Source organism: Pseudoalteromonas sp. CH_XMU1449-3 (assembly GCF_037027245.1).
Lineage (GTDB): Bacteria > Pseudomonadota > Gammaproteobacteria > Enterobacterales > Alteromonadaceae > Pseudoalteromonas > Pseudoalteromonas shioyasakiensis.
In genome coordinates, this window is record NZ_JAYMDY010000002.1 from 403,700 (window position 1) to 461,370 (window position 57,671).

Consider the following 57,671-nt stretch of genomic DNA (forward strand, 5'->3'; position numbering starts at 1 on the left):
ACAGCCGGCACAGGCTTGCTTTTGTTCTGCTTCTAAATTCGCTGTCGTGCCTTTTACCGACACGACAGTGAGGGTTTGTTCAATCATGATTTAAAGAGGTCGCGCTACCGACTCAGCTATAGCTTTGGCTGTCATAGCAGGGATATTACCAACAACCGATACATCAAAGCTACCACCATTATGTACATACACAGTCGTTGCGCCTGACGTTAAAGCACCGCTTGCGCGCTTACCCGGTAAGGGTCTTTGAATAAAAACAGACACTTCAACAAACCCATCTGAGTATAAATAATAGTCAGCAAGTTCATTATTTAAATCAAGTTTATGACGATCAGACTTTAATAACTTAAAGCCATCAGGAAGCCAACCAATTTTCCAATCATTCGCTGCGCTGTCTTCATTATTGGCTAAATCGTTAGTCGCAAGTACTGCTGGAAAATCACGATTTTGCATTTCAACTAACATAGGAGCAGGCTGCTCTGTTACGCTGATATGAGTTAACTGTAACTGCTCAAGCATCTCACCTTTGTGATTCACATAGGCAGATTTAAGTAACAACGAAGACTCAGTATCTAACCAAATCCAGTAGTTATATTTGTATTCATCTTTTGATTCAATACGCACTAACTGTGCTGAGCGCCCTGCAATACGGCCTTTTCCGCCAAGCACAAAATCATAGTGAGCGCTTAGTCGGTTAATATCTTTAAAAAGTACTTCAGGAATTGGCCCGGCAATAGAGTCGGTTTTAACTGAATAAGGCTCTGAATGAGGCTCAAAATAGGTCACTTGATCGTCAACGCGCACCATTTCTAGGCCAGCGCCGTTGAGTAAACTTAGGTGCTCAAGTTCAATATCACCTTGTTTTGCATGTAACCAGCGATAAGGTTCCATAGCTTGGCCTTTTACAACCACAAATGATGCGTCAAAGTTGCGAGTATGAACGGCCGTAGCCATATCATTTAATAAAGTCTTGGCGGGATTTTCGTCGCTGGCAATGGCTGGAGCCGTTAATACCAGCGACAAAATAAAAGTAAAAACTTTCATTTAATTAGTTTTTTTCCTCGTCTGCATTTTCTGCAGTTTGCGATTTTTCTAGCGAATATGCAACACGTGCTTGACGTTGGTGCTCAAGAACTAATGCACCAATACGCTGCTGTTGTAACTCACGTAAACCTTGCTCTGCATTTTCTAATGCAGGTTGCTCTGATGAGTAACTTACAGGAGAAGCCATACCTGTTAATGGTACTGTTTGTAATGTTGGAATGTCACTTTGCGGTGACTCGGTGTTTTGTGGCAATGTTTGTACGCCCACAATCGCAAACATGGCAACACTAGCAGCAATAGCCACTTGGGCAAATGGACGACGCCAATTAAATGCTACCACGTTATCTGTGCCTGTTGCCGCCACGATTTCTTCGCTTTTTGGTGCCGTTGTTTTATTCGCGAAATCTGCGTAAACAGGTTCTTGCTCAAGTGATTCTGCCACTGCATCTGCAATGTCAAAATTAAAAGCGTTGTTATTTGCCTCAGCACGCATTACATCACCAATCATTGCGTAACGACCAAATGTAGATACATCGTCGTTTGTGATCGCTTGATCAGTTAACTGCTGCTCGCCGTCAAGTAACGCGGACAACTGCTCATTATCCAACTTGTTAACGTCTGCTTTTGTCATACTAAGACTCACCTATTAATGGATTCAATTTATTATCAATCGCCTCACGGGCACGGAAAATACGTGAACGCACCGTTCCCACAGGGCAATCCATAACCACGGCTATTTCTTCATAGCTCATACCTTCAATTTCGCGAAGGGTAATCGCGGTTTTTAGATCTTCAGGCAAACTATCAATCGTATTAAAAATTACAGCACGTACTTCGTCACTTAATAACAGGTTTTCTGGCGATGCGTTTGAACGCATTGCATCTGCACTGTCATAAAATTCTGCTTCTTCAGCATCAACATCGTTAGCTGGGGGTTTACGACCCTGCGCAACTAAGTAATTTTTAGCACAATTTACGGCGATACGGTACAACCAAGTATAAAAGGCGCTATCACCTCTAAAGTTAGGTAAAGCACGGTAGGCTTTGATAAAAGCTTCTTGTGCGACATCAGCAACATCACCTTGGTTCGAAACATAACGTGAAATCAAACCTGCAATTTTATTCTGATATTTTCTAACTAATAGGTTGAAGGCGTTTTTATCTCCTTGCTGGACCCTTTTAACTAGCGCTAAATCCAAATCCTGCTCGCTCATTCGAGCCGGTACTCCTCTGTTTGATTCTTGCTTGCTATTCATATACTCGCCATTGTTTACACAAACTCTGACTGCACCATGAATATAAAAGTTCAGTTTAAAATGATTTTTTTATAAAATAGCACGCAAATAAATTGAGTCATACCAATCTTATTACACGACAACCTCAATAACTGCTTAAAAATCAACGGTTATCTAAATTAAATTCACAATTTAAAACAGCTAACAATAAACTGTTTATGTGACGATATAACTAATAAGATTGGTATAACGTATTAAAATGACTAATAGTGTTAAAGCAAATATGGTACATATACGTATACCACATAAAAATTTATTTGCTCAAACTTTTGGCACTACTAGCCGAGCATTGTAACCGCAAAGACCACAGACATGAACCAAAATAAACATCACATTACTGATGTCGCTATCATTGGCAGCGGCGCCGCTGGCCTTTCTCTTGCTTTATCGCTTGCTAATCACTGTAAGGTGACGGTACTTAGTAAAGGCGCATTAACTGAAGGTTCTACCTTATATGCTCAAGGTGGTATTGCAGCAGTATTTGATAAAAAAAATGACAGCATTGAATCTCATGTTGAAGATACACTCGATGCAGGTGGCGGATTATGTGACCGTGATGCGGTTCACTACACAGCGAGCAATGCTAAAAAATGTTTAAAGTGGCTTATTGAGCAAGGCGTACCTTTTGATATGGAGTTCGATTCAAAAGGTAAAGAGCGTTTTCATTTAACTCGCGAAGGTGGTCATAGTCACCGCCGTATTTTACATGCTGCCGATGCAACTGGCCGAGCAGTACAAACAACCTTAATTAGCCAAGTACAAGCACACCCTAACATCACTCTGTTAGAAAACTACAATGCCATTGATTTAATTACAGATAAAAGCTTAACTAAAAAAGGCAAGCATGTTCACGGATTGTATGTGTGGAATTGTGTTGATAAAAAAGTTGAAACCATTGCTGCTAAATTCGTATCACTGGCAACAGGTGGCGCAAGTAAAGTGTATTTATATACTTCTAACCCTGATGTATCGAGTGGTGATGGTATCGCAATGGCATGGCGTGCAGGGTGCCGTGTTGCCAATATGGAGTTTAACCAATTCCATCCAACAAGTTTGTATCACCCAGAGCTGCAAAACTTCTTGATCACCGAAGCAATGCGCGGTGAAGGTGCGTATTTAAAACGCCCTGATGGCACTCGCTTTATGAAAGACTTTGATGAGCGCGAAGAACTTGCCCCTCGCGATATTGTTGCTCGCGCTATCGATTTTGAAATGAAACGCCTTGGTGCTAACTGTGTGTACCTTGATATTAGTCACAAAGACAAAGATTTTATCATTGAGCACTTCCCAACTATCTACGCAAAATGCTTAAGTGTTGGTCTCGACATTACCAAAGAAGCCATTCCTGTGGTGCCTGCTGCACACTATACCTGTGGCGGTGTTATGACTGACTTTAACGGCCGTACAGATTTAGATAACTTATACGCTGTTGGCGAAGTGGCTTACACAGGTTTACATGGCGCTAATCGTATGGCGAGTAATTCGCTACTCGAATGCATCGTGTTTGCCCATGCTGCTGCGAAAGATATTCTGAGTAAAATCGATGCAAGCCCTGCCCTTGAAGCCTTACCACTTTGGGATGAAAGTCGCGTAACTAACTCAGACGAAGAAATCGTTATTACCCACAACTGGCATGAACTAAGGTTATTTATGTGGGATTACGTGGGTATTGTACGCTCAACAAAACGTTTAGAACGTGCGCTTCACCGCGTTGAATTACTGCAGCAAGAGATTCACGACTATTACGCGAACTTTAGAGTTACAAATAACTTATTAGAACTTCGAAACCTAGTACAGGTTGCAGAGCTTATTATTCGCAGCGCCCTTGAGCGTAAAGAAAGTCGTGGTCTTCATTACACGATTGATTACCCAGAGCAAAACGAAAATCCAACGCCGACAATTTTAACGCCTAAGTCGGTTGCTGCACTGCAATAATTGCACGCTTTAAGCGCGAGAAACTTTCTTCATCAACACTGGCTGAGCTTATAATCAGCCAGTGTGATTGATAAAACCCAGCCAACCTCAGCACTACAAAATTAGCAAACACATAACTTTTAGCTGTTATCTGGCCTTGAATTTTAAGTTTGTCGTTAACAAACCTGAGCTCTGCTTGCTCTAAAATTATAAAACCCTTTTCAGGCTGTGCTTGTTGGACTTTTTTAAAACTAAGAATGGCTAAGAAGAAGCACGCTAAACAAGCCAAAAGTTGAGCGAAAACATGCTGGTAAACAAAGCATAAAGTGATGGCTGTTAAGCAAAAAAAGACCACAAAGGGTTTGTGGTCTGTGGTGTTATTTGTAACGGTAAATCTATACACGAACTCGGTCTAAAATTAACGCGACCATACCGTTAAGCTCTGGGTCTTTACACTCTTCATGACCCATGAACCAGGCGAATAAATCAGGATCATCGCACTCAAGTAAGCGTTGAAAAACGGCTTGCTGTTCTTTTGATAGTGAGTCAAACGCTTCTTCAACGAATGGCATAAATAAAACATCTAGTTCTAACATACCGCGACGGCATGCCCAACGAATACGTTCTTTACTGTGAATTTCAGTCATTTTAAACCTCGTACTTATTTGTCTGCAGTTTACCAAATTGCTATCGAATAAACAGCTATTTAAATTGCTACCCTAACTAAGTTATCATTAGCGCTCATTCATATCGTAAAGAAGGTTTTTATGTCGACTGTTTACGCATGTCCTTTATCTTATTCACTTATCAGCCTAACTGGCAAAGATAAGTTGTCTTACCTTCACGGACAAATTACGCAAGATATCAACAAATTAACTGATGATAACTTCCTTTGGGCTGGCCACTGTAATGCAAAAGGCAAGCTTTGGGGTGTGTTTAGGTTGTTTTCACACCTTGATAGCTATTACCTTGCGGGCTCAAAACCTGAGGTAGAGCAATCGCTAGTCGAGTTAAAAAAATATGCGGTATTTTCGCAAGTAGAAATTCAGCAATCTGAAAAACCGCTAATTGGCTTACTAGGTGATGACCTAACAGCGACTCTAGAAGCCTTAGCAATTAATTTTGACTACGAGCACAGCGCAGTCGATTTTGCTGGCGGTAAAGCGTTAAAGCTTGCAGATAACCGCGTATTGCTGATGGTCAACGAAGAATTTAGCTTACCTGATAACGTCACAGCTCTTAATGATGACGCGTTATGGCAACAGGCAGCTATTGCCGCAGGCGAGCCGTCATTAAACAGCGACGCTATTGGAGAATACGTACCGCAAATGGTTAACTTGCAAGCGCTTGGTGGTATCAGTTTCAGAAAAGGCTGCTACACAGGGCAAGAAACCGTCGCTCGTATGAAATACCTAGGCAAAAATAAACGTGCTATGTATATAGTTTCGGGCAAAGCTGAAGGCTTACTTGACGAGCTTGAACTCGAGACACAAATGGGCGAAAACTGGCGCCGTGCTGGCAAGCTTATTAGCCAAAGTTTTAATCAACAAACGCAAACCTTAATGGGTCTGGTTGTGCTTCCTAACGACAATGAAGCAGGCCAAATTTTGCGAGCAAAACACCTCCCTCAGGTAGAGTTATCTATTCAAGCTCTGCCTTACTCTCTCGAAGATGAATAAATAGGAATGACTATGATCGTAGCAGCAAACAAAGTGGTAAAAATGCATTATTCAGTATTGGATAATAACAAAAACACCATCGACAACTCTTTCGATGGCGAGCCACTGGTGTTTATCGTTGGCACGGGTTTCTTAATTCCAGGCCTCGAAAATGCGCTATTAGGTAAAGAAGCGGGCGACACATTCAGCGTAACTGTTGAGCCAGAGCAAGGCTATGGTGAACGTCATGATGACCTAATGCAAGCAGTGCCAAAATCAATGTTTGAAGGTATGGAAATTGAAGTTGGTATGCAGTTCCGCGCTACGACAGACGCTGGCGACCAATCAGTGATGATCATTGAAATTCAAGACGAAGACGTTATTGTAGATGGTAACCACCCTCTTTCAGGTATTACCCTTCATTTTGATGTTGAAGTACTTGAAGTACGCGATGCAACTGAAGAAGAATTAGCACATGGTCATGTGCACGGTGAAGGTGGTTGTGGTCACAGCCACTAAACCAATACTATAAAAAAAGCGCCATTGGCGCTTTTTTTATATCTGCTGTGTGCCTATTCGACTACTTCTTCTGTATCCACAGAAGCGTCTGTCACAGGTTCTGCAATATGCTCTCTAAGCGCAGCAAGTAAGCCTTCTTGGTCATTTGTCCCTAAGCGATAGTGCGTACCGTCTTTCATTGCCAATTCAACAGCACTAAATCCAGATACACTGTAAACCCAGCCATCATGCGTGATACGCAGACCAATACCATGACGAAATGAATTACTTACCGCTCGAACAGATTCAATCTCATCAAAAGTCACTGTTTTACCAAATACACCCGGACCAAATGCCCAGCTTACGTTTTTATCGCTCACCTTAATCGTTAAGCCATGAAACAAAAAAGCCACCAGCACTAAGATAGCGCTAAACACCATAAGAGGAATATCTGCACCAATTAAGTTCCAAGCTAAGGCAATGAAGGCGCCAATCCAGCCTAAGATAACAAAAATAAAAATAGCGTACTGTTTATGTTGATACATTCTGAAGTATTCTCTTAAAAGCTATAAACAAAGGTTGCACTCAGCTCAGAATCGTACTTGAGCTTATCTTCCTCTGGTTTTGAGTTATAGCGATACATGTAAGTAAATTTGAGTGATACATCACCCATAATTTTGCTGATCAGGGATGTTTCTGACTTTAAACGCGAGTTTAACCCTGACAATGATTGTTCATAACTGACATCTTGATTAAAGCGAGTACGAGCAGAGACCGTACGCTCCCACTGCAGCGCTAAACGAAGCAGGTAACCGGTTTTTGTTTCATCTTCTTCTGTTGCAGTCTCTTGATCAGCCACCGAGCGGTATAAACCCGGCCCCACATCGATATCGACTTTATTCTTGCTGCCTTGGTAAATGCGGTTACCGTAACCAGTCGCTATGGTGCTCTTAAACTCAAGACCACTAAACTTATCTCGCTCATAGTCACCATAAATGAAAAATGACTCATTTTTCACATTTAGCTTATAGTTACCTTGACCCGATACAAAAATACGGTCAGCAGAGACTTCTTCATCACCAGTTTCTTCATTACGGTCACGTTTGTATAAAGTATCGAGCTTAAATTGGTTACGCCACTTTTCGAAATCTTGGTACAGGTTACCTTTAAGTTTGAAGCTGGTTGAGTTGGTATTGCCGCGGCTTACCATAAAACCAAACTCCATATCTCCGTACAGCAACTCGCCTTTATGAATTTTATGGATTTCTTCTTCTGATAATTGCCCGTATTCATGGAAATCTTCAAACGGATCAACAGCAAAAGCCTGCCAACTGCAAACTAGCAGGGCGGGCAAAATAATTCGTTTTATTGAATTAAAACAACTAAAAGTAGAGTCAAACATCGGCTGGAGAGTTATTCGCTATCTTTCCAAAGAATGTGGCAAAACGGTGCATCTTTGTCTCGGCTAATTAAAATTTTCGCAAACAAGATATCTTGATTGTCGAATTCAAGTCCTACTAAGACTTGTACAAATAGCTCAGGTTCAATTTCGAGTGCAACAAAATCTTGCCACTGCTCGTCAGGCTCACCTTCTTCAATAAAGCCAAGCTCTTCTCTGTGCTCGTTAAAATCAGCAATATCTTGCTCGCTTAAATTATCAGGCGCTAATTCTAAAAAGATATCATAAGCCTGATGAGTTACTTCTTCTTCACTGTATAAGCGTGGACCAGCCATTCCTTAAACCTCTGCACATGTGTGTCGCTTTGAATCTAACTATGATAACAAACCTCTTTTGAGTTTTACCAAAAAAAAAGCCAGGTTGCCCTGACTTTTTTGTAATTAATAACAGATTTTACTCAGCACTTGCTGTGCCTTTTATTTTTTCGCGCATTGATTGCACTAACGTATAGAATAGAGGAACAAGCAAGGTACCAAAAATGGTTGCAGCTAACATCCCGAATAATACGGTAATACCGAGTGATATTCGACTCCCTGCTCCTGCGCCACTTGCAAACACCAGCGGTAATACGCCAAGTACAAACGACAGTGCCGTCATCAACACCGCTCTAAAACGTAATCTTGCCGCATTAAGAGCCGCTTCAAAAATACTTTTGCCTGCCGCGCGTTCTTCCATAGCAAATTCAACAATCAAAATAGCGGTTTTGGTGGATAGGCCAATCAGTAGCACTAAACCAACCTGCGCATAGATGTTGTTTTCCATGCCAATTACATACAGCGCAAGCATGGCACCAAATAATGCCAGCGGCACCGCTGCAATGACTGAGAACGGAATTGTCCAACTTTCGTATTGCGCAACCAAGAATAGATACACAAATACCACCGCTAAGCCAAACAAGATTGGCGCCATGTTACCCGCTTCAATCTCTTGTTTAGACTGCCCTGCCCACTCATATACATAGCCTGTAGGTAATTGCTCGGCCAGCTCTTGCATCGCTTTAATGGCATCACCACTGGCATACCCCGCCGCAGGTTGTCCGCTAATGCTTGCACTTCGGTATAAGTTAAAGTGCGTTAAGCTTGTTGGGCCCAGAATTGGCTCAAGTTTAGCCAATGTAGTGAGCGGCACCATTGCTCCCTCATCATTACGTACATAGTAGTATTGTAAGTCTGCAGGGTTTTGACGAAAACGGCTTTCCGCCTGCATGATAACGCGGTAAGTACGACTGAATTGGTTGAAGTCATTAATGTATAACGAGCCGAGTTGCGCCTGCAAGGTTAAGAAAATATCGCTAAGCGCGACCCCTTGAGCTTTTGCCTTATTACGGTCAATTTCAAGGAAATACTGTGGCACATTCGCTCTAAATGTACTGTAAACATTTGATAGCTCTGGGCGCTGGTTCGCTTCATAAATCAAACCATTTAATACTTGAGCAAGCTCAGCAGGCTCGCGCCCTTCACTGTCTTGTAACCTAAACTCAAAGCCAGCGCTTGTACCGAGCCCAGGTATTGAAGGCGGGTTAAAGGCCATGATTTGCGCATCTGGCATCGCCCAAAACTGCCCCATCAAGCGCGTTAGTACCGCACGTAAACCAAGCTCAGGGCTAGTTCGCTCTTCCCAGTCTTTAAGTACTACGATACCAAGCGCATTATTAGACCCCGCACCACCGAGTAATGAGAAACCAGAAACCGCAATAAAATCAGTTGCCGCTGGTTCATTTTTAACAATATCTCCCAGCTTATGCATCACATCTTGGGTACGGCCGCTTGCTGCGGCATCAGGTAATTGCACATCAACAAAAAGAAAGCCTTGGTCTTCTGCTGGTACAAAGCCTGTAGGCACTGTTTTTACCAACCAACCTGCAGCAGCAAAAATAACCACCGCAAACAGTGCCATTCTCGCTGTACGTTTGAGGATAAAGTTAATAACTTTACTGTAACCATTGGTTGAGCGGGTAATGATGTTTTCAAACGGGGCTAGCCATTTAATCGGCTTCATGGCTTTTTCACTTAACAATAAAGCACACAAAGCAGGGCTTAATGTCAGTGCATTTAAAGATGAAATGAGTACTGCAAATGAAATCGTCACCGAGAACTGTTTATAAAGCTCCCCAGTTATTCCCGGCATAAAGCCTACTGGCACAAACACCGCAAGCAAAACTAAGGTCGTTGCCACTATCGGCCCAGATACCTGCTCCATCGCTTTGGTAACCGCTTCTTTAATTGGCAGCTTTTCTTCTTTTAGTATTCGCTCAACGTTTTCAATAACGATAATGGCATCATCTACCACGATACCTATTGCAAGCACTAAGCCAAACAAGGTGATTAAGTTGATGGAGTAATCCATCATCATCATAAACGCGAAAGTCCCCACCAAAGATACCGGAATAGCCACCGTTGGAATGAGCGTAGCGCGCCAATTTTGTAAGAATAAAAATACCACTAAAATAACCAAGCCAACCGCTTGGACAAGGGTGACGACCACTTCATCAATCGAGCGATTGATGAACTCTGTGGTGTCATAAGGAATTGAGTACTCAACACCATCAGGTAACTGTTTAGCCAGCTCTGCCATACGTGCTTTTACATCGTTGGCAACTTGCGTCGCATTCGCTTCTGTTAGCTGATAAATAACTATAAATGCAGTGTCTTGCTGGTTTAACTTTGCTGTTGTGCTGTAGCTTGCTGCACCTAATTCAATACGGGCAATATCGTGCAGGCGCACAAAGTTACCATCTTTACTCGAGCGAATAATAGTTTGACCAAACTCTTCAGGGGTTTTTAAGCGCCCTTTTGCCTGAATCGAATATTCAAATTGCTGGCTCGGTGCTGAGGGGGCAGCCCCCAGCTTACCCGCTGCTACGATGGTATTTTGCTCTTGTAGCGCAGCTTGAACTTCTGAAACAGTTAAACCCAGTGATGCCATTCGATCTGGGCGTAACCACAAGCGCATTGAATAGGTTTGTTCACCCATTACCTCAGCTGATGCAACCCCATTAATACGGCCAAGAGGCTCGGTTAAGTAGTTGGTTGCATAGTTGCTTAAGAAAATAGCGTCGATATTTTCTTGATTCGAGTATAAGTTGATACCAAGTAACATCGAGCTCGATTTTTTCTTAACCGACACACCTTGCCGTTTAACCTCTTCAGGTAAGCCTGCTTCAGCAAGTGCCACACGGTTTTGCACATTAACTTGGGCAATATCTGTATCTGTGCCGACCTTAAAATAAACAGTTATGTTGGCCGTGCCATTATTAGACGATGTTGATTCGATGTACATCATATCTTCAACGCCATTAACTTGCTCTTCTATGGGCCGGATCACCGACTCTTCTACAATTTGCGCACTTGCACCTGGGTAACTAGCACTAATTTGTACTTGCGGAGGGGTAATTTGCGGATACATATTCACTGGCAGCAAGGCCATTGAAATTAAACCCGCAATGGTAATAACAATCGAAATTACCAAGGCAAATTTTGGGCGAGATATAAAAGTTTTACTGATCATATCTCACTCCTAAGAGTTAGCTTTGCTAGAAATAGTGCCGGTTGTTTCATCGACATTTTTTTCAACAGCTTTCACTTCAGCGCCTTGGCGTACCTTTTGTAAACCTTCAATAATGACTTTTTCACCAGCCTCTAAGCCTGACTCAACCACCCACATCGCATTAATACGTCGACCCAGTTTAACAATCCGCATAGCCACTTTGTTTTCGTCATCAACAACAAGCACAAACTTACCTTGCTGGTTTTCTTGTACCGCTACTTGAGGAATGAGTGCCAAGTCTTGTTTATTGGTGCTTTCAACGATCAAGGTGACAAATAAGCCCGGCATGACAATGCCATCTGGGTTATCAAAAGCGGCTCTAAGCTCAACCGTGCCTGTATTGCGGTTAATTTTGGTATCAGCAAAATCAAGTACGCCTTTATCAGGAAAGGTCGAGTTATTCGGTAAGCGTAAAGTTAAATCGATAGGCACATCTCGAGGGTCTTTATCTGACGGTGCTTGATGATTTTGGCGATAAGAGATGTAGTCAGCTTCTTCAACCTGAAAACTTACATAAATTGGGTCTACATCGGTCAGCTCCGCAAGCTCATTGGATGATGGCCCAACAATATTCCCCACATCATAGTTCACTTTACCAATACGCCCTGCAAACGGCGCACGAATTTCGGTATAACTTAGGTTAAGTTTTGCTTTTTCAAGTTCAGCTTCTGCGGCTTTAACAGCTGCGGTGGTTTGCTCAAAATTAGTGGTTAGTTTATCGAGGTCTGATTGTGAAATAAAACCTTGCGCAGCCACATCTTTGCCGCGTTTTAAATCACGTTCAGCGGCGCCTGCTGCGGCAATTTTACTTTTTAAATCAGCCTCAGCTTCTGACACAGTCGAGCGGTACTCAGATGGGTCAATACGCAGTAAGAGCTGATCTTTTTCAACCGATGAGCCTTCATTAAAGTGACGTTCAATAAGTTCCCCCTCAACACGGGCTCTAATCGCAACCTCTTGGAATGCTTCAGTACGCGCGACAAATTCTCGGTAATTACCAACTTCTTGTGTAACGACATTAAATACTGATACAGCCGGTGGCGGCGTAGCTTGTTGTTGTGCTTTATCATCTGAACAGCCAACCAATGTGGTTGTTAATGCGACAGAAATTGCAGCAAAAGCCAAAGAACGAGATGATTGTTTTGTTATGCGAGCTGTTTTGCGCATCAGCATATATTTACTCCTTGTAGCGCGACTTAAAGCTAAGTCTAGTCGTGTCATGGGATTTTGCGAAAGTATCTAACTAATCACAAAATCAAACTAGCGATGAACTAGCATCTTTGTTTTAAAAATATACACCAATTTGTAACTAAATATATGACAAGGTTACCCATTTTTGGAAAATATAATGATTCCTTGCGACACATCAGCAATTCTTTACTTAGTTGTAATTAACTCGTAAGCTCTAGCAAACAGGTCAGAGGAGTTACCATGATAAAACTAGAAATAAAACAACAAGTCGCATGGGTTAGCCTTGCTCGTCCAGAGAAACAAAATGCGCTCAGTTTTGCCATGTTTGTCGAGCTTTCAAACGTAATCAAAAAAATTAAACGTGATCGCAGCTTACGTGCGGTGGTTATCTCAGGCGAAGGCGAACACTTTTGCTCTGGACTGGATGTTGCTGCGGTGATGAAAAAGCCAAGCAATATCATCAAGCTTTTATTCAAGTGGTTACCAGGAAACCAAAATTTAGCGCAAAAAGTAGTGCTAGGTTGGCAAGACTTAAGTATTCCTGTGATTGCAAAAGTAACCGGACACTGCTTTGGTGGCGGTATGCAAATCGCACTCGGTGCTGATTACCGCATCGTCGATAAAAACGCTAAATTAGCGATCATGGAAGCTCGTTGGGGCTTATGCCCTGATATGGGGGCTAACGTGGTGCTTGCAGGTTTAATGAAGCGTGACCAAGAACTTTGGTTAGCAAGTCATGCTGGGCCAGTCTCTGCTGAAGATGCTAAAGAGTATGGCTTAGTTACACAGCTCACTGATGACGTTGATAAACAAACCGATGCCGTACTAGAAACGCTACTAGCGCGCTCGCCAGATACTCTGGCAGCAATTAAACGAATTACTCAGCAAAGCTACCGTTCACAGCAGCGTAAAATTCTCGCTAAAGAAACCTGGAGTCAAATTCGCTTACTGATGAACCCTAATACTAAAAAGGCGATTGCAAAGGCGAAAGGTGCAGAGGATATTCAATTTAATAATGCCAAATCATGGTAAGCTAAAGTCGCATAGTACAACTGACAAGGGTATGATGTAGTTGTACTTTATTCGCAATTATCCTGACTTATGAAATACCTTATCAGTAGTGTCATTATTCTTACCTGCTTAGCCGTTGCCAAGTTTTTAACGGCTTTGCTTGAAAGCTCTTTCCCTGCCCCATTACTCGGTATGGTGTTACTGCTCGTGCTACTATTAACGGGCCTCGTAAAAGAACAACATTTAAAACCAACAGCCAGCCCTTTACTTAATTACATGCCGTTGTTCTTCATCCCTGCAGGGGTTGGCATTATTGAGCACCTAGGTTTAATTTCGCAGAACTGGCCTTTATTACTGACTATTTTTATTGTCGTGCCGCTGAGTAGTGTTTTACTCATAGGCGCTGTTATCGCCTATTTTAAGGGCCGTGAAAATGACAGTTAGTTTATGTTGGCTCTGCGTTCCGTGCATTATTGCGCTTTTCTTAGTACTGCGTTTTTTAAACGCGAAAACCCAGCATGCCACTGCCAAAGCGCTTAGTAATCCTGTGTGCTGGGCAATTATATTAACTGCAGCCTTGTTAGTGACACTAAAGCTTCCTTATGAGCCTTTTGCCGAGCACAGTAAAGTTTTAAGCTGGTTGCTTGAGCCTGCCATTGTGGCATTGGCTCTACCGCTTTATCAGCAATTTATCCACGTAAAAAAGAACCTGCTGCTAATCCTCATAAGTTGCAGCTTAGGGGTGATCAATGCCACCTTGGTCGCCTCGCTAATATGCTATGTTTTTGCAGCCCCTGCACAGTTAAGCGCATCTTTAGCAAGTTTATCTGTAACAACCCCTATCACCTTGTTAGTGACAGAGTCGCTAGGCGGAATACCTTCTTTAGCGGCAGCCATGGTGATTTTTATTGGCGTACTTGGGGCTATATTTGGTAATTTGATTTTCTCGTTGATAAATATCCGCAACGCCCAAGCAAAAGGTGTTGCTATTGGTACCGCTTGCCATGCCATTGGCACAGCATCATTGATTAGTGATCAGCCAAAAGCTGGTGCCTTTGCTTCTGTGGCGATGGCATTAAGTGCGCTTCTCAGCGCTATAATAGTGCCGATACTTTATCCTGTTATTCAGCATGTTCTGGTATAGTCAGAATTCGCAGTAACCTTGTTAGGAAAACACATGATTGACTCAGAAATACAGCAAGTCGAAAAATACTACAATCTGATTATGGAATATTTGGTCACCTACAGTATGCAAATTTTAGGTGCCATCTTAATTCTATTTATTGGTTTATGGATTGCGCAAAAAGTATCGAATATGGTTGCTGGCCTCATGCAACGTCACAATATCGATATTACCCTCACCAACTTTGTTAGTAATGTCATCAAAGTATTGCTGATCATCATGTTCTTGGTTATTGCCCTTGGCAAAATTGGTATAAGCGTGACCCCATTTGTTGCTGCCATTGGTGCTGCATCTTTAGGTGCTGGTTTAGCAATGCAAGGCATGCTTTCAAACTATGGTGCGGGCCTTGCTATCATTGCAACAAGGCCATTTGTTGTTGGCGATACTATTGAAGTAAAAGGCGTTAGTGGGCAAGTTAAAACCATTGAGCTTGGTCACACAATTTTGATTAACGAAGAAAAAGTCGAAATCACCATTCCTAACAAACATATTGTTGGTGAGATTTTACATAACTCGTTTAGCTATTCATTAGTTAAAGGTGAAATTGACATCGCCTATGATGCCAATGCAGATCTCGCTATTGAGCTTATCGAAAAAGTGTTAGACGAGCATGAGCTAGTTAGTGACTCTCCTCATGCACAAGTCGGTATTGAGCGCTTTGCTGAGAGCGGTGTTACCTTGAGCTATCGCTTTTGGGTGCCAACCACCAAAATTATTGAGACCAAATTAGCGGTGAACCGCAATGTATTTAAAGCAATTCAAGGAGCGGATATCGAAATTCCTTTCCCACAACGAATTGTTACCCTCAACCAAACTAATGATAAAGGCGCTTAAAGCGCCTTTTTTACAGCTCGTCGACAGAGATTGTGTTTGTTCAAAAGATTGTAGTACAATTTAAATGATAACAATTACTATCATCAATTAACGTCGGGCTATTTTTACCATGAGTAAACGTCTTTGGTTCCAACTACATGGTTGGTTTTCGCTCCCAGTATGGGTGCTATTTTGCTTTATTTGCGTCACAGGTACTGTGTCGGTTATAAGCCATGAGCTTACTTGGCTGACCAACAGTGAAGCACGTGCAAACAACCCAAATGATTTACCAGCACTTGGTGTTGATCAAGTTATTAATAGCGTTGAAAAAGCCTACCCGACTGCCGATGTAATGAGTGTACTCACTTATGAGCCTTACTTGGTTAATGCGGTTATTTTCACTGATACCGACAAACCTTATGCTGTGGCTTACGTCAATCAATACACCGGCGAAGTTCAAGCGGTTAATGACACTATCTCATTCATTGAATTTATGCGTACCCTACACGGCTGGCTATTCTTCCCTTGGCAAGAAGGTTACAGCGTAGGTTACTACCTCGTCAGCGCTATGGCTTTTGTTATTTTAGGTGCACTAGTAACTGGTTTAGTGATTTATAAAAACTTTTGGCGCGCATTTAGTCAGCCAAAACTACGTTTTAACCAAGGTAAAAAAACCTTTCTAAAAGATTTACATACCCTAAGTGGCGTTTGGTCAATTTGGTTTATGGCAGTAATGGCACTAACAGGCCTGTGGTATTTGGTGCAAGCCATCATGTGGCATAACGAAATAGACATAGAAGAGCATGCACCGCTAGTGGCGGTTTCAACTTTGCCTGCGAATAAACAAACACCACCAACCGATTTAAAAGCAGCACTGGCTATTACCAAAGAGAAATTCCCAGATTTCAAACCTAGCTATGTGATGCTGCCAGAGCATAACCGCGGCATGTTTAATATCATGGGCAGTGGCGATACTATTTTCTACGATAACTACGCTTACTCAACTTCAATCAATCCTTGGACAGGTGAAATTGCAGCAAGTAAAAGCCCAGAAACTATGTCGGGACTACTCACCCTTTCACATATCGCCGATCCGCTGCATTACGGTAACATTGGCGGTCTGTGGACAAAGGTTATTTGGTTTATCTTTGGTTTAATTTTAAGTGGTATGTCGATCACTGGCTTTATGATGTATGCCGCTAAATTAGTTAATAACAAACCTGTAAATGCGCGCCAAACAGCGCCCGTAAATAACGTTCAGGAGGCAAACTAATGGCTCGTTTACAAGCAACTTGGTGGCAGCGTAAAAAGTATATTTTACATGCTGTGGTACTGGCTTTGCCTGTGTGGTTTATTTATCAGTCATTAAACCCTCAGTTTCCTGCACTTTGGCAAGAGCAACAAGCGGGCGAATTTAAAATAGCTCCAATGCCGCTTAATGAAGATGCCCCGTACTCACACCACAATGAGTATGTGAAAGATTTCTTTATCGCCTTTAATCAAGGTGACATAAGCAATGTTCGTCAGGCGTATTTAAACATTGGCCAAGCGCCTTTAGCACTAACGGAGTTTGCTAAAGATGAAGAAGGCATAATGCATGGCACCAATCATGGTCAGCACGCCCACGCGATAGCTCCTAAAACCATCTCAGCAGATGATAAACTGTGGATCACAATACAAACTTGGCAAGGCCAACTGCATACCCTCAAATGGGATATTCCCAGCCAGTTTATTACTCAATAACATCCGAAAAGCCACTCACTGAGTGGCTTTTTTGTATCTCAGCTAAACACTAAACTCCCTTCCAAAATAGTTAAAGGTAAAATTTTTGTTAATTATTTTTACCGATCACCTTTACAAAAGTAATAATATAATAAAGTATTATAAATAGTTTTCATTTGCACCAATGCTCTTAATTGAGTTATTAGCTGTAGATCAAAACTCATCCAAGGAGCAGAACACACAAGGAAAGCTCAATAACAATGATTTGGAGACACAATGATACTTTCAAAAAAAGCCCTAGCTGCGCTCAGCTTGGCAGCAACCCTCATACTTCCCAATGCTTATGCGATTGATAATGGCGTATACACCATTAAATCAAAGTACAGTGCTAAGTTTGTTGAAGTAGCCAGCGCGCAAACCAACGATGGTGCAAATGTTAGTCAGTGGGCTGACACTAATCACGACACCCAGCGCTGGTTAATCACCAACATAGGTGGCAGCAACTATTCGGTTATTAACTTAAATAGTGGTAAAGCCCTAGAGGTGTTTGACTTCTCGACTGCCGATGGCGGCAATGTGGTGCAATATGAGTACGCTAATCTTGCCAGCCAACACTGGCAAATAAATGATGAAGGTAGCGGCTATTACAGCTTCATTAACGATCACAGTGGTAAGGCACTCGACCTTTATGCTTTTGATGGCAACGATGGCGCGAATATTAGCCAGTGGAGCTACAACGGCAGCGATGCACAGCAGTGGCAGCTAACCAAGCTTGCTAATGTTGAATCAACCCCTTGGGATCCATCCAAAACCAATGGCGCTGCAGATCACTGGCCACTTACTGGTAATTTAGTCACCCACGATCCAACCCTTGGCTATGAAAATGGCACTTGGTGGGTTTTTCAAACAGGCCCTGGTATCTACGGTAAATATTCAAGTAACGGTGTAGATTGGAATGATGCCCTACCAATTTTCTCAAATGGTTTAAGCTGGTGGAGTAACTATGTGCCAGATCATGATGGAATTGATGTCTGGGCGCCTGAATTAAAAAGCTACAATGGTCGTAGCTGGCTTTATTATTCGATTTCGACCTTTGGTTCACGTGTTAGCGCTATTGGCCTTACCTCAGCAAGTAGTGTAGCAGCCGGTGACTGGCGTGATGATGGTTTAGTAATAAACACGACCAATAGCAATAATTATAACGCCATTGACCCCGATCTCGTGGTAGCAAAAGATGGTGCACCTTGGCTTGCCTTTGGCTCATGGAATTCGGGTATTAAACTAATGCGAATTAACCCTATGACCATGAAACCATTTGGCCAAATCTACTCTTTAGCAAGTCGCTCAGGTGGTATCGAAGCACCTACCATAGTGTATCGCCAAGGTTACTACTATTTGTTTGTGTCGGTTGGCAAATGCTGTGACGGCACGAATAGCACTTACCGCATTGCGTACGGGCGCTCTACTGACATCCGTGGTCCATACCTAGATAAAAATGGCACCGACATGCTAGCTAGCGGCGGTAGCATTCTTGATGCGGGTAATAGCCAATGGGTAGGTCCAGGTGGACAAGACATTTTAAATACCGATGTGATTGTTCGTCATGCCTATGATGCAGGTGATAATGGCACCCCTAAATTGCTCATCAGCACCCTGAATTGGGATGCGAATGGTTGGCCTAAATACTAGTTCTCCCCACTAAGCGCGTGCAAGCGCGCTTTGTACAATCTATCTAATATACTGCGAATAAAGTCAGAGTTGAGTATCTGAGTTACTGCCCCGCTACACCATAAATAGGCACGTTGAATCGGATAACCTTTAAAAATCCAACGCTTACGAACATGATTAAAGTCGTGCAAATAATCCGCCTTTGCTTGCGGTAACGAGTCTTTGGCTAACTTATGCCATGCTTTATAAACCCCACTCATATCGGCACCACGCATAAAACGCTGTAACCAGCGCGGAAAGCGTGCAAAACGAATCGCTGACTGAAAATCAATAATGTAAGGCTTGCCATCTGTCGAACAAATCACATTTCCCAAATTACGTAAATCGAGGTGCACCACCCCGCGGCGATGCATTTTTGCTACCAAACGCTCAAATTCTTTAAAGAACTCACTCGGTAAATGCTGCTGTTGCAAGGCAAGCTGGCGAAGTGGCGTGCCTTCAATAAAATCATAAGCAATGGCAATCGATGACAAGCGGCAAAAGTTATCAACCACTCCGTCTACGTCTTGCAGGCGTGCCAGCCCCTTGTACTCTTGATTGATAAAAAGCGGCGCGATGGTTTTTCTCATCCACCATGGGCTGTGCTGAAAATCTTTAATAATTAGATCAAATTTCGCGTCTTTATAACGATAAACAATGGCATTGGCAAAGCGGCCTGTGTGAACAACCGACAAACCTTCTGGGCTAAATTGATGAGCTGGAAATTGAGCGTGAAGCTGCGCAAGCAAAGATGATTCAAACATAACAACCCGGACTTGTTAAAATTAAATGCCTAGGCAACCATATTATCAAAATGCGTCTACAGCGACAATGTACCGCTTAGAGAAATTTATGCTTTTAAATTATGAATTGCTCTAAACAATAAGCTTGCGAGTTGCTCTTGCTCATCATCAGAGAAGCCTGTGAGTGCTTTGCGATAGATATCATTTACAGTGGGTAAAATTTCTGGGTAAAGCTGTTGGCCTTTTTCTGTGAGGCATAAAAGAGTTGAACGGCGATCTTCAACTGACTGCTTTTTTGCAACTAAGCCCTTGTCTTCTAAACGAGAAAGTAATCGACTCATGGCACCACGGTCATACACCATGTGCTCACAAAGCTCAGCCAAGGTATTTACTTTACCGCGCGCAAGTAGCACAACCACAATGTACTGAGCCGACGTTAGCTCTTTATCCTCTAAAGCATCATCAAGATGAGTCACCAGATTTGAGCGTAAATAAGAGACTAAGCGACCTAAGTCTTGCACGGGATCTAAATCTTCAATGCAGCACTGGCCAATTGATGCAGGTTCTTTCATATTTCCTCTAAAGCGATGAATAGCAATTCATAGACAGTTAATCAGCAAAATAATTCAATCCTATTAGATTGCTTCAACGGCTATGAATAGTGTAGCGTGAAGAAGCGTACTAACTGTCGGGGGCGTTATGCTAACTAAACAACATATTATCAAGTATTTATCTCTTACAATACTGCTACTTCTTTGTTGGCTAGAGCATTATAATCATTTCATTATGCGCTTTATCGACAGCGCCCTTGTACAATCAACCCTAGTGTATGCTTCTTCTCGTACAGTTAATGCTGCTATATCGCTATTGCAATCAGCCGAAGTGGGCATTGGTATTGCGAGTATTCAACCGGCACAACTACTCGACCCAGTAAATGACCTAGCTGAATACATGTCGGATGCTATGCGCCTTGCAATAGGCTCGTTATTTTTACAGCGCATTTTATACACCATTTCTTCTGGGGTTATTTTTAGTGGTGTTTTTACTGTTTCGGTCGTCGCTTACTTTATATGTGAATGGCGTAACTATTTTCCTAACTTACGTCATAAGATTATGGCGAGCTTAATTTTAATTCGCTTTTTAGTGCCTGCTGTGGTGCTTACAACAGGCCTTGTTAGTCAAATATTCTTAGATGAGCAAATAAACCAGCAAAGTGAACTGGTGAGCGAAAAAGTCGAGACGGTGAATAGCAGTGCAAATAATACCTCTGCCCTATCTGCCAAGCTAAAGGCCGAGGTCGATAGTGAAAAACAAACCATCTTCGACAAGCTCTCGCTATTAAATGAGCAGCAGATAAAAAACCACCAGCAAGCGACAGAACTCAAAGTTAAGCTGGCTGAGGTTGATAGCCAAATAGAAGCGATTCAAGCAACTCGCAGCTTGTCTGAGCGACTGACCTTTACTGAGCTTGAACAAGCCAAGCCATTACTTGATAAAAAGCAGCAATTAACAGCGCAGTTTAATGCAGTACTAAACCAGCAAAGACAGCTGAATCTTGACAAAGACGCCTTAAACGAACAACTAGAAAACCTTAACGCATCACTCAATCAAGACCAATCGTCTCAAGTGAGTAAAATTATAGACACCGTCACCTCTGGCATTAGCAATATGGTAGCTGCCGTCGAAGACTTATTTATCGACTTTTTGAATATCTTGTCACTGCTGATTTTAAAACTGTTATTAATGCCGTTGATTTTTTTATACCTGTTCAACAAAGCTTTTAAGGCCATTTGGCAGCGCCGCTTTATGGATGTGGTAATACAAACAAAGCAACTGGCTGTTAATCGCTGATATTTCAGCTAAAGTTATAAACCTAACTCGTTTTTAAAGGATATAAGTATGACTGAGCAACGCCATAACCACATTCCCCAAGAAGCTTTCGATTGGTACGATGAATACGCCCATGGCTTGATGGACCGCCGTACCTTTATGAAAAAGCTAGGTGGCTTAGTCGCTCTTGGTTATTCAATGGCAATGCTAAGTAGCGCTTTACTGCCAAACTATGCATTAGCTGAGCAAGTGTCCTTTAATGACCCTGATATCAAAGCCAGCTATAAAACCTTTGACTCGTTTAAAGGCCATGGCGAAGGTAAAGGTTATTTAGTCGAACCCGCTAACTTAACGGGTAAGCACCCATTAGTGTTAGTGATCCACGAAAACAGAGGCTTAAACCCTTATATTAAAGATGTTGCTCGCCGCCTTGCCAAAGCTGGATTTATTGCCTTTGCGCCAGATGCATTACACCCTCTTGGTGGCTATCCTGGTAATGACGATGAAGGTCGCGCAATGCAGCGCTCTATGGATAAAGAAAAAATCCAACAAGACTTTATTGCCGCAGCTGAATACATAAAAAGACACCCAAATAGTAATGGCAAACTCGGTGCGGTAGGCTTTTGCTTTGGTGGTTATATAGTCAACTACCTAGCAGCAGTTGATAGCAAATTAATTAATGCGGGCGTGCCCTATTACGGCACTCCTGCCGTTAAAGAACTCAGACAAAATATAAAAGCCCCGCTACTTGTACACTTAGCTGAATTTGATAACCGCGTTAATGCAACTTGGCCAGAATACGAGAGCGACTTAAAAGCGCATCAAGTGCCTTACACTATGCATATGTATGAAAAGGCAAACCATGGCTTTCATAACGACTCTACCTCTCGTTATGATGAAAAACAGGCAGAGCTTTCATGGCAGCGCACATTGGCGTTTTTCAATGAGCAATTGATTTAAACAAAGCAATTTCATACACTCTCGAAAAAATTTTAGGCTAGAAAAAAGATGGAATCGCAAGTCAGTTATCGCTTTGACTCACAGCAAACCGCCAATCGGTTTTTAAACAAGCTTAAGCATTGGTCAGTGGCTAAAGTCACTGCGACCCTTTGCCAAGGTGGTTTTGGCGTAAAAATACGCTACGAAGTCGATACCAGTGGTTTTGATTACACCCTTTCGGAGCTTGATGATTTAGCGATGCAACACGAAGGCGAAGAGATTTAATACTCATTTTCTAGACATAAAAAACGGCTAACCTTGGTTAGCCGTTTTTATTAAAGCTGTGCTAATAAAGCCCTACTTATAAATCAAAGCTGCGAGAAATTGACGCAACGATTCGCTCATCTGCATATTCAGAATCAATGCTGGTATTTTCACCTGCAATTTCAATATCAAAGCCCGCATAGCTCGTTTGATACGCTAAACGATAATGCTTGTATGACTTATCACTGCCATCCCAGCTAAACTTATCGCCATCTAATGAGTTAGAAACATCAAAACTAGCACGAAAAGCATGATTTGGTGCAACTTCAAATGTGTGAGCGACCATGTAAATTAAATGGCCTGCACCGGTGCCAAAATAATCCCAGCTATACCACAAGTTAAATTCTACTTGGCCTATACTGCTGTCGTAACCAAATTTCGAATACACCTCTGGATAATTACCATCGCTCGAGTGATCTTCACCATGATACGAGTAGTAGGCAATACCATAATCAACACTAAGAGCATCGGTTAACTCAGCATAGTTACCAAAGTACACATCCCACTCGATGTCGGTGCCTTCGCCAAAATCTACATTTGAAGCCCACGTACCTACATACATACCTGAATCTGCAAAGGCATAATCTAAGCTACCCTGAATCGCGGGGTCATTCATGGTTTGGCTTACACCATTGAAGGTGTAATCCGATGCCAATGTAACCGTAGTCGATAAGTCAGCCATGGCTGATGTCGACAGTAATGCCAATGGCAACGCTGCTGCTAATACTGTTTGTCTTGTTGTCATGTTGGTTTCCCTTAGCTAACTGTTTCTATTTTTGTGTAATCTAATTTATTGTCTTTTGGTGAACCTTCGATATTTTTCACTGTTTTTAATTTGCTGTAGCCAATAAACGCAGCACAGCCGAAAAATAACGCGATAACGAGCGCACCAACCCATTGGATCTGTAAAAAGTCGAACTTAAACAGCAGGGTTAGCAATGAAAGCGCCACCACATTTAAGGCAATATAATTAAACTTACCTAAACGTTTCACCGTTAAGTTTAGGTTATCTGTGTATAAACGGATCAAAGAATCAAGTGAGTTGATCACAAACACCACACCAACAAACACCATAGCGATGTTTTTCAGGCCTGCTGTTGCAATACCCGCTTCATGATATTGATACAAAACACTAAACCAGATAGCGATTGGAATAGACGGGAAAATCAACATAGCCGCCAGCACTTGGTAAGTTTTTAAGCCACCCACAAAGCGCGAAGTAAATTGACCAATCATGATGCTCCAAGCAAACCACCAAAACAGGTAGAAGGCATGGTAATCATTTAGTGGTAATACAAACTCATTGATGTTGCCAAAGTAACCACCGATCAACGTAAGGTTATCAACAAATGCTGATGTTTGTGCATCAGAACCTACAAAGGCACCGAACCACATAAATGCGATTAAAGCGATAAACAACCAAGTAGTAGAAATACTTAAAAAGCGTACATACTTAATGTCTGTGCTCGAATACACAGCAAAACAAATCGCTGCAAACACCATTAAGTAGAATGTCGGAATAATTGACTCACCATCACCAAGCGACGGCAAATACCAAGGTAAATTCGACAGCAGTAAAAATGCAGTAAATGCGCATGTACCAATAATAACGATGTTATTAATTAGTCTTACCCAAGCAATTTCAAAGAACTTTACTTTGGGTTCTATTACGCAGAAATAAAAGCACGTAAGGAAATAAAATCCCCAGATCAAGAAGCCCCAAAAACCAAACTCGATGGCTAATGGATTGGCAAACGCATACTCTGGGCTTGCTTTTATGTCTGCATAACCTGCAAACTCTGTCAGTGGAAACATAATCAAGCCAACATCTAGGCCCGATGTAAATAAAATTGCAATAAACGTAAACGTTCTAACCGGTGTGACGCCAACACACCTAACCGTACCCCATTTAAATAAAATAACTGCAATTGCTAACAGGGTAAAAATGATGCCAGCACTAAGCCAAAAGGTCATAGTTACCCCCCCAAAATAAGTAATAATACTTCATTGTTTCTCCAGTTTTATTCCTCGCATTAACGCACCACAAACAACTCGTGATGCGCGCCACTGCAAGCCCCACAGCCGAAACTGCGGGTGGCCTTATTAGATCTCCGAACTACGCTGCGTTGATTGCCATTGTTTTTCCATGGCAACATCTGCAGTTGATGCCGATAACACAGGCTTACCTAAAATGTGGTCCGCCGCTTTTTCTGCCACCATAATGGTAGGCGCATTTAAATTACCGTTTGGAACGGTTGGGAAAATAGATGAATCTACAACCCGTAAACCTTCGATACCGTGTACTTGAGTTTGCGAGTTAACCACGGCCATCTCGTCTTCACCCATCTTGCACGAACATGACGGATGGTAAGCACTCTCAACCGCTTGACGAACAAACGCATCGATTTCTTCATCGCTTTGAATATCTTTACCGGGTTGAATTTCACCATCGCGATACTCATCAAACGCACTTTGCTCAATAATCTCGCGAGTTAGACGTACGCAAGCTCTAAAGCCTTCAATGTCATCTTGATGCTGTAAGTAGTTAAATTGGATCTTAGGCGCAACCTGTGGATCCGCCGACTTAATCGTTACTGCACCACGGCTTTTTGGTTTGTTATGCCCAACATGAACTTGGAAACCATGACCATCAAAGGCACTCTTACCGTCATAACGAATGGCTGCTGGTAAAAAGTGATACTGAATATCTGGCCATTCAACACCCGGTTTTGAACGAATAAATGCACATGATTCAAAATGGTTCGTCGCCCCTAAACCTGAGCGGTTTAATAGCCAACGAGCACCAATTAGCCCTTTTGAAACAAGGCCTAATTTGCCGTTTAAAGTAATTGGTTGCTTACACTTATATTGGAAGTAAAACTCCAAGTGGTCTTGTAAGTTTTGGCCAACACCTGGTAAGTGGTGTTTAACCTCAACACCCGCTTCGCTCAGGATGTCTTTATCACCAATACCTGATAATTGCAGAATATGCGGTGAGCCAATTGGGCCCGCACTTAAAATAACGTCTTTTGCTGCAAATGCTTGCTGCTTAGAGCCAGATACTGAATACTCAACACCCACGGCTTTTTTGCCTTCTAGCAGAACTTTTTCAGCTAAGGCACCAGTGACTAGCGTTAAGTTTTTACGTGACTTAACTGGGTCTAAATACTCACGGCTAGCAGAGCTTCTTACGCCATCTTTAACCGTCATATGCATTGGCCCAAAACCTTCTTGCTGGGCTGCATTGTAGTCATCAGTTTGCGCATAACCTGCTTGTTGGCCCGCTTTGATAAAGGCTTTATAAAGCGGATTAGCCATTTCATTACCGTTATTAACCCCTAATGGGCCGTTATCGCCACGGTAACTGTTACCACCTAAGTAAAATGATTCCGCACGTTTAAAGTACGGTAAACATGCTTGGTAATCCCAACCATTAGCGCCGTGTTGCTGCCATTCATCAAAATCTTTGGCATGACCACGTACATAGACCATGCCGTTAATCGATGATGAGCCACCTAACACCTTACCTCGTGGGCAGTGCATTTGACGGTTATCTAAATATGGCTCTGGCTCGGTATGAAATTGCCATGCATATTTGTCAGTATTCATTGGGATTGATAGCGCGGTAGGCATCTTTATAAAAATGCTTTTATCGCTACCACCCGTTTCAAGTAATAACACCTTATTAGAAGGGTCTGCTGATAGTCGGTTTGCCAACACGCAGCCTGCTGAGCCAGCACCGACTATGATGTAATCATAGTTCTGTGTACTCATTAAAATGGACTCTCTATATTGCTCATACCCACATAAATCGATTTAGTTTGGGTATAGTGATCTAAAGTTTCGATACCGTTTTCACGGCCGATACCTGATTGCTTGTAACCACCTACGGGCATTTCTGCAGGTGAATTACCATAGCTGTTTATCCAACAAATACCGGCTTGTAACTGGTGGATCACGCGGTGTGCACGCTGAATATCTTTAGTGAACACGCCTGCGGCTAAGCCAAGGTGGGTATCGTTTGCACGCTGAATAACGTCATCTTCATCATCAAACACCAACACGCTCATTACCGGGCCAAAGATCTCTTCTTTAACTATGGTCATGTCGTCTTTACAGTCGACAAAAACGGTCGGTTCCACAAAGTAGCCGTTTGGAGCAGATGCTGGTGATAGTGCCTTACCGCCGGTTAATAAGGTTGCGCCTTCTTGAATACCTTTATCGATATAGCCAAGTACAAGCTCTTGATGCTTTTTAGAGATAAGCGCCCCTAAATTCACCTCAGGATCCATTGGGTCGCCAGCAATAATATTTTGCTCAGTGCGTGTTTTCAGCTCATCAATAAACTGCTGATAAACATTTTTATGCACATAAATGCGCGTACAGTTAGTGCAGATTTCGCCTTGCGTATAAAAATTACCTAGCATTGCCGCACTAACAGCTTGTGATACATCGGCATCATCAAATACTAATAACGGTGACTTACCACCAAGCTCCATGGTCACATCTTTAAGTGAACCAGCAGCGCTTGCCATTACTTTTTTGCCTGTGCCTACTTCACCAGTGAAAGACACTTTTTCAATATTTGGGTTTGCTGTTAACCATTGCCCTACTTCAGCAGCGCCTTGCACGACGTTGAATACGCCAGCAGGTACACCCGCTTCGATGAAAATCTCTGCAAGTTTAATTGCACCAAGTGGTGTTTCTTCTGAAGGTTTAAAAATAACCGCATTACCCGCAGCCAGTGCTGGGCCTGATTTCCAACAAGCAATTTGTAGTGGGTAGTTCCATGCACCAATACCGGCACAGATACCTAAAGGCTCTTTACGAGTGTAGTAAAAATCATTGCCAACCATTTGTTGCTGACCCACTTGTGCAGGAGCAAGACCAGCAAAATATTCGATAACATCGGCGCCAGTTTCAACATCGACACACTCGGCTTCTTGCCAAGGCTTACCCGTATCAAGTACTTCTACTTTTGCCAGTTCATCGTTACGTTCGCGTAAGATTGCCACGGCTTTTAATAAAATACGGCTACGCTCAATTGGCGTCATTGCAGACCATGCTGCAAACCCTTGTTTTGCGCTTTCGATTGCCGCGTTTTGAATAAACTCATCAGCGATTTCAACGTGATAAATCACTTCATCCGTTGCAGGGTTCTTAACTGCAAAGGTATCGCCAGATTGATTCTTTAAAAAATGGCCATTAATAAAATTTTCGTAAACAGGTGTGGTCATTTTAGGCTCCATACTGTTTTATCAGTGAACGAATGTAGTCTTTGGCTAATCGCTCACAATTTTCGAATTGATCTTGGTCTGACTTACTTAATACGGCTCTTAGCCATAAACCATCGATCATGGCTGCACTTAGCTCAGCAGCTAAATTGGCATCGCTATCGCTCATTAACTGTTTGAATGAGCTTAATAAGTTACTAAATAAACGTTTACTATTTACGTTTTGTAAGCGATGCAACTGGGCGTCGTGCATTGAATGCGCCCAAAAGCTCAACCAAGTTTTGGTGTTGTTGCTTTGCTGCTGAATACGCGAAAAGTTTGCTTCAACGATAAACATTAATCGTTGCTCTGGACTAGTTTGTGGCGTTACTTGATTCAAAAGTGCTTGCTTTAAGCTGGTCAATAAATAACGCACAGTGGCTTCAATTAAGCCCTGCTTACCACCAAAATAATGACTGATAATGCCAGACGATAAGCCCGCCTTTTTACTAATGCTATTTATGGTGGTGCCTTGCAAACCAAGCTCTGCAACCGACTCTATTGTGGCGTCAATTAACTGCTGACGACGAACAGGTTCCATTCCAACTTTCGGCATAATTTTTTATTGATTGAACGTTCAATTAAAATAAAGGTTAAGGTAATGAGCATGGCAATTCAAGGTTGACAAATTGTAAACAACCGCAAAGCTACACTCGTAAGTTAAGCTAACCCACTGTTCTTACGTTTATTATCCGAAATATAAAAAAGTTTTAAATTTATTCAAAATAAAGCCTAAAAAGTATGAATTTAAGCTAAAATGCGGAAAAAAGAGAAAATTTATTGCAGGCGTATTTTTAATAAAAAAGCGCTTATAAAAGCGCTTATAAAAGCGCTTATAAAAGCGCTTATACTAGGCTAAAAGTTAAGCTAAGCTCATTCGTGGTATTTACGAATAACCGCTATCTTGCCATCTTCTATTTCGAGTACATCCATAATGGTTTGCGTGTATTCAATTTCTTGCTGGTTTTGTGGGTGTATACCTTTAGCGTGATGGGTATAACGCAAAGCAATGGCAGAATCATTAAAAATAAAGGTATCGAGTAAGTTTGCTTGATATTCAGTGTGCGCCCCAAGGTAAAAAGTCATGCCTTTACGCATCATGGCTTTACCATCTGGTTCTCTTGAATCATCGGTTTGATAAGGTAAGTGTTGATTTGCTACATCGTCAGTTAATAAAGCTAAAAAGGCTTCTAACTCTTTGTTGGTGGCATTGGGTGCTTGTGTTGCAACCATGGTATTAAAGTACTGCTGTGCTAATGCTGTGAGCTCTGGGTTAACTTGCTTTGCTTGGCTGCTAAATGTGCTTAACAGGCAAATAGCTAGAAAATAAAGGTGCTTCATCGTTATTCCTTGTGGTTTTAGTTATTGACTAATAATCAAACTACGCACCTAAAATAACGACAAAGCATCGAACTATCAACAATTTAGTTTTAAGCTGTTTGTGCCTTTGGGATCTCGCGTTTATCTAAATAGCCGCTGTATCGTGTTGCAATTAACGCCGCTAAACTGATGATAGCGCCAATCCAAGCAGTGTCTTGCAATGAGTAGTTTTCAACGACAACGCCACCTAACACTGAGCCCAGCGCAATCCCGATATTAAACGCTGCAATGTTTAACCCTGATGCCACATCGACGGCATTGGGTGCGAACTTTTCGGCAAGTTTAACCACATAGACTTGCAGCCCAGGCACATTACCAAACGCAAATGCCCCCCATACAAGTATGGTCAGTACCGCAGCGACTTTAGATTGCATGGTAAAGGTCAGCACCAACAGCACAATACTCAAAGCACTAAAGATAATTGTCAGCGCACTAATGGGGCCTTTTTTATCGGCTAACTTACCGCCGTAGATGTTACCAACAGCAACCGATACCCCATATACCAGCATGATTAAGCTAATAGTGGCTGATGCAAATCCAGTTTGCTGCTCTAAAATGGGCGCTAAATAGGTAAAAGCAGTAAATGTGCCGCCATAACCAAGTATGGTCATCAAGTACACCAGTAAAAGCCTAGGTTGCACCATTACTTTTAGCTGCTCACTCAAAGTCGCCGGTTTACTTTGCTTTAAGTTGCTCGGAATTAAAAACGCGCTACCAACCAGTGCAATTAAGCCCAGTAAAGACACCACTAAAAAGGTCGCTCGCCAACCAAAGTGCTGACCAATCCAAGTCCCTAATGGCACTCCGGTTACCAATGCAACCGTTAAACCTGTAAACATAATCGCAATAGCACTGGCTTCTTTATCTTTACTGACAAGCCCTGTTGCGATGGTTGAACCAATTGAGAAAAACACCCCATGGGCAAGGCCAGTTAGAATCCTTGCTGTGATCAAACTGCCATAACTAGGTGCTTGCCAAGCAAGTAAATTACCGATTACAAATAGGCTCATTAAACTAAGTAATACATGTTTTCGATTCCATCGCCCTGTTAGCGCAGTTAATACTGGCGCCCCCACCGCAACACCCAAAGCATACAAGCTTACAAGTAGCCCGGCACTCGGTAACGAAACCGCTAAATCTTCAGCGATGGTTGGTACTAAGCCGACAATCACAAACTCAGTGGTGCCTATGGCAAACGCACTGAGAGTTAACGCAAGTAATGCTATTGGCATCACATATCCTCTGTTTAATTTTGAAAGTGCGGCTATTGTGGCTAAAATTAAATTTGCAAAAAATAGCAGTAGTGACAAAATACTTTTGTCAAAAATGAAAAGGTAAAACCATGAGCGTGATCTCCAACACCCAAGATTTAGAAGCATTTATTAGCGTGGTTGATACCGGCGGGTTCTCAAGTGCAGCCAATGCTCTCGATGAGCAAGTAGCAAAAATATCACGGGCGGTAACTCGGCTCGAAAAATCCTTAGACGTCACTTTATTTAACCGCACCACAAGGCGCATTGAGCTAACCGAAGAAGGTCAGTTATTTTTGGGCTATGCTAGAGAAGCACTCAGCCAGCTTGCACAAGGCGAAGAGGCCTTAAAGCTTCTGCACTGCGCCCCATCAGGAAAATTAAGAGTGGATGCCGCAAGTCCTTTTGTGTTTCACCAATTAGCACCACACTTAAAAGCCTTTAACCAAACTTATCCTGATATAAAACTCGAGATCACCAGCCACGACAACATTATCGATTTACTTGAGCATAAAACCGATATTGCTATTCGTATTGGCGAACTCGCTGACTCAAACTTGCATGCGCGCACTTTGGGAGTTAGCAAACTACAGCTCGTTGCCAGCCCTGATTATTTAAAAGCGGCGCCACCATTAAATGAGCTAACCGACTTAGCCTCGCACCAGCTTATTGGTTTTACCGATGCGCCACATTTAAACCACTGGCCGCTAACCACGCCGTTAGACCTGAAATTTTCAATCAGTGCATCAAGTGGTGAAACTGTGCGTCAGCTTTGTATTCAAGGTCATGGCATTACCTTGTTGTCGGAATTTATGATCAACGAAGATTTAAAAGCAGGCCGTTTAGTAAAAGTGCTTGAAGGCGAGGTACTGAGCCCTAATCGCCGCGAAAAAGTGCATGCGGTGTATTACCAAAACAGCGGTGTGTCATCACGAGTATTAGCGTTTTTAGACTTTATAGCACCCAGGTTAACGCTTTAATTTTTTGCACTTTTAACAAAAGTGTTTTGTGATTAGTGGCATTAATTTCATAAATGATTTTCGTTATGCTGAAAGCATATTCGCTTTCAAGGAGCCGTAATGAACAAATTATTCGATACCGTACAACTTGCCGGTCATACATTAAAAAACCGCATTGTTATGCCACCGATGACCCGCTCTCGCTCATCACAACCCGGTGATATCGCCAATGAGTTAATGGCCGACTACTATGCCCAGCGTGCCAGCGCCGGCTTAATTATCAGCGAAGGCACACAAATATCAGCCCTAGGTAAGGGTTATGCTTGGACACCGGGTATTTACACTGCCGAGCAAATTGCAGGTTGGAAGAAAGTAACCGACAAAGTTCATCAAGCTGGTGGCATTATGTTTGCTCAGCTTTGGCATGTTGGCCGAGTATCTCACCCAAGTAACACAGGTGGCGAGCAACCAATCGCGCCATCTGCGATTGCAGCTAAAGACGTTAAAGTTTTTATTGATGAAGATGACAAACCCGACTTTGTTGCCACAGCACAGCCACGTGCAATGAGTCATGACGACATCAAACAGGTTATAAACGAATACCGCCAAGCTGCCCGTAATGCAGTTGATGCAGGGTTTGATGGTGTTGAACTTCACGCTGCTAATGGTTACTTAATTAATCAATTTATTGATTCAGAGTCGAACCAACGTACTGATGAATACGGCGGCAGTTTAGAAAACCGCTTACGCTTTTTACAACAAGTGACACAAGCGGTATGTGATGAAATTGGCGCTGAGCGTGTTGGCGTGCGCCTTGCTCCACTCACAACCCTCAATGGGACTGTTGATGATAACCCGTTTGAAACCTATATTGGCGCAGCGAAAGTACTCAATGAACTCAACGTTGCTTACCTGCATATTGCCGAAGCTGATTGGGATGATGCGCCATTAATGGAGCAAAGTTTTAAACAAGCACTGCGTGAAAACTATGCCGGGTTAATGATTTATGCAGGCAAATACACTGGCGAGAAAGCAGAGCAAGCATTAGCCGCAGGCTGGGCTGATTTAATAGGTTTTGGTCGCCCGTTTGTTGCAAACCCAGATCTGCCAGCGCGCATTGAACAAGGCATTGAACTGGCTCAGCATGATCCAGATACCTTATTTGGAGGCGGTGCTAAAGGCTACACTGACTACCCTTTAGCAACGCAGTAACGCGCTAAAAAAGGTGGCTCGTCAACCAAAAGCTCAATACAATAAAGCTGATGTTGGCGAGCGCTCTTAACCACCAAGGAGCAGAGCTAAACTGGAGTTGGCTGTACTTGCTTACTAATACCAACACGCCCATCACAGTAAACCAAGGAGTAAAAAAGAATAGTGGCTTTAACTTCACTAAACTCACCGCTAAATCGTGCAGCGCCCCACTGACAGCAAAAGTCACAACAAGGGCACACCAAGCCGGCAAAATGTCATTGCAAGGCTTCATTACATACCGAGATAAATAATAGCTCCACACCGGATTCCAATATCGCCAAAACAGATAAAACGAACTCGCACCCAGCGAGCGTGTCAGCATATTGCGCAACGAATCTTTATGCCCAAGGGGCACACCTGTGCGTTTTTTAACGTATTGAGCAAGGGTAATAGCTGCAGACACCGACTTTCTCTTTTTTACTAATGACTAATTCAGACTACTAAACAACCAACAAAAGAGAAACCAAAACAAGGCCAGAAATTGTAACGGTTTATTTTATTCGTATTGGTTTTGCGCAGATAGATAACTAGTAATCACCCATTACTTCTGCTATCAACAATAGAGGGACACCAATGAAAACTTCATTATCATTGATTTGCTACTGAGTGGAACATTGAAAGTGTACCCTAATGGAGTATACTATGATTTATAAAACAAAGGATTTTGTTTCGCGCACGAAAAAAGAAAGTCTGTCTGATGCTGATTTAATAAACGCTTGCAAAGAGATGTCAGCAGGCCTTTATGATGCAGACCTAGGTGGTAATGTCTATAAAAAGCGCGTAGCCATGGGCAGTAAAGGAAAAAGAGCTGGTTATAGAACTATTGTCGGGGCGGTAATTGGTGATAAATATTTCTTTCTCTATGTGTTTGCTAAAAACGCTAGAGCTAATATAAACGCTAAAGAAAAATTAGCATTAAGAGAGTTAGCAAAAGAGTTTATTCGATTTTCCCAAAGTGAACTTGAACAACTAGTCGATGATGGCGAACTTTTAATTGTAGGTGATGATCATGAGTGACATATTAAAGTCAGTTCACAAAACAGCGAGTGGATTAAAAAAGTCAGGAGTTATAGACAAAACGACGATGCGTAAATTTGACGCATTGTGCCTTACAAGTGTTCATGAATTTACCCCCGAACAAGTTCGTAATTTAAGACTGAAATACAATCTCTCACAACCGGTTTTTGCTCAATACTTAAATGTCAGTGACAAGTTAGTTAAAAAATGGGAGCAAGGTGATAGCTCACCAAGAGGAGCAGCATTGAAAATGCTCACTCTGGCAGAGCAAAAAGGGTTAGAAGTAATCGCTTAAGCCTAATCCAAAGCGCTGTAAAACTCACTTCATTAAAATCACATCTTACTTTTTACTTTATTAGTCGCTTGGCTGGTGGCGGGGTCGTCTGGCCAAAAATGTTTTGGATAACGCCCTTTCATTTCTTTTTGCACATCGCGGTAACTTGTTTGCCAAAAATTAGCTAAATCTTGAGTTAGCTGTAGTGGTCGCCGCGCTGGTGATAATAGCTCCATTAATAATGGTAGTTTACCTTGGGCTAGCAAAGGCGTGCTGGTCATGCCATACACTTCTTGCATGCGCACACTGAGCTTCGCAGGGCCATCGAGCTGATAGGTCACTTTTACATTTGAACCACTTGGCACCGTTAATCGCAAGGGGAGCAATTCATTCAATAAACTTTGCTGCTGCCAATCAAAACAGCTTTTAATCGCTTCGCTGTAATTGAACTTTTTTAATTGCTCAAGGTTTTTAATATCATCCAAATAAGGTGCAAGCCATTGGCTATCGGCAATTAATTCATCGTGATTTAAAAGCGGGAATGACTCTGGTAACAGCTTACTTGCCAAGCTCATTCGAATAAGTAACTGCTCACTGTCGGGTTGTTCATTAAATAACGAAAAGCCCTGCTTACTAAATAAGTTTAACCAGGCTTTGGTTCGCTCGTTTTTATCTAGTGGCTGTTTACTTGGCTGACTCGCTATTGTGATAGCACCGAGCTTGAGCTCATCTTGATGAATAAAACGCCCTGCTTTTTCATCGTATTCGCAGCGAGTTTGCTCAGTAAATAAATGCGAAAGCTCATCTTCAAGCTCACTTGGCATAAAGGCAACAGCAGCAAAAACACGGTTTCCCTTATGGCCGCCCATATGCGCAATGGCAATATAGTCATCGTTATGCCAAAACTCCTCACTTAAATCAGCGCCCGCACCATTGGCAAGTAAATAACCATTACCGCGTTTTTTGGCTAAACGGTCAGGAAAGGCAAGTGCCACCAGCAGCGACAAATACTCTGTTTTAAGCTCATTAACCGGCTTGAGTTGTAAGCGCGATAGCCAATAATTTAATTGCTGCTTAAATACTGGGTGCGGTTTGCTGTGCTGACTATGCAATGCCAAATTAAGATCAGCTGGCATACTAATGCGGCTTTCAAGCAGTGCAGTTAAATACCCCGCTAATACATAAATACCAGACATGTGCTGCTCTAGTTGCTTTGCCTTAATGAGCATATGCGAGAGGCGAATATCGGCTCCATAGCTCAGCATTTGGCTGCCAAGGGGTGTCAGCTTTTCATTTTCATCAATGGCTTCGAGCATTTTTAAAAGTGCCGTTGCCTGTTTAATCTGCTGACTACTAGGTGGGTCGAGTAAGCTAAGCTCAGCAAGTGATGCCCCCCACTGCTTTGCCTCTAATAACAACTGACTAATATCACTGGTCAGAATTTCTGGCGCATCATGGCTATTACGGCGCTCAAAAGTTTGTTTAGAGCCTAATCGATACACAACCCCCGGCTCAATTCGCCCAGCACGACCAGCGCGCTGTATGGCAGAAGAACGAGAAATACTTTGCGTAACAAGCTCTGTAACACCGGTTTTTAAATTGAAATTGGCAGCACGGCGTTTGCCGCTATCAACCACAATGCGTATTCCTTCAATGGTCAAACTGGTTTCAGCGACATTGGTGGTTAATACCACTTTGCGTTTGCCATTTTTAGCAGGCGCGATAGCAGCTTGTTGCTCGTTTTTATTTTGCTCACCATACAAGCTAAATACTTCAACGCTATCACCTAAATCATTTAAAGACTGCTGAACGCGCATGATTTCACGCTGCCCCGGCAAGAATACTAAAGCACTGCCCGCTTGCTCACTAAGCGCCTGTTTTATTACTGCAGGTATGTCATCGAGCCAACGGCTTTCGTCTTTAAGTGGAATATACACTTCATCAATAGGGTAGCTTCGTCCTTGTGATGAAATAATAGGACAGCTGAAAAACTCACTGTAACGATCGCCGTCTAAGGTTGCCGACATCAGTAAGATTTTTAAATCATCGCGAAGTGCCGCCTGTGTTTCGAGGGCAAATGCCAAAGCCGTATCTGCGGCAATTGAGCGCTCATGAAATTCATCAAAAATAAGTAAGTCTACATCACTAAGCTCTGGGTCATTTTGCAACATACGTGTCAGCATGCCTTCAGTGACAATTTCGAGTTTAGTTGCAGAACTTACTTTTGATTCACCACGAATGCGTAAGCCGACACTGTCACCGACTTTTTCATTCTGCTGACTTGCCAAATACTGGGCAATATTGCGTGCGGCCAGTCGTCTTGGCTCTAACATAACAATGCGTTTAAAGTGCCCTTCGCGCATTAAAGTAAGAGGCAGCCATGTTGATTTACCCCCTCCCGGTGGCGCTTGCAATAAGGCCATTGGGTTACTCTGTAATGTGGTTAACAGGGATTGATAAATATCTTGAACTGGCAGCACGTTAGGTATCTCTTACTTTCTTTTCACGCATTGTATCAAAAAACTAAAAATTGCGATGGCTATAGGCTTATTTTCTATCTCGGGCTTTAGAAGTGAAAACATTGCATTCTGCCAGTTTAGACTTATTCTTGATTAAACGACCAAACAAAAATCAGAATAAGGAATTAACTTGTTCAGGATTTACACCCGCATTTTAATCACCTTGCTACTTTTAGTTTTCCCGTTTCAAAAAGCATTTAGTCAGCAAAAAATTACGGTTGCACTTGGCAATACACTACCCCCTTGGGTGATGGTTGAAGACAACACAGGCATTATTCCTGACTTACTTCGTGCAACACTCGGTGTTCACGGTTATCAAATACACTTTGTCTACGTTCCCTATGCAAGGCGGATCCCTTTGTATACTGAGAACTTAGTTGATGTTGTGTCTGATATTAATGAAAAAGTTATCGAAACCCATCAAATGAGCGGTTATTTTTCAGATATTGCTTACAGCTACGAGAACTTTGCTTTTAGTCTGGCCAAGCAAAATCTGCAGCTTAGCTCTATTGCACAATTAAAACACTTTAGTGTTCTTTCATGGCAAGGTGCAAAAGAATTACTCTCACCAGAATATCAAGCAATGGCCAGAGAAAACCCACAATACGCAGAAACCTATGATCAGCTTGCACAAGTACAGCTTTTGTATCGAGAGCGCTACGAAGTGATCCAGATGGACGGTAAAATTTTTGATTATTATCGAGCGTTAATTAATATCAATGACGAAATTGATGTCTCTAAACCTGTGCAACGATTTGCGTTATTTGGCAAAAACCCCAGTGGCTTTTTATTTCGAGACGAAGCCTTAAGAGACCTGTTTAACGAGAACTTGCGTAAACTAAAATCAACTGAAGAATACACGCGGATAATCAATCGCTATACCTCTAAGAGCCACTAAGTATCTAAAAACTAGCGCAACAGAAAATATTACAGGCTGATTCTAAAAACTACGTAGTAATTGCAAACTTTTAAATTCCACTAACTATATGTGAAAGAATAAAACAACTATAAATCAATCAGTTAATAAATTTCATCAAATTGGTACAGCGATTGCTCTTACTAAGATGAATGTTTAACAAAGTAAGGAGATTATGATGAACAGCGATCGTTTAGAAGGCAACTGGAAAGAGCTGAAAGGTAAAGCACAACGTAAATGGGGTGACCTTACCGATGATGATTTAGATAAAATTGAAGGTAGCCGTAAAGAGCTGGTTGGTAAACTTCAGCAAAAATACGGTAAATCTAAGGAAGAAGCTGAGCGTGAAGTCAGCGACTTTGAAAAAAGCCATTAAATTGAGCAATCAATAAAGCCGCTAATTGCGGCTTTATTTATCAAGCAGGCTCATGCTTTGCTAAATCGACTTCAGCAACCGTTTGATTTTTACCTTGCGATTTAGCGCGGTAAAGCCGTTTATCGGCAATGTTCAAACAGTGATCCACGCTCTCATCAGCAACGCGCACGTACAAGCCAATACTTAAGGTAACATGAAAACGATGCTGGCCGCTCGTAAATGGCTTATCAGCGAGCTTCTTATGGATTTTTTCAGCGACTTTTCTAGCTCTAAGCTCATGCCCTGTTGGGATCACAATTAGAAACTCTTCGCCTCCCCAACGGGAAATAACATCTTCTTCTGTGCACACTTCTTTAAAGACATCAGCGAAAAATATTAGCACCTCATCGCCCACTTGATGACCGTAGGTATCGTTGATTTGTTTAAAGTTATCAACATCCATCAGCAAGAACACAGCCCCTTCGCCAAAGCGCTTATCTTGCAAGCATTCAGTTGCGTAGCGACGGTTAGCGAGTTCAGTCATCGCATCAGTACGTGCAAGCTTTTGATTAAGCTTAAGTTGTTCCATTAACTGCAAACTGTATTTATTGCGGTAATATTCGTAGAAGCCAGCCAAAATACATAAAATCGAGAAACACAGCATGACACGTGTAGGAAAGTAGTGACTCGGATAACTGTAATAACCAAATTGATCGGTAAAATAGAAAAGCACCGAGATAATACTGGCAAGCAAGATAAGATCGAACGCTCCGCGCTTTAAGCCACGAATAAAAAACGTCACGGGGGATACGATAAACAACCACAATGGCCCCGTGCCATTGCTCCCCCCAGAGACAATTAAAAAACACATCATCGAATAGAGGGCGTACAGCATAAGTACTGCGATGGTTTCGTCACGATTTTTAATGACAAAAGGGGAGGCAAACACAAAGCCGCCAATAATCAATAAATAGCTAAGGGCATGGTAACCATCTTGATAGCTGGTGATCGCCATTAAAAACGAGGTAATCGAACCAATAAATGCAAAAACACGTAAAAATCGCGCTTTATCTTTGTCACTTGCATTCACTGTATCAATCACAATTTCACCTTAGATTTCTTGATCAATCTCAACAATACCAATCCGCAATAATACTTAATCATTTTGAGGGATTAAACCTGTCGCTACCTGCGTTAAAAATTTCTGATTTAGAACAACTAAATAACGAAATTTTTGCCTTGTTATCAACGAGGTTTTATTGCCTCAAAATAGACCACTTTATTAAGCGAATTGGTATAACTTTAACACAAATATTTAAAATAGAAGGAATTTGCCAGTATTAAAACAATTAAAAAGAATAAAGTATGATAAAAAATGAGCATAAAAAACGAGCCATTTGGGGGCTCGTTTTTAATTTAAACAAAAGCTAATAACTAAAGGTTATTATTCTGGTTCATAGCCCAAATTAGGCGACAACCAACGCTCGGCTTCTGCAAGAGTCATGTTGGTACGCTTAGCGTAATCTTCTACCTGATCTTTTTGAATTTGCGCCACTGCGTAGTACTTAGCTTCAGGGTGAGAGAAATACCAACCAGAAACCGCCGCACCCGGCCACATTGCGTATGAACTTGTTAGCTTCATGCCAATACGCTGCTCGGTATCAAGTAACTGCCAGATTTTCTTCTTCTCTGTATGTTCAGGACAAGCAGGATAACCTGGCGCTGGGCGAATACCTTGGTAGTTTTCACGAATAAGTTCATCGTTCGATAGATTTTCATCTACCGCATAGCCCCAATACTCTTTACGCACTTGCTCATGCAAGTACTCAGCAAACGCCTCAGCTAAACGGTCTGCAACGGCTTTAACCATAATCTTATTATAATCATCTTGCTTAGCATCAAAGGCATCGGCAAGGTCGTCTTCTTCAAGACCACCAGTAACCGCAAAAGCACCAAAGTAATCAGGAGTGCCTTTTGGCGCAATATAATCAGCTAAACAGTAGTTAGCAAAGTCGGTTTTTTCCGTTTGCTGACGTAAATGACACGATGTAGTTAAAAGCGTTGTACGCGACTCATCGGTGTAAATCTCAATGTCATCCCCTACTCGGTTTGCAGGGAATAAGCCAATGACACCTAGAGGTTGTAGCGCACCTGATTGCTCAAGCTCATCAAGCATTGCATTAGCATCTGCGAATAAGCTTTTAGCCTGTTCACCTACAATTTCATCTTCAAGAATACGTGGATACTTACCAGCGATTGACCACGTCATGAAATAAGGAGTCCAGTCGATGTACTGTCTTAACGTCGCAATCGAAACATCTTTAAACTCAGTCACACCCAGCTTTTTCGGCACAGGTGGTGTGTAGTTGTCCCAATCAAGTTTTACAGCGTTGTCGCGAGCACGCTGTAAAGTAACGGGTTTTGAGCGCGGCTTTTTTCGTGCTTGTTGTTCACGTACTTTTTCATACTCAGCCTTGGTTTTCTCTAAAAATGCCGGCTTTAACTCTTTCGACAGTAAATTAGAAACCACCCCAACAGCGCGGCTGGCATTATTGACGTAAACCACACCTTTATCATACTGAGGTTCAATTTTAACCGCGGTATGCGCTTTAGAGGTTGTTGCACCACCAATTAGTAGCGGCAATTCAAAGCCACGACGGGTCATTTCTTTCGCAACATGCACCATTTCATCAAGCGAAGGGGTAATAAGCCCTGATAAACCAATAATGTCGGCTTTTTCGTCAATGGCGGTTTGCAAGATTTTCTCTGCCGGCACCATCACACCAAGGTCGATAACCTCGTAGTTATTACACTGCAGTACAACGCCTACAATATTCTTACCAATGTCGTGTACGTCGCCCTTAACGGTTGCCATAACCACTTTACCATTGGTTGCGCCCTCTTCTTTTTCGGCTTCAATGAAAGGGTCAAGATAAGCAACGGCGCGTTTCATTACACGAGCAGATTTAACAACCTGAGGTAAGAACATTTTACCTGCACCGAATAAGTCGCCTACTACGTTCATTCCGTCCATCAGCGGACCTTCAATCACTTCGATAGGCTTAGCTTTGCTCTTGCGGCACTCTTCAGTATCTTCGTCAATATACTCGGTAATGCCTTTTACTAACGCATGTTCTAGGCGCTTTTCAACAGGCCAAGTACGCCACTCTAAATCTTCTACTTTCTCTGCTTGCGCCATACCTGAGTATTTGGGTGCAAGTTCAACAAGTCGCTCACCAGCACCTGGGTCGGTATTGAGGATCACATCTTCTACAGCTTTTCGCAGCTCTTCGGGGATATCATCGTAAACCGCTAATTGACCCGCATTTACAATGCCCATATCCATACCCGCTTTAATCGCGTGGTATAAAAACACTGAGTGAATAGCTTCACGAACTGGGTTATTACCACGGAACGAGAACGACACATTCGATACACCGCCCGACACTTTACAGTGCGGTAAGCCTTGCTTAATTCGGCGCGTACCTTCGATAAACTCAACAGCGTAGTTATCGTGCTCTTCAATACCCGTTGCGACGGCAAAAATGTTCGGGTCAAAAATAATGTCTTCTGGCGGAAAGCCAATATCATCAACGAGTATTTTGTAACTACGCTGACAAATCTCGAACTTACGATCAGCGGTTTCAGCTTGCCCGGTTTCATCAAATGCCATTACAACCGCAGCAGCGCCAAAGCGTTTAATTAGCTTAGCTTGGCGAATAAATGGCTCTTCACCTTCTTTAAGTGAAATTGAGTTAACAATGGCCTTACCTTGAATACACTTTAAGCCTGCTTCAATCACTTCCCATTTAGATGAGTCGACCATGATAGGTACTTTTGAGATATCAGGCTCTGAGGCAATTAAGTTTAAAAACTTTACCATCGCCGCTTTCGAGTCCAACATGGCTTCATCCATATTGATATCAATCACTTGCGCGCCATTTTCAACTTGTTCACGGGCAACATCGAGAGCGGTCTCGTAATCTTCTTCCATGATCAAGCGCTTAAACTTAGCCGAGCCTGTTACATTGGTACGCTCACCGACGTTAGTAAATACAGCAATTTGGTCAGTCATGTCGGTTTCCTAGTTTAAGTTACACGCTTCAAGGCCCGATAAGCGCATACGCACTTCAAGCTCAGGTAATTGGCGAGGTTTAACACCCTCAAGGCCTTTCGCAAACGCCTTAATATGAGCCGGTGTGGTGCCGCAACAACCACCTACAATATTGATAAAGCCAGACTTGCCCCAATCAATAATTTCTTGGGCCATTTCAGGAGCTTCTAAATCATATTCGCCAAACTCGTTCGGTAAACCTGCATTTGGATGCACCGAGGTAAAGGTTTCACAAACGCGCGATAACTCTTCAACATACTGGCGCAGTAAGTCTGGACCAAGGGCGCAGTTAAGGCCGATTGATAGCGGTTTAATATGGCGAATTGAGTTATAAAATGCTTCTGTGGTTTGCCCTGATAAAGTACGGCCTGAGGCATCGGTAATGGTGCCTGAGATCATCACAGGTAAACTACGACCAGCTTGTTCGAATGCTTCTTCCACAGCAAACGAAGCCGCTTTTGCATTAAGGGTATCAAAGATGGTTTCTATTAAAATAAGGTCAGCACCACCTTCCATCAGTGCCTGTGTTGACTCAACATACGCCGCCACCAGCTTATCAAAGTTGATATTACGATAACCTGGGTCATTTACATCTGGTGAAATAGAACAGGTCTTTGACGTTGGCCCAAGTACACCGGCTACATAACGCGGTTTGCTAGGATCTTTTGCTTCAAGTTCATCACACACGCTGCGTGCAAGCTTCGCTGACTCGAGGTTGATTTCGCGGCTGAGGCTCGCCATGTCGTAATCTTCCATCGAAATAGTCGTGGCATTAAAGGTATTCGTTTCGATGATATCAGCACCGGCTTCTAAGTAAGCACGGTGAATATCAGCAATGATTTTTGGCTGAGTTAGGCTTAATAAATCGTTATTGCCTTTAATAAGTACATGCCAGTCTTTAAAGCGCTCACCGCGATAATCCTGTTCTTCTAACTTATATTCTTGGATCATGGTGCCCATCGCGCCATCGAGGATTAAAATTCGCTGTTTTAGCGCCTCGGTTAATTGTTCGCGTTTATTCACTGCATTACTCGGCATAGTTGTTAGTCCTTACATCTTGGCTAACTAAGTTAATATCATACGGTGTAGTTTGGTACACATAATAGTTTAACCAATTCGAAAACAATAAAAAGGCATGGCTTTGCCACGTTTTCGACGGTTCGTTGTCTGGGTTATCGTCAGGGAAGTAGTTTTCTGGCTTAGGCGCATCCGCTGATTTTTCTTGGTCACGTAAATACTCCCCTTTTAAGGTATGAGCATCGTACTCTGGATGGCCAGTAATATACACTTGGCTACCTGATTTATTTTTAATTAAGTAGGCACCAACTCGCTCTGATCCGGCTAATACTACCAGCTCTTCGCAGGCATTAATCTTATCGATATCAATATGACCATAACGAGAATGTGGCACTAAAAAGGTATCATCAAAGCCACGCGTCAGCGCTGCATGGTCAAAATAGCTTTTATGAGTAAATACGCCACTGAGTTTGTTTGGTTTCAGATCACGTTTGAGACCATAGTGATGATAAAGACCGGCATGGGCCGCCCAACACGAAAACAGCGTAGACGTAACATGCTGCTCTGCCCAATCTAAAATAACTTTTAGTTCGTCCCAGTAAGCAACTTCGTCATACTCTAAATGAGCAAGCGGCGCGCCTGTTATGATCATGGCATCGTAGTTATTGTCTTTTACCTCAGAAAAATAACGATAAAACGTATCCATGTGCTGTTCAGAGTTACTGCTGGTGCGATGGGTATCTAAGCGCAACAGCTCAACATTAACTTGCAGCGGTGAGTTTGCTAACAAGCGAATAAACTGCACTTCGGTTTCAACTTTGTTTGGCATTAAGTTTAAGATGGCCAAACGCATTGGGCGGATTTCTTGCGTTTTAGCACGACTTTTTGGCATTACAAACACGTTTTCTTGACGTAACTTTGCAATGGCAGGCAATTCATCTTTTACTGTAATGGGCATAGCTGGCTCCGAGCATACTTATCTGACTGCTAATTATGAACGGATAGTTAGAAATTTCAACCTCTAGATGTTTAGATGTCCAAATGAATTTTATTTGTTTGAAAGCAAAGCCCATAAAAGCCTGTTTCGTTGACGTATACGCGACAGAGCATCTATACCCAAGCCTCCTCAAGATGCAGAATTCAGCGTTTCACAGGTGCTTAATATCAAGGCGTTACTTTGCAAGAATGGCAGTCCCTTTTAAAAAGTAACAACGATGAGAGTAAGTGCCTGTGAAGCGCCCAAAGGGTTGGTTTAAAAGCGATTTATACTGCGTTATTGATTTTAACAATAGAACCACTATTGTTTGCAATCAATGCCTTGCCTAAATCGCTTTTAATTCCAACTGAAACTCGCACCTTGAGGTGGTTTGGGTATACAATATACGCTGTTAATTTTTCTTATAAATTGAAGGCTCCTTTCATGGTGTTACCAGATAAGTTTATATTCTCGATGAGTCGAGTTTCTAAGGTTGTGCCACCTAAGCGCACTATCTTAAAAGATATTTCTTTACACTTTTTCCCAGGCGCAAAAATTGGTGTGCTAGGTCTAAACGGTGCAGGTAAATCAACGTTACTTCGCATTATGGCTGGTGTTGACCAAGACTTTGAAGGTGAAGCTCGCCCTCAACCAGGCACTAAAATCGGTTACTTACCGCAAGAGCCTGTGCTAGACGAAAGCAAAACAGTTCGCGAAACGGTAGAAGAAGCAGTTAGCGAAGTTAAAAATGCACTAAACCGCCTTGATGAAGTATACAACGAGTATGCAATGGACGGTGCTGACTTCGATGCGCTTGCTAAAGAGCAAGGCGAATTAGAAGCTATCATCCAAGCGCACGACGGTCACAATATCGACAACGTGTTAGAGCGTGCAGCTGATGCATTACGCCTTCCACCTTGGGATGCAAAAATTGAACACCTTTCGGGTGGTGAGCGTCGCCGTGTTGCGATCTGTCGTTTACTACTTGAAAAACCAGATATGCTTATTCTTGACGAACCGACCAACCACTTAGACGCTGAGTCAGTTGCTTGGTTAGAGCGCTTCTTACACGACTACGAAGGTACCGTGGTTGCTGTAACCCACGACCGTTACTTCTTAGACAACGTAGCAGGTTGGATTTTAGAGCTTGACCGTGGTGAAGGTATTCCTTGGGAAGGTAACTACTCATCTTGGCTTGAGCAAAAAGATTTACGTTTACAACAAGAACAGAAATCTGAAAAAGCACGTCAAAAATCAATCGCGCAAGAACTTGAATGGGTTCGTTCAAACCCGAAAGGCCGTCAAGCTAAGTCTAAAGCACGTATGGCACAGTTTTCTGAGCTTCAGCAAAACGATTACCAAAAGCGTAACGAAACGAATGAACTATTCATTCCACCGGGTCCACGCTTAGGTGACCAAGTTATCGAAGTGAAAGGCCTGAAGAAGAGCTTTGGCGACCGTGTATTAATCGATGACTTAAACTTTGCAATGCCGAAAGGCGCTATCGTAGGTATTATCGGTGCCAATGGTGCGGGTAAATCAACGCTATTCAAAATGCTAAGTGGTGAAGAAACGCCTGATAGCGGTGAGATCATTGTTGGTGACACAGTTGAGCTTGCAACGGTTGATCAGTTCCGTGGCGACATGGACGAAAGCAACACTGTTTTCCAAGAAATCTCTAACGGCCAAGACGTATTAAAAATTGGTAACTTTGAATTCCCAAGCCGTGCCTATGTTGGCCGCTTTAACTTCAAAGGTAACGACCAACAAAAATTCGTTAAAGACCTATCAGGTGGTGAGCGCAACCGTTTACACCTAGCTAAGCTATTAAAAGCAGGTGGCAACGTATTACTACTGGATGAGCCAACCAATGACCTAGACGTTGAAACACTACGTGCACTTGAGAACGCTATTTTAGAGTTCCCTGGCTGTGTAATGTGTATCTCGCATGACCGTTGGTTCCTTGACCGTATTGCTACACATATTCTTGATTACCGTGACGAAGGCCAAATTAACTTCTTCGATGGTAACTACACAGAATACGAAGAGTGGTTGAAGAAAACCTTAGGCGCAGAAGCAGCACAACCTAAGCGTATCAAATACAAAAAAATTGGCTAATTAGCTGATACTCAAAAAGCCCCTATTTAGGGGCTTTTTTGTTGCATTAAGGTTTACTATCACTCACTCTATTATGATCTATACTCATTAGTAACTAAAGTGGGAGATACAGCTATGAATGAACGCAGAGAGTTTTCGCGGGTATTATTTTCTTGCCCGGCTGTCCTTCATATAGAAGATAACGACTATCACTGTCAGTTACTTGATTTATCTTTGCAAGGTGCGCTCATTACTAAAAGTGATTCATTTTTAGTGCCTATTCATAGTAAAGCTGACTTAATCTTTACCCTGCCAGAGTCAACTATCGAGATTAAAATGCAAGTGGAGCTGTGCCATGTTGAGCATCAGCATGCAGGCCTTCGCTGCGAACATATTGATATTGATAGTATTACTCACTTAAAACGATTGATTGAGCTCAATCTGGGTGACGAAGCATTATTACATCGCGAGTTAGCTCATTTAATTCACACACCAGAGTAAACATTTGTCGGTAGATTCGTTATGCTGTAGCAAATTCAGCTATTCAATGAGCTATGCAGTTAAATCCTCACTTACCCTTGGTGTATCATCCTAATTATTCGTTTAGTTTCGATCCTAACCATCGCTTTGTAATGAGTAAGTTTGCTTATTTATATGAGCATGTGCAAAACCTTGGATTAATAGATGACAACCTAACTCAACCAGTGCTTGGCAGCCCTGAACCTCTTGAATTAGTGCACTGCGAAAACTATATCCACGACCTTTGGCACAACCGCTTAGATGAAAAAGCGATGCGCCGTATTGGCTTACCTTGGTCAAAAGAGCTGATGGCACGTACCTTTACCGCGCCTCTGGGCACCTTACAAACAGCACGTTTAGCCCTTAAACATGGCATCGCTTGTCACTTAGCGGGTGGCACTCATCATGCCCATACTGATTTTGGCTCAGGCTATTGCATGGTAAACGACCTCGCTTTCACCAGCGAAACCCTGATAAAAAGTGGCGAAGTGACCAATATACTTATTTTTGATTTAGATGTTCATCAAGGTGATGGTACTGCAGCAATGCTGGCGCATCAGCCCTATGCTTATACCTGCTCTATTCACTGTGAAAAGAATTTTCCGTTTCGAAAGTCAGCCAGCGATTTAGACATAGGTTTAGCACCGAATGTCGCTGATAGTGAATACCTAGGCGTTGTTGACGATACGCTGAGTTATTTATTAAACACCCTAAACCCAGATTTAGTGCTTTATGATGCAGGTGTAGATGTGTGGCAGCAAGATGGCTTAGGAAAACTTGATATAAGCTGGCAAGGGATAGCACAACGGGACCATTTAGTCCTCAAGCGTTGCCTTGAGCACAATGTACCTGTCGCAACCGTTATTGGTGGTGGTTATGATAAAGACCATCGCCGTTTAGCGGCTCGCCATGGCATTGTGGTAGAGCAAGCTGCTCGATTTTAAAAATAACAAAGAAAAAAGGCCCGGTGGAGAAAAAACCGGGCCTTTGCTACTGTAACATTGGGATATGTTAGCAACTTTTTTCTAAGTTAAAACAAGTAGCTGTGGAGCTACCGAATGGTAATCTAAAGCCATCGCTATGCTCAAAACCGTGATGTTTACAATTGAAAAAGCAAACACTTGGCGCGCCCAGCCGCTGACGTCAATATTGCGACGATAGCCACGAAGCGCCATTAGCAACCACCAAAAACTCGTTGTACAGGCTACAGCCATAAAGGCTAAACCTGTATAACCACTAATGGTTAATAACATCACAACCAACGCATACACGGCGATATATAAAACAATGTGATGCTTTGCCTTCTCGATCCCCTGCGCTACTGGTAACACAGGAATTCTGGCCGCTTGGTAGTCGTTATAACGAAAGATTGCAATTGCATATGAATGAGGCATTTGCCATAGACTAAACATAACCAATAAAATCACAGCACCAGCATCAAACTGCCCAGTTACGGCACAATAACCCACTACAGGAGGTACTGCACCAGATAAACTTCCTACAAAGGTGCCGTACACAGAACGACGTTTCATGTATAAGCTGTACACACCTACGTAGATGACGTAACCAAAAGTAGCAAATAAGAGTGCCACTACGTTGGTATACACTGCTAATAATCCGAAACCAATAACACCAAGCACGATGCCATGTGCCATAGCCGCCTTTGCTGACATTTCGCCAGTCACTGTGACGCGTTTGCGAGTGCGCGCCATAGCAACATCAATATCACGATCAATTACGTTATTGATCGCGCATCCTGATGCCACTACTAAAGATAACCCTAGTAAGGTTGCGATCATTAACCATGGGTCAATATCACCACGAGAGGCTAGCAAGAATCCCCCCGCGACAGAGATCAAATTGCCCATGATAATGCCAGGTTTAGTGACATTTAAATAACGTCGAAACACTTCCTCGACTCCTCTAATTTTCAGCACAAACGCAATATTACGAAAGAAACTAGTTAGTAACAGACTGTAAGAACTGGAGACACAACCTCAGACTAACCAGCTCCTTTCGTAAATCTTTTTACCAATTACAAAGTAATTGTTATTAGTACATCATCATGGCGTTCGATTCGTAGATGATCCACACCGACAAACCAACCACCATTACAATGATTAAAGCACTAAAGATAAACGACAATGAACTTGCCTTGCCGTCTTCAGTTTTGAAGTTTAGGTGTAAGAAATATTTCAAATGCACCCAAATTTGCACAATCGCCATGCTCACGATGCACCATGCAGTGGTCGTTTTAGAAAACGAACCACTCATCACAGCCCAAAATGGAATAGCCGTTAAAACCACTGACAATAGAAAACCAATTAAATAGTCTTTAACGCTGCCATGTGATTGTTCGTTATGTGCATGAACTTCTAAGTTATTAATTACATGTGATTCACTGTGGCTCATTACATTGCTCCCATTAAATAAACAACGGTAAATACACAGATCCACACCACATCTAAGAAGTGCCAAAATAGGCTTAAACAACTTAGGCGTGTCACTGTTTGTGGGTTTAAACCACGGCGCACAACTTCAATCATCAGGACAGTCATCCAAATAAGACCAGCTGTTACGTGAAGACCGTGTAAGCCCACCAAAGAGAAGAACGATGTTAAAAAGGCACTTTGCTGAGGGCCATTACCGTGCGCAATTAGGTGATGGAATTCGTAAACTTCCATACCAATAAACACTGCACCAAAGGCAAAGGTAACCAGCAACCAAGTTAACGTAGCCGCCTTTTTCTGCCCATGAGCAGAAATCATCGCGAAACCAAAAGTGATACTACTAAGTAGTAGAGCTGCAGTTTCAACTGCAACAAAATCAAGTTCAAAAATATCTTTACCCGACACACCGCCTGCAGTGTTCATGAACAATACTGCGTAGGTTGCAAAGAATGATGCAAACAACAGACAGTCAGTCATAAGATAAAGCCAGAAACCAAATACGGTGTTACCACCTGTATCGTGGTGCTCATGGTCATGTGCATCGACATGACCGTGTGCGCCGTTTAAGGTGTCGAGTCCTGCAGAAATGCTACTCATGCATTCACCTCCTTCGTAGCGGCTGTATTGTGAGCCGTTTCTAGTTCAACAATTTCATCTGGTTGCACGTAGTAATCAACATCGCTGGTGTAACAACGTTTGATGAACACCACGATAGCCCCCAGTAAACCAAAGGCCGCAAGCCACCAAATGTGCCAGATCATGGCAAAACAGAAGGTTGTTAAAGCAGCGCTCATTAATACACCTGCCGATGTATTCTTTGGCATATGAATTGGGCTATAAGAGGCTTCTTGCTTGTAAGCTAAGCCTTTTTCTTTCATGTCTGTCCACGCATCGATGTCATCAACATGAGGGATTTTCGCAAAGTTGTAGTACTGCGGAGGTGAAGCCGATGCCCACTCAAGGGTATGACCATTCCACGGATCGCCCGTTGTATCATCAAGTTGCTCGCGGTTTTTGAAGCTCACTACAAGTTGCACAACTTGGAACAAGATACCGAACATAATGATCACCGCACCGCCAGCTGCAATGTATAACCAAATGTTCCAATCAGGGTTGTTCGTGTGGTTTAAGCGACGTGTCATACCTAAGAAACCAAGTACGTATAACGGCATAAATGCCACGAAGAAACCAATTAACCAGCACCAGAAAGATCGTCTGCCCCAGCTCTCGTCAAGTTTGAAGCCCATTGCTTTAGGGAACCAAAACGCAAAACCAGCTAAATAACCAAATACCGCACCACCAATGATGGTGTTATGGAAGTGAGCGATTAAGAATAAGCTGTTATGTAATACGTAGTCAGCACCAGGAATAGCAAGTAACACGCCGGTCATACCACCGATAGTAAAAGTCACCATGAAACCTAAAGTCCAAAGGACAGGCACAGTAATTCGTAAACGACCACGATACATAGTGAATAACCAGTTAAATAACTTAACCCCGGTCGGTACCGCAATAACCATGGTCATAACACCAAAGAAGGCATTAACGTTAGCGCTTGAGCCCATAGTAAAGAAGTGGTGAAGCCAAACGATGAACCCTAAAATCGAAATTGCACCGCTTGCATAAACCATCGACTTATAACCAAACAGGCGTTTACCCGCAAACGTTGAGATAACTTCTGAGAAAATACCAAACGCAGGTAAGATCAGAATGTAAACCTCAGGGTGACCCCATGCCCAGAATAAGTTGATGTACATCATCGCGTTACCACCTAATTCATTCGTGAAGAAGTGGAAATCGAGATAACGGTCAAGCGTTAGCATTGCCAGTACAGCTGTTAAAATTGGGAACGATGCTGCAATTAAGATATTCGCCCACGTGCATGCCCAAGTAAAAATAGGCATTTTCATTAATGTCATGCCTGGTGCACGCATTTTAAATACAGTCGCTAAGAAGTTTACCGATGTTAATAAGGTACCCAAGCCGGATATCTGCAAGGCCCATATATAATAGTCGACCCCGACACCTGGACTGAATGACAACTCTGACAACGGTGGATATGCCACCCAACCCGTTTTCGCAAACTCACCAAAGAATAATGAGATATTGATTAGGATTGCACCGCCAGCAGTTAACCAAAAGCTAAGGTTATTTAAGAATGGGAATGCAACATCACGAGCACCAATTTGCAACGGTAAAATGATGTTCATTAAACCAATCATAAACGGCATCGCCATAAAGATGATCATAATCACCCCGTGTGCCGTAAATATTTGGTCATAGTGCTCTGGTGGTAAGTAACCACTTGCACCGCCGGTAGCCATTGCTAATTGCAGTCGCATCATAATGGCATCCGCGAAACCACGGAAAAGCATGATAAGCGCGAGAATGATGTACATGACACCTAAACGCTTATGGTCAATTGAGGTGATCCAGTCGTGCCAAATCACGCCCCACTTTTTATATTTTGTTACTAAGCCTGCCACTAACAGACCTAAGACAGCAACAACCGTCATGGTAACCATGATAATTGGTTCATGAAACGGGATTGCGTCTAATGTTAATTTACCTAACAACGACATGATTATTCCTCGTCCTCGCTGTGCTTCTTATGAGCTGAGTGCTCTGGCATAGCGTGTTGCATTGCACCGTGAGAGCCATGCGCTTGCATATATTTCATTACGATTGAATGGAACATATCTTTATCTACGCTGGCATAGTATTTAACTGGGTCGTATTCACTTGGTTTTGCAAGTTCAACATAGCTTTGCTTAGTCAATGCAGAACCGGTATTTTTTACTTTGTTTACCCAAGCATCGAAATCAGCTTCTGTGGCTGTTGCAATGGCATCGAACTTCATACCAGTGAAACCTGCACCACTGTAGTTAGCAGAAAAGCCTTTAAAAGTACCCGGCTCATCAGCGATTAAGTGAAGCTTTGTTTCCATACCGGCCATTGAGTAAATTTGGCTACCAAGCTGTGGAATGAAAAACGAGTTCATGGTGCTTTCTGAGGTGATTTTGTACTGCACTGGCACATTGGCAGGAAAAACAAGCTCATTCACTGTGGCGATGCCTTGTTCTGGATAAATGAATAACCATTTCCAGTTCAAAGAAACAACCTCAACAGTAAGGTGCTTACCTTTACCCTCAAGTGGTTTATATGGGTCAAGTTGTTGCGTTGACTGCCACGTGATCACACCTAAAATCGCAACGATGATGATAGGAATGGTCCAAACTACAGCTTCAATCTTGGTAGAGTGCGCCCACTTTGGAGCGTAAATTTCTTGATCTCGTCCATCACGGTATTTCCATGCAAAATAAATTGTCATGGCAATAACTGGAATCACAACAATCAGCATTAACACCGTAGCTACGATAATTAAATACTTCTCGTCGACACCAATTTGACCTTTTGGATCGAGTACCCCGCCTTTACAGCCAGACAAAGCCAGCACTAAAGACGCTAGAGCAATATTACAAAGGTTTCGAATTGACAAAGGAATATCCTACAACCTAAAAGTTAACACTTGTCGAAATAAGTACACGACGCTTTTCTGCAACAGATGCTACAGATATCCCCTGCTGATTAACGAGCACGACAAATCGACACGCTAAAAAGTGAGGGATTTTAGGTTGGCTGACTGAAATTTGGGCGTAAAAAACCCACTAGGTGCTTAGTAAAGACAACTTAGAAAATGACTAAAATGGCTGAACTTAAGCAACAAAGCTTATTTACAGACAACCACTTACACGAGGAGGAGCACGACAGCCATGAGCGCTGTGTACTACTAAAGACTTTATCGTTTCACGCGCAGCGAAGGCCGCTTTACGTAAAATGACACCTGCACGACGCGCAGGGAAGAAATGGAAGACCAACCAGCATAGACCAATTAGTAATTGGCAAGACACCACAGGGTAAGCTAAAAAACTCAACACATTAAGCAACGGTGTTTCGTATAAAGCACCTTCGCTTAATAAGCTTCTTAGCCCTTGAGCATCTTCTAATGTACCGTTGATTATCATCGCTGAATTAATCAGCAACAAGGCTAAAACTGACATTAGCTCTTTACCAGCAAAAAACGCACGCGCAGCCAATTGCAACCTAGCTAAGCTAGACTGTTTGACACCTTGTGACTGATTAATTGCTCGCAAAACTCACGCCTTTTTATCGCTTTTACTGCATTTTAGGTAAATGGCTTACCCTATTTTTTAATGCGGTAACATGATCTTCATCAATAAAGTTTCAGTAATTACTGAAATTTCGATGTGGAGTATAACAAAGTCAACAGACGGTACAAGTAGAATTTAACAGCGCAAGGTTAAGTATTATTTAGCCATTTGATAACAAACTGTAAAAAAACCAAATCATTAAAGCTAAGTAATTAAAAGTAATACTGTATTTTATATAGCGAAAAGCAATGAAGAAAAAGAAAATAGCATAAAAATAGCGTTTTAAAGCATACTTAGTCAGTATCAAACAAAGCTTTAATACTGAACAAGGATTAGCCAAACCATAAAAAATATAATATTCTTTATGGGATTAAAATAAAGAATAAAAGAGATAATTATGCGCCTATATGCACTCGCCACAGCCCTTTTAGCATTAAGTACAAGTACACTTGCAAATACGATTGAAGACACCGCTGTAGCTGGCTTAGATAAGCCTGCGATTTACTACGCCGATATAGAGCCACACTTAAAAAGCGCAGCAAAACACCCAAGCGTTACACTAAAACAAATCGGCACTTCTTTCCAAGGACAGGCACTTAACTCTCTTAAAATCGGCACAGGCCCAATCAAAGTGATGATGTGGAGCCAAATGCACGGCGACGAAAATACAGCAACTGCGGCACTGATGGATTTTTTAAGCTTTATAACCGCAGATGAAAACGCACAATGGCTAGAAAGCTGGCAACAGAAAATAACTCTTCTCATTATCCCTATGGTGAACCCGGATGGCGCTGCTGTTCAAACCCGCCATAATGCACAAGGTATTGATTTAAATCGTGATGCAAAAGCTCTTCGCACAAAAGAAGGGCAAATACTCATGGCTGCGGCAGATGCATTCAAACCTGACTTTGGCTTTAACTTACATGATCAGAATGCCTATTACGGTGCAGGTAAAATGGGAAAACAAGCCACCATTTCAGTGCTAGCACCCGCCTATAATGAAGCAAGAGAAGTAAATAAAAGTCGTGGTGAGGCTATGCAGTTTATTGCCCACTTAGCCAAAACAGTTGAAACAATGATCCCGGGGCACTTAGGCAAGTACAACGACAGTTACTCTTATCGCAGTTTTGGAGATACTTTTTCAGAAAAAGGTATCCGAACTATATTAATTGAATCAGGCGCTTACCCAAACGACCCAAATCGCCAAATAGCCCGTAAGGTTAACCGTGTTTTATATAAAAAGGCTATTGATTCAATAACTTCACAGGAATGGAAAAGCGCTAAAATGACCCAGTACCACGCTATTCCATTTAATGCTAAAGACAATTGGGTAGACTTACTAATAGACGATGTAACAGTAAAGAGTGAACTTGGTGATTACCAGATAGATATTGCAATAAACAACAAAGGACAGTCACCCATAATTAAAGAATTGGGTGATATAAGCAGTATCCGCCAAGGTTACACCAGTTTAGATGCAAGCAGCCTGAACTTTAAGGTAGGTAACAGCTTTGTATTAAATGAGCCGTTAACGCTTACCGAAAATAAATATAAAGAGCTTTTAATACAAGGGTATAGTTGCTTTTCTGGCGATATTAATATGCTAGGAAACGCCACAAATTGGCCAGTTTACGCATGCAAAAGTGTATTTACATCAATACCTTCACTTAATGCACCTGCAGCCTTTTTCTTACAAGCAAATGGCAAAAATAAGTACGCAGTTTTAGGGGCTGAGCTAATTAATTTAGATTGAACACGATTTAAAAGGACAGGCACTGTTAAAAGTGCCTGTTAGATCTCCAAATACCTTAAATTTGTAACCTAAAATTATAACGGTTTAGGCAAACTACTCTATTAGCTTTATCTAATAATAAAAACCAAGATAAAAGATTTAGCTTTATGAGAATTAAAAGCAAAAGTTAGCTGCAAGAGTTTGCAAAAAATAAAAGTCGAGAGAAATTTAAGATTAACTAGCAAGTAATAACTTACAGCTTGCTAGGTTACTTCGTCGCTTACGAGCAGTTTTACTGCAATAACTTTCGATAGCCCCCACTCGACCTGCAGCTCCACGAAATAAGTTTTCAAATTGAGTTGTTAGTGTTAACCAGTTTTCAGCTTCGAAATTTAGCCTTTCAAGAATAGGAGGTAAATGATGCCCTATATATCCCGGCTTATCCGCGCTGATACAACGCCCAGTTTGCTCTACCAGTAACAAGTATGACTTTAACTCAAAAGGTATACCCTTTGATTTATACTTACTCATGCCACCAATAAAACGAGCTAGTAATTTAGGTTGCTTTGACTCCTTCGCACTCTGGAATCGCTTTTTAAAGCTGGTATAGTCCGATTGCTCCGGCGTGCTCGCAGCTTTAGCACGAACAGGGTTTAAATCAACATAGGCCATACATGCTAAAAGTGCTGATTCATCAAGGAGCGCTTGGCTTTTGAAACGCCCTTCCCAAAAGTGACCTGTACACTCATCTTCTTTATTTGCACGTCTGGCAATATACTCATTAAGCATTCGCATGAACCAACTAATGCTCGAAAGGCGCGCTCTGTATTCTGCAACCTCTCTATTCAAGAAGACTTGTTGGCCGTCACTTAACGGCTCACCATGAAGGAATTTTTGACCTAAAGGCGTTGCTTTACTGAGCTTAAACCAACGTAATAGAATGGCTTTATCCGATAACCTGTTTGCTTTTTTATCATCAACATAAATAACAAGATGCGTATGATTGCTCATCACGGCATAAGCACACACATCAATACAAAATATCTTTGCAAGAAAGAGCAGCCGCTCTTCGACCCATCCCCGGCGGTGTTCATATGATTTACCAGTGAGTGCGTCTTCTCCACAAAGGTAAGCGCGTCTAACGCAACGGGATACACAATGATAATACTTGGTGTTCGACAAACAGATTTGCCACTTCCTTGCTAAAGCCATCGTTCACTCCTTGAACTGATAATTTGAAATGCATTAGCTGTAACTAAAGTGTAGACAAAATCCGTTTTGCCGCAAGATTAAGTTAACAGATAAAAGTGACTGTCCGTTTAAGTGAGTTTTACTTTTAACGTCGTATTTCTATGTTTCTGCATATATAAAATTTTCGAATATGCATAATTGCCTTTATTTTTGGGCCAATGATTTCCTGCTACTTTTAAGTAAAGAACCTAGTTTATGAGGTATAAAGTGAATACATTTAACTGCCTGATGATAATAGCTTTTCTTATATTTTCAAGTGTAGGGCATGCTGGGACAGGCGTCGCAATTGACCTAGAGAAAGCGCAAGCCTACACACCCGCCCCTGAAAACTTAAAAGCTCGAGAACGTTTTCAAGATAATAAGTTTGGCATCTTTTTACATTGGGGGCTGTATAGCCAGCTTGGTGGTGTAGGAAGCCCCTATGGAGCCGAGTGGATCATGGAAGACTTACGAATTTCAGGCCCTAAGTATCAGCGTTTAGCTGAATTTTTTAATCCAACAGGCTTCGATGCAGAGCAATGGGTTAAGGCGTTTAAAGATGCTGGAGCAAAGTATATTGTTATTACTTCAAAGCATCATGATGGGTTTGCTATGTACGACAGTAAAGTTTCTAACTTTGATATTGTCGATAGTACACCTTATAAAAAAGACCCTATAAAAGAGCTTGCTAATTCAGCTCATAAACATGGTTTACAACTTTTCTTTTACTACTCTCACCTTGATTGGCATCACCCAGATTACTACCCATGGGGCCGAACAGGCCATTACACTAAGCGAGAAAAAGTGGTGACTGGGAAAAATACCTGCAATTTCAAGATGCACAACTAAAAGAGCTTTTAACTCAATATGGGCCAATTGGTGGTATTTGGTTTGATGGTTGGTGGGATCAAGAAGACTCCCACAATTGGGATAACTGGCAACTACAACGCACTTATAAAATGATCCATGAATTACAACCAGCAACCTTAATCGTAAATAACCATCACAGATTTACTGTTCCGGGAGAAGATTATCAGGGCTTTGAACAACAGCTGCCTACTAATCAAGAACGATTAGGTGAATTACCTTTAGAAATGGCACAAACAATGAACGGTAGCTGGGGGTTCAGTTTAACTGATGATAATTACAAGACGACTAAAGAGCTCGTGCAAACCTTAGTAAGTGCCGCAGGAAGAAACTCTAATTATTTACTAAATACTGGGCCTATGCCTAACGGCAAGATCCAACCTGAAAACCTAAAAACGTTTGCTGAGATTGGTCAGTGGCTGAAGG

58 protein-coding genes (2 of these 58 running past the window's edge) are annotated in these 57,671 nt (G+C 42.2%); 25 read left to right on the forward strand and 33 right to left on the reverse strand.

Annotated elements, in window-relative coordinates:
* The 4 genes in view from WA256_RS04390 to rpoE are tightly spaced (at most 4 nt apart) and all read right to left on the reverse strand, a layout consistent with a single transcriptional unit that may run on beyond the window.
* Positions 1-87, reverse strand: the 5' end (the start) of a protein-coding gene (locus WA256_RS04390) for a SoxR reducing system RseC family protein (protein WP_058586462.1). The gene continues 363 nt to the left of window position 1, outside the view; 87 of the gene's 450 nt are visible here — the first part of the coding sequence; it begins with the start codon at positions 85-87; its stop codon lies beyond the left edge, outside the window.
* 3 nt (positions 88-90) lie between these two features.
* Positions 91-1,044 (reverse strand): MucB/RseB C-terminal domain-containing protein, encoded by a 954-nt coding sequence (locus tag WA256_RS04395; protein ID WP_054562253.1) that lies wholly within the window; start codon positions 1,042-1,044, stop codon positions 91-93.
* A gap of 4 nt (positions 1,045-1,048) precedes the next feature.
* Positions 1,049-1,675 carry a sigma-E factor negative regulatory protein gene (locus WA256_RS04400; protein ID WP_054562254.1) on the reverse strand — a complete coding sequence of 209 codons (627 nt, stop codon included), beginning with the start codon at positions 1,673-1,675 and terminating at the stop codon, positions 1,049-1,051.
* 1 nt (position 1,676) lies between these two features.
* Positions 1,677-2,258 (reverse strand): RNA polymerase sigma factor RpoE, encoded by a 582-nt coding sequence (gene rpoE, locus WA256_RS04405; protein WP_036969086.1) that lies wholly within the window; start codon positions 2,256-2,258, stop codon positions 1,677-1,679.
* 393 nt (positions 2,259-2,651) lie between these two features.
* On the opposite strand from rpoE, the gene nadB reads away from it, so the two are divergent.
* Positions 2,652-4,274 carry an L-aspartate oxidase gene (gene nadB, locus WA256_RS04410; protein ID WP_335989237.1) on the forward strand — a complete coding sequence of 541 codons (1,623 nt, stop codon included), beginning with the start codon at positions 2,652-2,654 and terminating at the stop codon, positions 4,272-4,274.
* Here the strand turns inward: nadB and WA256_RS21035 are convergent.
* Both WA256_RS21035 and WA256_RS04415 read right to left on the reverse strand, forming a co-directional pair.
* Positions 4,249-4,656: a protein YgfX gene (locus tag WA256_RS21035; RefSeq protein ID WP_420331454.1), complete on the reverse strand. Its 408-nt coding sequence runs from the start codon at positions 4,654-4,656 to the stop codon at positions 4,249-4,251. The genes nadB and WA256_RS21035 overlap by 26 nt on opposite strands.
* On the reverse strand, positions 4,649-4,900 hold the full coding sequence (locus tag WA256_RS04415) for an FAD assembly factor SdhE (RefSeq protein WP_054562257.1): 252 nt from the start codon (positions 4,898-4,900) through the stop codon (positions 4,649-4,651). Before WA256_RS04415 ends, WA256_RS21035 begins: the two co-directional genes overlap by 8 nt.
* Before the next feature lie 120 nt (positions 4,901-5,020).
* Between WA256_RS04415 and ygfZ the strand changes: the two genes are divergently transcribed.
* Both ygfZ and WA256_RS04425 read left to right on the forward strand, forming a co-directional pair.
* Positions 5,021-5,932 carry a tRNA-modifying protein YgfZ gene (ygfZ, locus tag WA256_RS04420; RefSeq protein WP_335989242.1) on the forward strand — a complete coding sequence of 304 codons (912 nt, stop codon included), beginning with the start codon at positions 5,021-5,023 and terminating at the stop codon, positions 5,930-5,932.
* A 12-nt stretch (positions 5,933-5,944) separates the two neighbouring features.
* The gene (locus WA256_RS04425) at positions 5,945-6,430 is read left to right on the forward strand and encodes an FKBP-type peptidyl-prolyl cis-trans isomerase (protein WP_054554327.1); all 486 of its coding nucleotides are present in this window, start codon (positions 5,945-5,947) and stop codon (positions 6,428-6,430) included.
* Between the two features lie 53 nt (positions 6,431-6,483).
* Here the strand turns inward: WA256_RS04425 and WA256_RS04430 are convergent, their stop codons facing one another.
* From WA256_RS04430 to WA256_RS04450, 5 genes are all read right to left on the reverse strand, one after another.
* Entirely contained in the window at positions 6,484-6,954 is a 471-nt protein-coding gene (locus tag WA256_RS04430) for a hypothetical protein (protein WP_063529680.1), read from the reverse strand.
* A 14-nt stretch (positions 6,955-6,968) separates the two neighbouring features.
* Entirely contained in the window at positions 6,969-7,763 is a 795-nt protein-coding gene (locus WA256_RS04435) for a DUF481 domain-containing protein (protein WP_370316364.1), read from the reverse strand.
* 59 nt (positions 7,764-7,822) lie between these two features.
* Complete coding sequence (locus tag WA256_RS04440) at positions 7,823-8,143, reverse strand: HI1450 family dsDNA-mimic protein (protein WP_054554325.1); 321 nt, start codon at positions 8,141-8,143, stop codon at positions 7,823-7,825.
* Between the two features lie 118 nt (positions 8,144-8,261).
* On the reverse strand, positions 8,262-11,375 hold the full coding sequence (locus tag WA256_RS04445) for an efflux RND transporter permease subunit (protein WP_062566747.1): 3,114 nt from the start codon (positions 11,373-11,375) through the stop codon (positions 8,262-8,264).
* Between the two features lie 9 nt (positions 11,376-11,384).
* Entirely contained in the window at positions 11,385-12,587 is a 1,203-nt protein-coding gene (locus WA256_RS04450) for an efflux RND transporter periplasmic adaptor subunit (RefSeq protein ID WP_240701474.1), read from the reverse strand.
* Between the two features lie 258 nt (positions 12,588-12,845).
* Here WA256_RS04450 and WA256_RS04455 point away from each other — a divergent pair, with 258 nt between their 5' ends.
* From WA256_RS04455 to WA256_RS04485, 7 genes are all read left to right on the forward strand, one after another.
* Positions 12,846-13,637 carry a crotonase/enoyl-CoA hydratase family protein gene (locus tag WA256_RS04455; RefSeq protein ID WP_335989251.1) on the forward strand — a complete coding sequence of 264 codons (792 nt, stop codon included), beginning with the start codon at positions 12,846-12,848 and terminating at the stop codon, positions 13,635-13,637.
* Positions 13,638-13,706: 69 nt separating this feature from the next.
* Positions 13,707-14,060, forward strand: coding sequence for a CidA/LrgA family protein (locus WA256_RS04460; protein WP_063529212.1), 354 nt, complete (start codon positions 13,707-13,709; stop codon positions 14,058-14,060).
* Positions 14,050-14,760, forward strand: a complete 711-nt coding sequence (locus WA256_RS04465) for an LrgB family protein (RefSeq protein ID WP_335989254.1) — start codon at positions 14,050-14,052, stop codon at positions 14,758-14,760. Before WA256_RS04460 ends, WA256_RS04465 begins: the two co-directional genes overlap by 11 nt.
* A 33-nt stretch (positions 14,761-14,793) precedes the next feature.
* Positions 14,794-15,633, forward strand: a complete 840-nt coding sequence (locus tag WA256_RS04470; protein ID WP_054562265.1) for a mechanosensitive ion channel family protein — start codon at positions 14,794-14,796, stop codon at positions 15,631-15,633.
* Between the two features lie 100 nt (positions 15,634-15,733).
* Positions 15,734-16,885, forward strand: a complete 1,152-nt coding sequence (locus tag WA256_RS04475; RefSeq protein ID WP_269408354.1) for a PepSY-associated TM helix domain-containing protein — start codon at positions 15,734-15,736, stop codon at positions 16,883-16,885.
* Entirely contained in the window at positions 16,885-17,355 is a 471-nt protein-coding gene (locus tag WA256_RS04480) for a hypothetical protein (RefSeq protein WP_063529209.1), read from the forward strand. The genes WA256_RS04475 and WA256_RS04480 overlap by 1 nt, the downstream gene beginning before the upstream one ends.
* A 255-nt stretch (positions 17,356-17,610) precedes the next feature.
* A complete protein-coding gene (locus WA256_RS04485) occupies positions 17,611-19,023 on the forward strand; it encodes a family 43 glycosylhydrolase (protein ID WP_335989258.1) in 1,413 nt (470 codons plus the stop codon).
* Here WA256_RS04485 and WA256_RS04490 read toward each other — a convergent pair.
* Positions 19,020-19,805, reverse strand: a complete 786-nt coding sequence (locus tag WA256_RS04490) for an RIO1 family regulatory kinase/ATPase domain-containing protein (RefSeq protein ID WP_335989260.1) — start codon at positions 19,803-19,805, stop codon at positions 19,020-19,022. The two genes, WA256_RS04485 and WA256_RS04490, sit on opposite strands and share 4 nt — an antisense overlap.
* A gap of 86 nt (positions 19,806-19,891) precedes the next feature.
* The gene (locus WA256_RS04495; RefSeq protein WP_054562270.1) at positions 19,892-20,356 is read right to left on the reverse strand and encodes a MarR family winged helix-turn-helix transcriptional regulator; all 465 of its coding nucleotides are present in this window, start codon (positions 20,354-20,356) and stop codon (positions 19,892-19,894) included.
* Between the two features lie 127 nt (positions 20,357-20,483).
* Between WA256_RS04495 and WA256_RS04500 the strand changes: the two genes are divergently transcribed.
* The 3 genes from WA256_RS04500 to WA256_RS04510 are packed head-to-tail and all read left to right on the forward strand — an operon-like array spanning position 20,484 to position 22,838.
* Entirely contained in the window at positions 20,484-21,635 is a 1,152-nt protein-coding gene (locus WA256_RS04500) for a hypothetical protein (RefSeq protein ID WP_335989263.1), read from the forward strand.
* 48 nt (positions 21,636-21,683) lie between these two features.
* Positions 21,684-22,574 carry a dienelactone hydrolase family protein gene (locus tag WA256_RS04505; protein ID WP_105175287.1) on the forward strand — a complete coding sequence of 297 codons (891 nt, stop codon included), beginning with the start codon at positions 21,684-21,686 and terminating at the stop codon, positions 22,572-22,574.
* Positions 22,575-22,622: 48 nt separating this feature from the next.
* Positions 22,623-22,838: a hypothetical protein gene (locus WA256_RS04510; protein ID WP_335989266.1), complete on the forward strand. Its 216-nt coding sequence runs from the start codon at positions 22,623-22,625 to the stop codon at positions 22,836-22,838.
* A gap of 76 nt (positions 22,839-22,914) precedes the next feature.
* Here WA256_RS04510 and WA256_RS04515 read toward each other — a convergent pair whose 3' ends face one another.
* The 7 genes from WA256_RS04515 to WA256_RS04545 all read right to left on the reverse strand — a co-directional run bounded on the left by WA256_RS04515 (position 22,915) and on the right by WA256_RS04545 (position 30,762).
* Positions 22,915-23,622, reverse strand: a complete 708-nt coding sequence (locus tag WA256_RS04515; protein WP_063706362.1) for a TorF family putative porin — start codon at positions 23,620-23,622, stop codon at positions 22,915-22,917.
* 11 nt (positions 23,623-23,633) lie between these two features.
* Positions 23,634-24,851 carry a hypothetical protein gene (locus tag WA256_RS04520; protein WP_063706359.1) on the reverse strand — a complete coding sequence of 406 codons (1,218 nt, stop codon included), beginning with the start codon at positions 24,849-24,851 and terminating at the stop codon, positions 23,634-23,636.
* Positions 24,852-24,980: 129 nt separating this feature from the next.
* Positions 24,981-26,651, reverse strand: coding sequence for a choline dehydrogenase (betA, locus tag WA256_RS04525; RefSeq protein ID WP_335989272.1), 1,671 nt, complete (start codon positions 26,649-26,651; stop codon positions 24,981-24,983).
* Complete coding sequence (gene betB / locus WA256_RS04530) at positions 26,651-28,114, reverse strand: betaine-aldehyde dehydrogenase (RefSeq protein ID WP_274168388.1); 1,464 nt, start codon at positions 28,112-28,114, stop codon at positions 26,651-26,653. The genes betA and betB overlap by 1 nt, the downstream gene beginning before the upstream one ends.
* A gap of 1 nt (position 28,115) precedes the next feature.
* The gene (betI, locus tag WA256_RS04535) at positions 28,116-28,706 is read right to left on the reverse strand and encodes a transcriptional regulator BetI (protein WP_055020667.1); all 591 of its coding nucleotides are present in this window, start codon (positions 28,704-28,706) and stop codon (positions 28,116-28,118) included.
* A gap of 317 nt (positions 28,707-29,023) precedes the next feature.
* Positions 29,024-29,491 (reverse strand): nuclear transport factor 2 family protein, encoded by a 468-nt coding sequence (locus tag WA256_RS04540; protein WP_062566732.1) that lies wholly within the window; start codon positions 29,489-29,491, stop codon positions 29,024-29,026.
* 89 nt (positions 29,492-29,580) lie between these two features.
* Entirely contained in the window at positions 29,581-30,762 is a 1,182-nt protein-coding gene (locus tag WA256_RS04545; protein WP_335989277.1) for an MFS transporter, read from the reverse strand.
* A 110-nt stretch (positions 30,763-30,872) separates the two neighbouring features.
* On the opposite strand from WA256_RS04545, the gene WA256_RS04550 reads away from it, so the two are divergent.
* Together WA256_RS04550 and WA256_RS04555 are read left to right on the forward strand one after the other, a co-directional pair.
* On the forward strand, positions 30,873-31,760 hold the full coding sequence (locus WA256_RS04550) for a LysR substrate-binding domain-containing protein (RefSeq protein ID WP_335989279.1): 888 nt from the start codon (positions 30,873-30,875) through the stop codon (positions 31,758-31,760).
* A 99-nt stretch (positions 31,761-31,859) separates the two neighbouring features.
* Complete coding sequence (locus WA256_RS04555; RefSeq protein ID WP_335989281.1) at positions 31,860-32,951, forward strand: alkene reductase; 1,092 nt, start codon at positions 31,860-31,862, stop codon at positions 32,949-32,951.
* Between the two features lie 4 nt (positions 32,952-32,955).
* Here the strand turns inward: WA256_RS04555 and WA256_RS04560 are convergent, their stop codons facing one another.
* Positions 32,956-33,393, reverse strand: a complete 438-nt coding sequence (locus WA256_RS04560) for an acyltransferase (protein WP_335989283.1) — start codon at positions 33,391-33,393, stop codon at positions 32,956-32,958.
* Between the two features lie 239 nt (positions 33,394-33,632).
* On the opposite strand from WA256_RS04560, the gene WA256_RS04565 reads away from it, so the two are divergent.
* A complete protein-coding gene (locus WA256_RS04565) occupies positions 33,633-34,007 on the forward strand; it encodes a type II toxin-antitoxin system RelE/ParE family toxin (protein ID WP_304636995.1) in 375 nt (124 codons plus the stop codon).
* On the forward strand, positions 34,000-34,302 hold the full coding sequence (locus tag WA256_RS04570) for a helix-turn-helix domain-containing protein (RefSeq protein WP_058586485.1): 303 nt from the start codon (positions 34,000-34,002) through the stop codon (positions 34,300-34,302). Before WA256_RS04565 ends, WA256_RS04570 begins: the two co-directional genes overlap by 8 nt.
* Positions 34,303-34,340: 38 nt before the next feature.
* Here WA256_RS04570 and hrpB read toward each other — a convergent pair whose 3' ends face one another.
* Positions 34,341-36,761, reverse strand: coding sequence for an ATP-dependent helicase HrpB (gene hrpB / locus WA256_RS04575; RefSeq protein WP_335989288.1), 2,421 nt, complete (start codon positions 36,759-36,761; stop codon positions 34,341-34,343).
* A gap of 169 nt (positions 36,762-36,930) precedes the next feature.
* Between hrpB and WA256_RS04580 the strand changes: the two genes are divergently transcribed.
* Entirely contained in the window at positions 36,931-37,698 is a 768-nt protein-coding gene (locus WA256_RS04580) for a substrate-binding periplasmic protein (protein WP_252949113.1), read from the forward strand.
* A gap of 196 nt (positions 37,699-37,894) precedes the next feature.
* Positions 37,895-38,092 (forward strand): CsbD family protein, encoded by a 198-nt coding sequence (locus WA256_RS04585; protein WP_054562286.1) that lies wholly within the window; start codon positions 37,895-37,897, stop codon positions 38,090-38,092.
* 40 nt (positions 38,093-38,132) lie between these two features.
* Here the strand turns inward: WA256_RS04585 and WA256_RS04590 are convergent, their stop codons facing one another.
* The 4 genes from WA256_RS04590 to WA256_RS04605 form a co-directional block, all read right to left on the reverse strand.
* Positions 38,133-39,173, reverse strand: coding sequence for a GGDEF domain-containing protein (locus WA256_RS04590; protein WP_335989291.1), 1,041 nt, complete (start codon positions 39,171-39,173; stop codon positions 38,133-38,135).
* A gap of 342 nt (positions 39,174-39,515) precedes the next feature.
* Entirely contained in the window at positions 39,516-42,146 is a 2,631-nt protein-coding gene (metH, locus tag WA256_RS04595) for a methionine synthase (protein WP_063529560.1), read from the reverse strand.
* A 9-nt stretch (positions 42,147-42,155) separates the two neighbouring features.
* Positions 42,156-43,223 (reverse strand): homocysteine S-methyltransferase family protein, encoded by a 1,068-nt coding sequence (locus tag WA256_RS04600; RefSeq protein ID WP_130166583.1) that lies wholly within the window; start codon positions 43,221-43,223, stop codon positions 42,156-42,158.
* Positions 43,213-44,160 carry a homoserine O-succinyltransferase gene (locus tag WA256_RS04605; RefSeq protein ID WP_062566720.1) on the reverse strand — a complete coding sequence of 316 codons (948 nt, stop codon included), beginning with the start codon at positions 44,158-44,160 and terminating at the stop codon, positions 43,213-43,215. The genes WA256_RS04600 and WA256_RS04605 overlap by 11 nt, the downstream gene beginning before the upstream one ends.
* A gap of 462 nt (positions 44,161-44,622) precedes the next feature.
* Here WA256_RS04605 and ettA point away from each other — a divergent pair, with 462 nt between their 5' ends.
* From ettA to WA256_RS04620, 3 genes are all read left to right on the forward strand, one after another.
* Positions 44,623-46,296, forward strand: coding sequence for an energy-dependent translational throttle protein EttA (ettA, locus tag WA256_RS04610; protein WP_054562291.1), 1,674 nt, complete (start codon positions 44,623-44,625; stop codon positions 46,294-46,296).
* Between the two features lie 114 nt (positions 46,297-46,410).
* Positions 46,411-46,776 (forward strand): PilZ domain-containing protein, encoded by a 366-nt coding sequence (locus tag WA256_RS04615; RefSeq protein ID WP_335989295.1) that lies wholly within the window; start codon positions 46,411-46,413, stop codon positions 46,774-46,776.
* 53 nt (positions 46,777-46,829) lie between these two features.
* Positions 46,830-47,738: a histone deacetylase family protein gene (locus WA256_RS04620; protein ID WP_335989297.1), complete on the forward strand. Its 909-nt coding sequence runs from the start codon at positions 46,830-46,832 to the stop codon at positions 47,736-47,738.
* A gap of 81 nt (positions 47,739-47,819) precedes the next feature.
* Here WA256_RS04620 and cyoE read toward each other — a convergent pair whose 3' ends face one another.
* The 6 genes from cyoE to WA256_RS04650 all read right to left on the reverse strand — a co-directional run bounded on the left by cyoE (position 47,820) and on the right by WA256_RS04650 (position 53,398).
* A complete protein-coding gene (gene cyoE / locus WA256_RS04625; RefSeq protein ID WP_054554292.1) occupies positions 47,820-48,704 on the reverse strand; it encodes a heme o synthase in 885 nt (294 codons plus the stop codon).
* A gap of 142 nt (positions 48,705-48,846) precedes the next feature.
* Entirely contained in the window at positions 48,847-49,206 is a 360-nt protein-coding gene (cyoD, locus tag WA256_RS04630) for a cytochrome o ubiquinol oxidase subunit IV (protein WP_054562295.1), read from the reverse strand.
* Positions 49,206-49,841, reverse strand: coding sequence for a cytochrome o ubiquinol oxidase subunit III (cyoC, locus tag WA256_RS04635; RefSeq protein WP_054554290.1), 636 nt, complete (start codon positions 49,839-49,841; stop codon positions 49,206-49,208). Before cyoC ends, cyoD begins: the two co-directional genes overlap by 1 nt.
* Positions 49,838-51,826, reverse strand: a complete 1,989-nt coding sequence (cyoB, locus tag WA256_RS04640; protein ID WP_054554289.1) for a cytochrome o ubiquinol oxidase subunit I — start codon at positions 51,824-51,826, stop codon at positions 49,838-49,840. The genes cyoC and cyoB overlap by 4 nt, the downstream gene beginning before the upstream one ends.
* Before the next feature lie 2 nt (positions 51,827-51,828).
* The gene (gene cyoA, locus WA256_RS04645) at positions 51,829-52,743 is read right to left on the reverse strand and encodes a ubiquinol oxidase subunit II (protein WP_199527264.1); all 915 of its coding nucleotides are present in this window, start codon (positions 52,741-52,743) and stop codon (positions 51,829-51,831) included.
* Between the two features lie 235 nt (positions 52,744-52,978).
* Positions 52,979-53,398 carry a hypothetical protein gene (locus WA256_RS04650; RefSeq protein WP_335989302.1) on the reverse strand — a complete coding sequence of 140 codons (420 nt, stop codon included), beginning with the start codon at positions 53,396-53,398 and terminating at the stop codon, positions 52,979-52,981.
* 415 nt (positions 53,399-53,813) lie between these two features.
* Here WA256_RS04650 and WA256_RS04655 point away from each other — a divergent pair, with 415 nt between their 5' ends.
* Positions 53,814-55,169 carry a M14 family metallopeptidase gene (locus WA256_RS04655; protein ID WP_335989304.1) on the forward strand — a complete coding sequence of 452 codons (1,356 nt, stop codon included), beginning with the start codon at positions 53,814-53,816 and terminating at the stop codon, positions 55,167-55,169.
* A gap of 213 nt (positions 55,170-55,382) precedes the next feature.
* Here the strand turns inward: WA256_RS04655 and WA256_RS04660 are convergent, their stop codons facing one another.
* A complete protein-coding gene (locus tag WA256_RS04660; RefSeq protein WP_335989306.1) occupies positions 55,383-56,360 on the reverse strand; it encodes a transposase in 978 nt (325 codons plus the stop codon).
* Between the two features lie 246 nt (positions 56,361-56,606).
* Here WA256_RS04660 and WA256_RS04665 point away from each other — a divergent pair, with 246 nt between their 5' ends.
* Both WA256_RS04665 and WA256_RS04670 read left to right on the forward strand, forming a co-directional pair.
* The gene (locus WA256_RS04665; RefSeq protein ID WP_335989308.1) at positions 56,607-57,227 is read left to right on the forward strand and encodes an alpha-L-fucosidase; all 621 of its coding nucleotides are present in this window, start codon (positions 56,607-56,609) and stop codon (positions 57,225-57,227) included.
* Positions 57,228-57,253: 26 nt separating this feature from the next.
* Positions 57,254-57,671, forward strand: the 5' portion of a protein-coding gene (locus WA256_RS04670) for an alpha-L-fucosidase (protein ID WP_442961416.1). The gene runs 239 nt beyond the window's last position; the window shows 418 of its 657 coding nt (coding positions 1-418); its start codon is at positions 57,254-57,256; its stop codon lies beyond the right edge, outside the window.

Bases quoted from the DNA above. Each gene is read 5' to 3' on its own strand.
- WA256_RS04615 (WP_335989295.1), top strand. From the start codon at position 46,411: ATGAATGAACGCAGAGAGTTTTCGCGGGTATTATTTTCTTGCCCGGCT.
- WA256_RS04430 (WP_063529680.1), bottom strand. From the start codon at position 6,954: ATGTATCAACATAAACAGTACGCTATTTTTATTTTTGTTATCTTAGGC.
- WA256_RS04515 (WP_063706362.1), bottom strand. From the start codon at position 23,622: ATGACAACAAGACAAACAGTATTAGCAGCAGCGTTGCCATTGGCATTA.
- betI (WP_055020667.1), bottom strand. From the start codon at position 28,706: ATGCCGAAAGTTGGAATGGAACCTGTTCGTCGTCAGCAGTTAATTGAC.
- betA (WP_335989272.1), bottom strand. From the start codon at position 26,651: ATGAGTACACAGAACTATGATTACATCATAGTCGGTGCTGGCTCAGCA.
- ettA (WP_054562291.1), top strand. From the start codon at position 44,623: ATGGTGTTACCAGATAAGTTTATATTCTCGATGAGTCGAGTTTCTAAG.
- WA256_RS04400 (WP_054562254.1), bottom strand. From the start codon at position 1,675: ATGACAAAAGCAGACGTTAACAAGTTGGATAATGAGCAGTTGTCCGCG.
- WA256_RS04470 (WP_054562265.1), top strand. From the start codon at position 14,794: ATGATTGACTCAGAAATACAGCAAGTCGAAAAATACTACAATCTGATT.
- WA256_RS04655 (WP_335989304.1), top strand. From the start codon at position 53,814: ATGCGCCTATATGCACTCGCCACAGCCCTTTTAGCATTAAGTACAAGT.
- nadB (WP_335989237.1), top strand. From the start codon at position 2,652: ATGAACCAAAATAAACATCACATTACTGATGTCGCTATCATTGGCAGC.
- WA256_RS04425 (WP_054554327.1), top strand. From the start codon at position 5,945: ATGATCGTAGCAGCAAACAAAGTGGTAAAAATGCATTATTCAGTATTG.
- ygfZ (WP_335989242.1), top strand. From the start codon at position 5,021: ATGTCGACTGTTTACGCATGTCCTTTATCTTATTCACTTATCAGCCTA.
- WA256_RS04460 (WP_063529212.1), top strand. From the start codon at position 13,707: ATGAAATACCTTATCAGTAGTGTCATTATTCTTACCTGCTTAGCCGTT.
- WA256_RS04395 (WP_054562253.1), bottom strand. From the start codon at position 1,044: ATGAAAGTTTTTACTTTTATTTTGTCGCTGGTATTAACGGCTCCAGCC.
- WA256_RS04585 (WP_054562286.1), top strand. From the start codon at position 37,895: ATGAACAGCGATCGTTTAGAAGGCAACTGGAAAGAGCTGAAAGGTAAA.
- WA256_RS04605 (WP_062566720.1), bottom strand. From the start codon at position 44,160: ATGCCCATTACAGTAAAAGATGAATTGCCTGCCATTGCAAAGTTACGT.
- betB (WP_274168388.1), bottom strand. From the start codon at position 28,114: ATGACCACACCTGTTTACGAAAATTTTATTAATGGCCATTTTTTAAAG.
- WA256_RS04500 (WP_335989263.1), top strand. From the start codon at position 20,484: ATGCTAACTAAACAACATATTATCAAGTATTTATCTCTTACAATACTG.
- WA256_RS04545 (WP_335989277.1), bottom strand. From the start codon at position 30,762: ATGCCAATAGCATTACTTGCGTTAACTCTCAGTGCGTTTGCCATAGGC.
- metH (WP_063529560.1), bottom strand. From the start codon at position 42,146: ATGACTGACCAAATTGCTGTATTTACTAACGTCGGTGAGCGTACCAAT.
- WA256_RS04540 (WP_062566732.1), bottom strand. From the start codon at position 29,491: ATGAAGCACCTTTATTTTCTAGCTATTTGCCTGTTAAGCACATTTAGC.
- WA256_RS04570 (WP_058586485.1), top strand. From the start codon at position 34,000: ATGAGTGACATATTAAAGTCAGTTCACAAAACAGCGAGTGGATTAAAA.
- WA256_RS04550 (WP_335989279.1), top strand. From the start codon at position 30,873: ATGAGCGTGATCTCCAACACCCAAGATTTAGAAGCATTTATTAGCGTG.
- WA256_RS04440 (WP_054554325.1), bottom strand. From the start codon at position 8,143: ATGGCTGGTCCACGCTTATACAGTGAAGAAGAAGTAACTCATCAGGCT.
- WA256_RS04445 (WP_062566747.1), bottom strand. From the start codon at position 11,375: ATGATCAGTAAAACTTTTATATCTCGCCCAAAATTTGCCTTGGTAATT.
- cyoD (WP_054562295.1), bottom strand. From the start codon at position 49,206: ATGAGCCACAGTGAATCACATGTAATTAATAACTTAGAAGTTCATGCA.
- WA256_RS04485 (WP_335989258.1), top strand. From the start codon at position 17,611: ATGATACTTTCAAAAAAAGCCCTAGCTGCGCTCAGCTTGGCAGCAACC.
- WA256_RS04505 (WP_105175287.1), top strand. From the start codon at position 21,684: ATGACTGAGCAACGCCATAACCACATTCCCCAAGAAGCTTTCGATTGG.
- WA256_RS04450 (WP_240701474.1), bottom strand. From the start codon at position 12,587: ATGCTGATGCGCAAAACAGCTCGCATAACAAAACAATCATCTCGTTCT.
- cyoB (WP_054554289.1), bottom strand. From the start codon at position 51,826: ATGTCGTTGTTAGGTAAATTAACATTAGACGCAATCCCGTTTCATGAA.
- WA256_RS04620 (WP_335989297.1), top strand. From the start codon at position 46,830: ATGCAGTTAAATCCTCACTTACCCTTGGTGTATCATCCTAATTATTCG.
- WA256_RS04520 (WP_063706359.1), bottom strand. From the start codon at position 24,851: ATGACCTTTTGGCTTAGTGCTGGCATCATTTTTACCCTGTTAGCAATT.
- WA256_RS04600 (WP_130166583.1), bottom strand. From the start codon at position 43,223: ATGCCGAGTAATGCAGTGAATAAACGCGAACAATTAACCGAGGCGCTA.
- rpoE (WP_036969086.1), bottom strand. From the start codon at position 2,258: ATGAGCGAGCAGGATTTGGATTTAGCGCTAGTTAAAAGGGTCCAGCAA.
- cyoC (WP_054554290.1), bottom strand. From the start codon at position 49,841: ATGAGTAGCATTTCTGCAGGACTCGACACCTTAAACGGCGCACACGGT.
- WA256_RS04455 (WP_335989251.1), top strand. From the start codon at position 12,846: ATGATAAAACTAGAAATAAAACAACAAGTCGCATGGGTTAGCCTTGCT.
- WA256_RS04490 (WP_335989260.1), bottom strand. From the start codon at position 19,805: ATGTTTGAATCATCTTTGCTTGCGCAGCTTCACGCTCAATTTCCAGCT.
- WA256_RS04415 (WP_054562257.1), bottom strand. From the start codon at position 4,900: ATGACTGAAATTCACAGTAAAGAACGTATTCGTTGGGCATGCCGTCGC.
- WA256_RS04510 (WP_335989266.1), top strand. From the start codon at position 22,623: ATGGAATCGCAAGTCAGTTATCGCTTTGACTCACAGCAAACCGCCAAT.
- WA256_RS04565 (WP_304636995.1), top strand. From the start codon at position 33,633: ATGATTTATAAAACAAAGGATTTTGTTTCGCGCACGAAAAAAGAAAGT.
- WA256_RS04495 (WP_054562270.1), bottom strand. From the start codon at position 20,356: ATGAAAGAACCTGCATCAATTGGCCAGTGCTGCATTGAAGATTTAGAT.
- WA256_RS04660 (WP_335989306.1), bottom strand. From the start codon at position 56,360: ATGGCTTTAGCAAGGAAGTGGCAAATCTGTTTGTCGAACACCAAGTAT.
- WA256_RS04480 (WP_063529209.1), top strand. From the start codon at position 16,885: ATGGCTCGTTTACAAGCAACTTGGTGGCAGCGTAAAAAGTATATTTTA.
- WA256_RS04555 (WP_335989281.1), top strand. From the start codon at position 31,860: ATGAACAAATTATTCGATACCGTACAACTTGCCGGTCATACATTAAAA.
- WA256_RS04465 (WP_335989254.1), top strand. From the start codon at position 14,050: ATGACAGTTAGTTTATGTTGGCTCTGCGTTCCGTGCATTATTGCGCTT.